Source organism: Celeribacter sp. PS-C1 (assembly GCF_019429625.1).
Classification (GTDB): domain Bacteria; phylum Pseudomonadota; class Alphaproteobacteria; order Rhodobacterales; family Rhodobacteraceae; genus Celeribacter.
The window spans coordinates 55,973-111,298 of sequence record NZ_JAHXRW010000002.1 but is presented as its reverse complement, the minus strand read 5'-3'; the positions used below and the strand labels follow the sequence as shown (position 1 = coordinate 111,298).

Below are 55,326 nucleotides of genomic sequence, written 5' to 3'. Positions count from 1 at the left end.
TGTTTGACGGCGCGGCGCGCAGCCCGGCCTATTTCTACAACGAGAAAATTATGTGCGGGCTGGGCGCTGGCCTGCGCGAAACCGGGCGGCTCAACCCGGAGGGCAAGGTCCGCGCCATGTCCGCCATCCGCCGGTTTCAGAAACTGGCGCAAGGTATGGGAATTCCCCCACTGACGGCGGTTGCGACCGCTGCGGTGCGGGAGGCTGAGGACGGTCCCGCTTTTCGGGAGGAAATAGAGCGGGAGACCGGCCTCAGCCTATGGGTCATCGACGGCGAGGAAGAGGCGCGGCTCTCGGCGCAGGGGGTGCTTTTGGGCTGGCCCGAGGCGGACGGCTTGGTCTGCGACATCGGCGGGTCCTCAATGGAACTCGCCGTGGTGTCGAAAGGCGAAGTCGGCAAACGCGTGACCTCGCCTTTGGGGCCGCTCAAACTTCAGGGGCTTAAAGGGGGGCGCAAGGGTCTCAAGGATCATATCGCGCCGATCATGAAAGAGCTCGCTGAGACCATGGGCACCTCGCATCCGCGGATTTATCTGGTCGGCGGCTCTTGGCGTGCGATTGCCCGGATCGACATGGAGCGGCGCAATTACCCGCTACACGTTTTGCATGAATATCGGATGTCGAGCCGCTCGGTGACCGACACGATCAAATTCATCCGCAAAAGCGATATGGACGAGTTACGGGCCAAAACCGGCACCTCGTCGAGCCGGATGTCGTTGGTGCCGATTGCCTCAGAAGTGTTGCGGCAACTGGTGCGGACTTTCCATCCGAAAGAGATATGCGTCTCGTCCTATGGTATCCGCGAAGGCATGCTTTATGAGCAAATGCCGCAAAGCGTGCGCGCCCGCGACCCGCTGATCGAGGCCTGCCGGTTCTCAGAGATGAAAGACGCGCGCCTGCCCGGTTTCGGCAAACAATTGCACGCCTTCATCGAGCCGATCTTCAAGGCCCGGCAATATGAAAAAATGCGCCTGATCCGCGCCGCCTGCCTGCTGCATGACGTGACATGGCGCGCGCACCCAGATTACCGCGCCGAGGTCTGCTTCGACAATGCGACACGGGCCAACTTGGGCGGTCTAACCCATAAGGAACGGATTTTCCTCGGTCTTGCGCTATTGCACCGCTACAAAAACTCGCGCGACAACACGCCCTTCGCCAATCTGATTGAGATGCTTTCGGAGAAAGAAATCCGCGACGCTGAGGTGCTGGGCAAGGCAATGCGCTTTGGCGCGATGTTTGCAGTGGATGTCCCGACGGATTTGGCAAAAATCGCCTATTTCCCGAAGAAGAAAGAATTGTTGCTGTCGCTGCGCCCGGAGGCTGAGGACCTGTTCGGCGAAGTCACCAATGCGCGTTTCCAATCTCTGGCCAACAGTCTGGGCGCCAAGACCGAAGTGCGTCACCTCCGATACTGACCCTTAGAGGTCGATGGCCTCGTTCGGCAGCTCCTCGGGCATATCCTCGGGTGTCTCAGGCGTTTCGTCCTCCGGAGCCACCTCGGGCTTGCGTTTGATCAGGATATCGCCATTGGGCAGGATCACCGGCGCCTCATAGGCGTTGAGATCGTCGACATAGCCCTCAAGTTCCTCAAGCGCAGGCCCCATTTCCTCGAAGAGATGTTCGAGCAAAAGCCTTGAGCCTTCCCGCAAAAGGCTCCAGCCCTCCTCCGCGTCAGAGGGCGTATCTTCGGCCAGCGCTGGCGCTGCAAGAAAGACAAGCGGGATCAAGAAACTCTTTTTCATAGCCACAATATAACGTCTCCCCCTCCGAATTTCACCCCTATCGACTTTTATCCCCGTCCAAGATTCGACAGATCCAGATCAACCGAGACCGGAAAATGATCGGACGCCTGAAGCAGCGCCTGCTTCAATTCCGGCGTGTTGAAACAGACCGGATCGTCGAACGGATGCCAAATGCGCCAATGAGCGCCGGGTTTTAGATCCTGCGACACCATCACATAGTCCAAAAGCGCCGAGAGATAGCGTTTGTCCTCGTCGATGTAGAACCGCGCGGAGGTCGGCCCCTGGTTGCCACGCCGCGCGAGCGCCTCGGTCGCATGCGGGTCCGACAGGCGCATTTCTGGCGGCACATCCGGGTCTTCGCGCCCCATGACGATCTCGACACCCGAGCGTCCAAACAGCTTTTCATATTCATCAAGCCCCGGCCCGTCATTGAAATCGCCCAGCACGATCAACGGCTCGCCCGCCTTGAGATGCCCCTCGACCCGCTCCCGCAGCCAGATGCATTGCGCCAATTGCTTGCGCCGGTTCTCAATGGAAATCCGGATCACGTCGTCACGGGTGCGCGCGCCATGCGGTGCCTTGGATTTCACATGCACGCCGATCATGCGAAAAGCCAAGCCGGTCTCGCGGACCTCCATCGCCAGCTCCAGCGGCGGCTTTGAGAACCGCACCTCTTCGCGGTCGCGGTCGGTGTCCAGATCAAGTCGGTAGATCGAATTGAACGCGGGCGGCTCAAACCCGTCCCCGAGATCAGCCGGTGCCCCGATCGGATCGTGCCGTGCGCGCAGCACCAGCGGATCATACATCAGGGCGATTTCCTGCTGCGTTTCGTTGATATATCCGACCTCGACCGCCATAGCCCGCAGCCCGGCCCAATCGGCAAATTGCTCCAGCGCCCGTCGGGTGTCGCGTTTGCGATTGGTGTCCGGCGCCTCGATCAACATGATCGCGTCGGCATCCAGCGCGTTGAACACGATACCGAGGGATTCAAGCTGCATCTCGCGGGTCACATTGTGTCGGGCGGACCATTTATCGTCGGCCTGCGGGCGCCCTTTCTGGTCGAAAAGATTGTCGAACCATTCGACATTATAGGTCGCGATGCGGATCACGCCGCCCTCTCCCCGGAGATTTCCTCCCAAGCGGCATTGATCTCGACCAACCGATCAGAAGCCAGCTTTACTGCCTCTTCCGGCACGCCTCGGGCGATCATCCGGTCCGGATGTGTTTCGCGCACCAAGGCCCGGTAAGCCGACTTAATGTCCGCCAGCGTGGCAGAAGGCTCGACACCCAGCACATCATATGGATCGCGCACCGCATCGGGCACATAGCGCGCGCGCAGCACCCGAAAGGCACGGTCTTCAATGTCGAAAATCTCCGCAACACGGATCAGAAACGCGTCCTCACCTGGGTGATATTCACCGTCTGCCATGGCGATGTGAAACAACCCGTCCATGATGTCCATAAGCGGGCGACATTCCTCGCCATACATCTTTTTCACGCTCTTCGCGTAATCCTCGAACCCCGCCACGTCTTGCCGCGCGAGATTGAACACGCGGGCTGCAGCGGCCTCGTCCTCTGGCGCGATCTGGAAAACTTCTCGAAAGGCCGTGACTTCATCGCGGGTCACCAGACCATCAGCCTTGGCCATTTTCGCACCCAAGGCGATCACCGCGATGGCAAACCCCACGCGCCGCTCCGGGTCGGACCGAAAGCGTTCGAACACCAAAGCGAGGCTTTCCCCCGCACGTAACGCCTTGAGCGCTTCAAGAATTTTGGACCAGATCGACATGCCGCGAGCTTATCCATTTTGGCACCACAAGTCCCGCGACAAATACGTGATGTCAAAGGAACTTTTGCAGGAACAAAACATCGAGCCAGCGGTCGAATTTGAACCCGGCCTGCGGGACACGACCGGCCTCGCCATACCCCAGAGCTTTGTGAAAGGCGATGGAACCCGCATTGTCGGCATCAATCGCCGCGATCATCGAATGATGCCCCGCCTCGCGTGCATGCTGTTCGACCACCAGCATCAACGTCCGCCCAAGGCCAAAGCCCTGCGCCGCGTCGTTGAGGTAGACGGAATGCTCCATGGTGAAACGGTAGCCGTTGTTGCCGGGACGGAACTGGTCATAGGTCGCGTAGCCCACGACCTCACCCTCCACTTCGGCAACATAAAACGCGCGACCTCGGCTCAAACGATCCGTGACCATGGCGGCCCAAGCTGCCTCATCGCGCTCCTCCGAGGAAAAGGACGCTGTCGAACCCGCGATGACAGGTGCCATGATGGCCTTGAGTGCAGCGGCATCGGCGGGTGCCGCCTCGCGCAGGTATGGTTTATCGGTCATGCGATCCAGATCTCCCCTGAGGCCGTGCCAATCTCGGCGGTGAGGCCGGGGGTTTTGGCTTGGACAATTCGAACATTTTCCATCGCCTCGATAAAAGGCGAGAGCGCCGCGCGCAAGCCTTCGGCATCGGGGTGCGAAATCTTCAGCCTGCGAAAGGCCAACCCCGGGTCGAGCAGCTTCGGCGCCGGGTGGGGCGAGTGCCATTCGATGAGCGCCGGGAAGCAATTGTCAAAGGGCAGAATGCCCGTTTCTGGCACAATCATGCGCCAGGCATAATCGCCACGCCGAAACGACATAATCCGCCCGACATCTGCCGGGGCGCGTTCCCACGCCTCCTCCAGATCGGCGCAGGCCACGACCCAGTTCGTGAGTTTCGGCGTCCCGCCAAAGTTGTCCAAATCGAACCAACGCGGGAAATCCGGTCTTTGCGCATTCGGATCGGGCGCGATCACTTCGAGATAGGCCTTTTCCCCATCCGGGCGTGTCATAGCCACCAGACGGTTTTCCGTCGCCATATCCTTGTGTTCTCCACGCGGCCCGAAGGGAACCCCCAAAAGAGCCTCTGCCCAGTCGCGCCCCTGTTCCAGATCGCCTGCGGAAATCACCAAATGATCAATCTGATAGGTCATTGCCCTTGTCCTTATTGAAACCTTTTAAAAAAGCCCCATTTCCTTATAACGCACCTTTAAATCAACTTTCAGGAAAGACCAGAAAAAGACAATGCTCCTGCGCAAATTGGAACAGTTCTTCGACAGTGAGATTTCAGGCGGTATCGTGCTCATGGTGGCCGCCGTCGCTGCCATGTTCGTGGCCAATTCCTCGCTTTATCCTTATTACGATGGCGCCCTGTCGTCGTATTTCACCGTTCAACTTGGCGAAAACGGCCTCTCCAAACCTTTGATCTTGTGGATCAATGATGGATTGATGGCTGTCTTCTTCCTCCTCGTGGGGCTTGAGCTCAAACACGAGTTGATGGAAGGCAAACTCAAGAACCCGCGTGACGTGGTTCTGCCGGGCATGGCGGCCGTCGGCGGTATGCTCGTCCCCGCTCTGGTCTATTTCGCACTCAACATCTCCTCGCCTGAGACACACGGCGGCTGGGCCATTCCGGCGGCGACCGACATCGCTTTTGCATTGGGTATTCTGGCACTTGTGGGCGACCGCGTACCCTCTTCGCTCAAAGTTTTCCTTTTGACGCTTGCGATCCTCGATGACTTGGGCGCGATCCTGATCATCGCGTTTTTCTACACCGCAGATCTGCATCTCGATTACCTGTTCCTGTCGGTCATCCCGCTTGCGATCATGTTCTACCTCAACCGTGCGGGCATTCACCGCATCGCACCGATCATCCTTTTAGGCACGGTGCTGTGGGTTCTGGTGCTCAAATCGGGCGTGCACGCAACTCTCGCGGGTGTGATCACTGCCTTCTTCATCCCGATCAAGGACAAATGGGGCAAGTCGCCGCTGCATGCTCTTGAACATGCGCTGTCGCCCTATGTGTTCTTCCTGATCGTGCCGATCTTTGCCTTCGCCAACGCCGGTGTCGTGCTGACGGGCATCACCTTGGATGACGTGTTCTCGCCGTTGCCTCTGGGCATCGCCTTGGGCCTGATTGTCGGTAAACAGGTCGGCGTGTTCGGCATGACCTGGCTGTTGGTGAAAATGGGCGTCGCCAAGAAACCCTTTGGTGCAACCTGGCTCCATATCTACGGCGTGGCAGCCCTTGCGGGCATCGGGTTCACCATGTCGCTCTTCATCGGCGGACTGTCTTTCGACGATGCCTTCCACATGAACGAAGTGCGCATCGGCGTTCTGTCCGGCTCCGTGATCTCCGCGATCATCGGCTTTGTGGTGCTGAAACTCGCACCCGCTGAGGACGAAAAAGCCGCGTTGAAAGAGGCCGACGTGACCGCGCCTGAGGTTCAGGAACCGGCGCAGTAAAGCCGCAAGACACAAAACAAAAGGGCCGGAGGAGCGATCCCCCGGCCCTTTTTCATTTCAAATCAAATACTCAGATCATTCGGTCGAGATCAAATCTAGGATCTGCCGCGCAGCCGCCGGGATGTTGGTGCCCGGCCCAAAGATCGCTTTAACGCCTGCGTTGTAGAGGAATTCGTAATCCTGCTGCGGGATCACGCCGCCACAGATCACGATGATGTCCTCGGCGCCCTGCTCTTTCAGAGCTTCGATCAGCTTCGGCGCGAGCGTTTTGTGCCCTGCTGCCTGCGACGAGATGCCGACGATATGCACGTCGTTGTCGATGGCATCCTGAGCGGCTTCTTCCGGCGTCTGGAACAGCGGGCCTACGTCGACATCAAAGCCGATGTCGGCAAAAGCGGTGGCGATGACTTTCGCACCCCGGTCGTGGCCGTCCTGGCCCATTTTAACCACGAGCATCCGCGGACGTCGCCCGGCTTTTTCGGCAAAGGTTTCGACGTCCTTCTGGATCTGGGCAAAGCCCTCGTCGCCCTCGTAGGCGGCGCCGTAGACCCCTGCCAGCGTTTTCACCTCGGCGCGGTGACGTCCGAATGCTTTTTCCATGGCCATCGAAATCTCCCCTACGGTTGCACGCGCGCGGGCGGCCTCGACCGCCAGCGACAGGAGGTTGCCCTCGCCAGATTTCGCCGCCGCTTCCAAAGCGCCAAGCGTCTCTTCGACCTTGGCGGCATCGCGAGTGGCTTTGATCTTGTCGAGGCGGGCGATCTGGCTGTTGCGCACGGCCACGTTGTCCACATCGAGAATGTCGATCGGGTCTTCCTTGTCCTTGCGGTACTTGTTGACGCCGACGATGACTTCCTCGCCCCGGTCGATATTGGCCTGACGTTTCGCGGCGGTCTCTTCGATCCGCAGCTTCGGCATGCCGGAGTTGACGGCCTTGGTCATGCCGCCCATCTCCTCGATCTCTTCCATCAGGGCCCAGGCTTTGTCGGCCAGTTCCTTGGTAAGGCTTTCGACGTAATAAGAGCCCGCCAGCGGATCGACCACATTGGTGATGCCGGTTTCTTCCTGAAGGATCAGCTGCGTGTTCCGGGCGATGCGCGCGGAGAACTCGGTCGGAAGCGCGATGGCCTCGTCCAAAGCGTTGGTGTGCAAGGACTGCGTGCCGCCCAGAGCCGCCGACATCGCCTCATAGGCGGTGCGGATCACGTTGTTATAGGGGTCTTGTTCCTGCAAGCTAACGCCCGAGGTCTGGCAGTGGGTCCGCAGCATCTTGGACTTGGCAAGTTTCGGCTCGAATTCGTCCATCACGCGGGTCCAGAGGTAGCGCGCGGCGCGCAGCTTTGCGGCCTCCATGAAGAAGTTCATGCCAATCGCGAAGAAGAACGACAGACGCCCCGCGAACTTATCGACATCCATGCCCGCCTTGATCGCGGTGCGGACATATTCGCGCCCATCCGCCAGCGTAAAGGCCAGCTCCTGGACGAGGTTCGCGCCCGCTTCCTGCATGTGATAGCCGGAGATCGAGATGGAGTTGAATTTCGGCATCTCGTTGGCGGTAAACTCGATGATGTCCGCAATGATTTTCATCGAGGGTTCCGGCGGATAGATATAGGTGTTGCGCACCATGAACTCTTTCAGAATATCGTTCTGAATGGTCCCCGCGAGCAACGCGCGATCATGCCCCTGTTCTTCGCCCGTCACGATGAAATTGGCGAGGATCGGAATGACAGCGCCGTTCATCGTCATCGACACGGACACCTGATCAAGCGGGATGCCTTCGAAGAGAATTTTCATATCCTCGACGCTATCAATCGCCACACCGGCCTTACCCACATCGCCCACCACGCGTGGGTGATCCGAGTCGTAGCCGCGGTGCGTGGCCAGATCGAAAGCGACCGAAACCCCCTGCTGACCGGCGGCCAGAGCTTTGCGGTAGAAGGCATTCGATTCTTCGGCGGTGGAGAAGCCCGCATATTGGCGGATGGTCCAGGGACGGCCCGCATACATCGTCGCCTTCACACCGCGCGTGAACGGCTCCATCCCCGGCGTGTTGCCGAGATGGTCCATGCCCGCAAGATCGTCTTCGGCATAGAGCGGCTTGACCTTGATGCCCTCGAGCGTGTCCCACTCGAGGCTCTCAAGCGGCTTGCCCCGCAACTCCTTCGTGGCAAGTTCTTCCCACTTTTTCCTGTCCGTCATATCCGGCTCCTCTCCATATTCTTTCCGCAACCCTTTGTAAGCGCCACGTTCAACCTTGGTTTGGTCCTCTCATCGCCCTATATAAAGGAGACCTGCGGGAGGACCGATGAAACATCTCTATGTCACAGCACTTATTGCGCTTTTTCTCACTTCACCCTTGGCGCCGGATACAGCTTTTGCACAGGACGCCCTCCCCGAAACAGAGGCCGTCCCCGAAGAGCCGACGCCTTTGATCCAGAACGCGGGCGACACCGAGCTTTCCGAATTCAAATGGGCCGCGCGCGTGCTGGTGGTCTTCGCCGACAGCCCGCTGGACCCCTCATACAGCGACCAGATCGCTTTGTTGGAAGACCGCCCCGATGCGCTTTTAGAACGCGACGTGGTGGTGTTGACCGACACCGACCCGGCCGCACGCTCGCCGATCCGCACGGCACTGCGCCCGCGTGGCTTTGCACTGGTCGTCGTCGATAAGGACGGTCGCGTCATGCTCCGCAAACCCGCGCCGTGGAACGTCCGCGAGATTACCCGCGCCATCGACAAAACCCCGCTGAGACAGCAGGAACTGGAAAGCGGGCGCTGAGCCTCACCGCTCGTTTCTGCGCGCAGGTCTTGCGCGCAGAGCGTCTCATAGACATGGCCGGGCAGGCTGGCGCGAAAAGCTGCGGTCTGGCTCGAGCAAAATGAAAACATTTCTCCAGCCTCCGCGTCTTTCCAGACCGCATATGCCCGCCCGGTCGTCATGGGTTATTCGAACTCCATGATCACTTCGTCGACGGCCAAGCTGTCGCCCGGACCCGCGTTGATTTTGGAGACGATCCCTTTGCGCTCGGCGCGCAGGATGTTTTCCATTTTCATCGCTTCGACAGTGCAGAGCGCCTGACCTTCCTGAATCTCGTCGCCGACCTCGACATTGACCTTAACGATCAGGCCCGGCATCGGGCAGAGGAGCAGTTTCGAGGTGTCCGGCGGCAGTTTCTCGATCATATGTTTCGAAAGTTCGGCGGCACGCGGGCTACGGACGTAGACCTTGAGATCGGCGCCACGTGAACGCAGGCGGAAACCGCCCGGCACTTTGCCAACCTTGAGCGTCAGCGGACCGCCGACATTCATGTCGATCACCGCAAGGCTGTCGCCCGGTGTCCAATCGCTTTCGCAACGGATCGACTTGTCGCCGATGAGAACGGTGGAGCCGGCCTTGTCCGCCTCGATGGTCAGCGGGAAGTCCTTGTCGCCAATCTGAACCACCCAATCGGTGCCGACAGTGCGTTCGTGGTTGTCCATCCGGCCAGAGATGCGCGTGCGACGGATTTCCGCGACACGATACATGGCCGCTGCCGCCGCCGCGATCCGCTCCAGATCCTCGTGCGGCAGTTCGACACCCTCGAAGCCTTCGGGATATTCCTCGGCGATGAAAGCCGTGGTCATGTCGCCGGAGATGAATTTCGGGTGGTCATACACAGCAGAGAGGAACGGCAGGTTGTGACCGATGCCCTCGACCTCGAAAGCGTCCAGAGCGTTGCGCATGTTTTCGATGGCTGCCGCACGATCCGGGCCCCAAGTGCAGAGCTTTGCGATCATCGGGTCATAATACATCGAAATCTCGCCGCCCTCATAAACGCCGGTGTCGTTGCGGACCACTTTACCAGCGGTCACCACCTCTTCCGGCGGACGGTATTTGGTCAGACGCCCGATGGAGGGCAGGAAGTTACGATAGGGGTCCTCGGCGTAGAGACGGCTTTCCATCGCCCAGCCATTGATTTTCACATCGTCCTGAGTGATCGACAGCGGCTCGCCATTGGCGACGCGGATCATCTGTTCAACGAGATCGACGCCCGTAATCAACTCGGTCACCGGATGTTCCACCTGAAGGCGGGTGTTCATCTCGAGGAAGTAGAAATTGCGGTCGCCATCGACGATGAACTCGACCGTGCCCGCGGAGGTGTAATCCACGGCTTTCGCGAGGGCCACGGCCTGTTCGCCCATGGCTTTGCGGGTGGCTTCATCAAGGAAGGGCGACGGGGCCTCTTCGATGACTTTCTGGTTGCGGCGCTGGATCGAACATTCCCGCTCGTTGAGGTAAATGCCGTTGCCATGCGCGTCGCAGAGCACCTGAATCTCGATGTGGCGCGGCTGGGTCACGAATTTCTCGATGAAAATCCGGTCGTCGCCAAAAGAGCTTGCGGCTTCGTTCTTGGAGGACTGGAAGCCTTCGCGGGCCTCTTCGTCGTTCCAGGCGATCCGCATGCCTTTACCGCCGCCACCAGCGGAGGCTTTGATCATCACCGGGTAACCAATCTCATTGGAGATTTTAACGGCTTCCTCGGCGTCCTCAATGAGACCCATATAGCCGGGAACGGTCGACACGCCTGCCTCTTGGGCAAGTTTTTTCGAGGTGATCTTGTCGCCCATGGCCTCGATCGCGCCTTTCGGCGGGCCGACAAAGGCAACGCCTTCGGCAGCAAGTGCCTCGGCGAATTTAGAGTTCTCGGACAAAAAGCCATAGCCCGGGTGCACGGCCTGCGCGCCGGTCTGTTTGATCGCGTCCATCACCTTGTCGATGACGATATAGGACTGGTTCGCCGGCGGCGGGCCAATGTGGACGGCCTCATCCGCCATCTGCACATGCAGCGCATGTTTGTCCGCGTCGGAATAAATGGCGACCGTCTTGATCCCCATCTTCTTGGCGGTTTTCATCACCCGGCAAGCGATCTCGCCGCGGTTCGCAATCAGGATCTTGTCGAACATGTCCTGCCCTCTCCCTTTCTTAAATCAGTCCTCCCGCGCCCGCTGCCGGTGCGGCACGCGCGCATGGAACGTCGGTTAAAGTCACGAAAAAAGCCCTTCGAACCGGCGGGTCCGAAGAGCTCTCTTTTGCATAGGTCCGACGGCGCAGCGAAGGCGCCGGTCAGGCGAATGGAATTAGTTACAGATGCCTGCGTCGTCGCAGTAGGTGCCTGCGAGCGCACCGAGGGCCGCGCCGGTGAGCGCGTTGTTGTCGGTTGCATCAGCGACGATGGCACCAGCGGCTGCACCTGCGAGGGCACGTTCGCCGTCCGTTTGCATGCAGCCTGCGAGGACCGTTGCGGAAACGAGGGAAAGGATAAGAATGGATTTGCGCATTTTTCTGCTCTTGGTGTGGTTATGACTGAGCCAATGGTAGCGCAGGTCAACCCCATCGAAAAGAGAATTTCGCCAGCACGGCGGGTATGGGCGAAACCACGCCCAGTTTCAGTCTTAGCCTTAACGCCAATCACATTCCCGCTCAGGACGCCGCCTGAAAAGAAAGAGCGGCGAGGGCCGCGCGGGGGGAGCACGGACCTCGCCAAAGGGGAAGGGTAACGGTTTTCAGAACAGGCTTCGACGTTGCTGGTCGTCGTTGCCATGACTTGAGGATGGGTTTTAATGCTTTCGCTCACAAGGCCATACCCGCCCTGCCCGCCAATATTGGCAGCAGTTCGCGCAAATGCCGGTATGCCAAGCGAAAACCCGCGCATCAGTCCCTCATATCCTCGTCGTTGTCGCCGTTCCACATTTCCTCCCAATCGGGCATCTCTTCGGCCTCATCCTCGGCAAAGACTTCAGGGAAAGAGGCCATGGCGCGGCGCAGGTCGATCTTCAAAAGCGCTTCATAAGACGCGGGATCGAAATCTTCCGCGTCAGCGGGCACCACTTCGCGCCCGAACAGCCAGGACAGACGCCCGGCGTCGAGATTGCCGCGTTCGAATTCATCTTCGCCGAAATGCTCCCAGAGCGCTTTCATAAAGGCTGCATCGGCGCGCTTGTCGGCCGCTTTGCGGTCCTTGTAGCGCTCAAGTGCTTTCAGAGGCGTCACCCCTTTCGGGTTCGCGCGTCGAATAACGAATTGATAGTCGGAGCCGGGCAAACGCCCCGGAAACCCCTTGTGTTTGAGCATGTAGTCACGTGCCATCAGCTGTCTCCCTCATCAGGTCTGCGGGCGATCAGGTCGATCTCGACCAGAGCGCCAACGGCCAAAGCGGTCACGCCCACCGTGGTGCGTGCCGGAAGCCTGTCTGTGGGGAAGTAGCTTTTGTAAGTCTCGTTGAACAGGGCGTAGTCGCGCTCAAACTCGGTCAGGAAACAGCGACATTGCATAATATGCTCGGGCCCAAGGCCCAACTCGCCTAAAATCAACAAAAGATTGTCCATCACGCGTCGCGTCTGGGCCTCGATCCCATCGGGAAGCGGCGCATCGGGCGCGTTAGGATCGGTCGGCATCTGGCCAGTCAAAATGACCCAGCCATCATCCTCAACCGCGTGAGAAAACGGCGCGACAGGGCGCGGTCCGTTGGAAATCATATGGAACTTCATGTCGTCGCCCTCCCTGGCTGAGACAGGGCGACGAGCGTGTGATTAGGTCCGCCCAGTCGTTGGGTCGCGCTGGGGATCGGGGTTACGATCTTGATGATCGTCGTCATCGCGGCGCGGACGCTCGGGGATTGGCACACATTCCTGAGTGCGCGGATTGAACTGGGTGCCTTCCGGACAGCAGGGCACAAGCCTGTCGTTGGTGTAATAGCCTTGCGTCGGATCGAAGGTTTCCGGCCGGATCGGCACACAACTGTCGCCCGGGTCGTATTGCAGATTGCCGAACTTGTCGTAGGTCGGTTCCGGCATGATCGGGGTCGGTGCAGGCGTTGGCGCGCATCCAGCCAAGGCCATTCCCATTGCGCCAATGAAGGCGAGCGTAAAACGATTGAACATTGTGTCCCTCTCCTGTCACTTTTGGTCTTGTGACTGTGAGGATAGCACACTTTGCAACCAAAAGTTGCGCTTTCAGCCTTAGCTGACAGGGAAAGCTGCGGTCTAGCCGGGGGTTTCATCGAGAGATCACCACAGAAAGCCATCAAAACGCCTCCCATTCACAGACATCCCCCGCCGGGCGGTAGGCCTCAAAGACCTGCGCCACTTCCGGGTCAGGAGACCCAAAGGCCGTGGGGGCCTCGGAGAGCGAAATCACGATCATAGAGGGCGCAGGCGTTCCAAGCCGCGGCAGCGCGTAACTGACGCAAAGCGCCGACAGATCGGCTTCCAACTCCTGATAGGTCAACTGCTCGAGATAGCGCGGCAGCTCCGGCGCCAAAAACCGAAACCGCGCTGTCAGCCCCATGGCGGGTTGATCCATCACGGTTTCGAAAAACTCCACCGGCTGACCGGAGGGCACGGTTAGCACTTCGGCCTCGATAGGCGTCAATTCGGCCAAGGCAGCAAAGCCCACGACAGAGGCCAAAGCGGCAGATGCGATCCGTCTTGCAATCATGTCATGGCCTCCTCTTTCTTCGTGTATCTCTGGGCAAACCTAGCCCAACGGGCGCGGTTTTGGGGATCATCCAACACCGCCTGAATGCGGGCCTCGCTCTCTTGTTTCGGGAACCGACCCGCGATCATGCCGCCAGCGGTGATTTCAAGGTCCTCGCCCTGCGCCACCACCCGCACCACGGGCGCCAGTCCCCGCAGGGATTGCAGCGCCCGCCACATGTCCTGACGCACCTGATGCGCCACGCGGGATTTGCGCAAAACCGCCCCGCCCTCGATCACGGTCGAGGCCGCAAGATCGAAATGCGCGGGGATACGGCGCGCGACTGTCAGCGCGCCGTCAACCTCGTACATATGCCAGCGAGAACGGCTCATAGCATTCCGCCTCAGAGCGGAATGTTGTCGTGCTTCTTCCACGGGTTCTCGAGCTTTTTATTGCGCAAGCTCGCGAAGGCCCGGGCCACACGTTTGCGGGTCGAGCGCGGTTGGATCACCTCGTCGATAAACCCGCGTTCCGCCGCCACGAAGGGGTTCGCGAACCGGTCTTCGTAGTTTTGCGTGTGCGCCGCGATTTTCTCCGCATCCCCCAGATCGGCACGGTGGATGATCTCGGTCGCCCCTTTTGCGCCCATCACCGCAATCTCGGCGGTCGGCCAAGCGTAGTTGAAATCACCGCGCAGGTGTTTCGACGCCATCACGTCATAGGCGCCGCCATAAGCCTTACGGGTGATCACGGTCACCTTCGGCACTGTGGCTTCGCCGTAAGCAAACAGAAGCTTCGCGCCGTGTTTGATCACGCCGCCGTATTCCTGAGAGGTCCCTGGCAGGAAGCCCGGCACATCGACCAGCGTCAGCACCGGAATCTCGAACGCATCGCAGAAGCGCACAAACCGCGCGGCTTTCTTCGAGCTGTCGATGTCGAGACACCCGGCGAGCACCATCGGCTGGTTTGCCACCACGCCGACGGTCTGGCCTTCGAGGCGGATGAAGCCGGTGATGATGTTTTTGGCGTGATCTTCCTGAATCTCGTAGAAATCACCCTCGTCCGCGATCTTGTGGATCACTTCCTTCATGTCATAAGGCGTGTTCGCGTTGTCCGGGATGATCGTGTCGAGCGAGGCTTCGATCCGGCCCGGTTCGTCAAAGAACGGGCGCACTGGCGCTTTTTCGCGGTTGTTCAGCGGTAGGAAGTCGACGAGGCGACGCACTTCGGAAAGCGCTTCGACGTCATTCTCAAACGCACCGTCTGCGACCGAGGACTTCTTGGTGTGGGTCGATGCCCCGCCCAGTTCCTCGGCGGTCACAACCTCATTCGTCACGGTTTTCACAACGTCGGGGCCGGTCACGAACATATAAGACGTGTCTTTCACCATGAAGATGAAGTCGGTCATCGCCGGCGAATACACAGCACCACCAGCACAGGGCCCCATAATGACGGAAATCTGCGGCACGACGCCGGAGGCCATGATGTTGCGCTGGAACACTTCGGCATAGCCCGCGAGCGAGGCGACACCTTCTTGAATCCGCGCACCACCCGAGTCGTTCAGACCGATGACAGGCGCGCCGTTCTGCACCGCCATATCCATAATCTTACAGATTTTCTCGGCGTGAGTTTCCGACAAAGAGCCACCGAAGACGGTGAAATCCTGTGAAAAGACATAAACCATCCGCCCGTTGATCGTGCCCCAGCCGGTGATCACACCGTCGCCATAGGGCTTGCTGGCTTCCATGCCGAAATCGGTGCAGCGGTGGGTTTTGAACATGTCGAACTCTTCGAAGCTGTCTTCGTCGAGCAGCAATTCGATGCGTTCGCGCGCGGTCAGCTTGCCCTTGGCGTGCTGGCTGTCGATGCGACGCTGCCCCCCTCCCAGGCGGGCGTCATCGCGGCGATCGTGAAGTTCTTTGATGATGTCTTTCACGGATAGGCCTCCTCGTCATTTCATCCGCACCATAGGCGCAAGCAATAATATTTCATAGCGGAGTCTGGCAGATTTGCAAAAGATGCAAAGCACGCTGCCTGAAAAACGCAAAAATGCAAATTTTAACGCCTTCAAAACGTCTTTTGCCCTTCAACACGTCAGCGGCTTAGCGCGCAACATCTCACCCAACCTGTGCAAAAACAAAGCCGCGCTGCGCCAGATTCTCCGTAGACAGAAAACCAGACCCACCTATGGTGACGCAATGGCTCAAAAACCGATCTCTCGCTTTCTCGACAGGCGCACGCCTCCGCATATCTTCACGCTCGTCCTCATGGCCGGAACCTCCGCCATGACAATGAACGTGTTCCTGCCGGCACTGCCGGAAATGACCGAATATTTCGGGACACAATATAGCGTGATGCAACTTTCCATCGCGATCTTTCTTGGCGTGAATGCAGCTCTGCAACTGGTGATCGGGCCGCTCTCCGACCGTTTCGGGCGGCGCCCGGTTTTGATTGGCGGCATCGTGATTTTCCTCGCCGCCACCTTGGGTGCGATCTATGCCCCATCGGCGCAGATCTTCCTTTTGATGCGTGCCGTGCAGGCCGGGATCGTCACAGGCATGGTGCTGTCTCGCGCCATCGTGCGCGACATGGTGCCGGGCGAAGAAGCCGCACAAATGATCGCCTATGTCACCATGGGCATGTCGCTTGTTCCAATGGTGGCGCCGACCGTCGGCGGCTACCTCACCACGCTCTTCGGCTGGCAGAGCAGCTTTTGGCTTTTGTTCGCCGTGGGCCTTGTTTTGTTGGTGATCGTCATCTTTGACTCGGGCGAAACCGCCCCCAAAACCGGTGGCTCGGTCCGCGACACGCTGCGTGGGTTTCCCGAACTGATGCGCTCGCAACGCTTCCTCGGCTACGCCATCTCCGCCGCCACGGCCTCGGGCGCCTATTTCGCCTTTCTGGGCGGCGCGCCCTTCTTGGGCTCAAATATCTTCGGCCTGACCGAAGACCGCCTTGGCCTCTACATGGCCGCCCCTGCAGTGGGGTATTTCTTCGGCAACTTTCTGGCGGGAAAATTCTCTGCGCGCCTCGGCATGAACACCATGATCCTGATCGGCGCAGGCATTTGCTCGGCTGGCGTTCTGGCCTCTCTCATCCTTTTCCTGATCGACCGCGCGACCGCCGAAAACTTCTTTGCGCTGATCACGCTTTTGGGGCTGGGCAACGGCATGCAGCTCCCTAATTCCATCGCTGGATCACTCTCTGTGCGACCACATCTTGCGGGCACAGCGGCGGGTCTCGGCGGCGCAATGTTCATTGGTGGCGGCGCGATCCTGTCCGCTTTTGCCGGCACAGTCCTCACCGAAGACGGCGGCGCGACACCGCTTTTGATCATCATGTTCTGTGCATCCCTCTCGTCCATTCTGGCCGCACTTTGGGTCATTCGTCGTGAGCGCAGCTTCTTGGGCAACTGAGCGCGCGCTCGGGCGCGGCGCAGGCAGGAGGTAACGTTTCTTCTCTTGCAAGACGGGGTTTGCAGTGGCAAATCTTGTTTTGCAAAAGGCGTCTTCCGCCTTCTGAAGCTGCAAAAGTGAGGAAAAATGGCCCAGCAGAAACTCTATGCCGGAGCAAAATTGCGCGAGACCCGCACGCGGCTCGGCCTCACTCAACGTGCCTTCGCCGAAAAGCTTGGCGTCTCCCTGCCCTATCTCAACCAGATGGAAAACAACAACCGCCCGGTCTCGACCGGAGTGGTGCTCGCTCTTGCGCAAGAGTTCGGCTTTGATGTCACAGAGCTGTCCTCGGGCGATGCAGAGCGCATGGTCACGGACATGCGCGAGGCGCTGGCCGATCCGGTTTTTGCCGATGGCGCGCCGCCCTTGGCCGATCTGAGACTTGCAGCCTCAAACGCCCCCGCGCTGGCGCGCGCCTTCCTGGAACTGCACCGCGCCTATCGCCAGACCACCGAACGACTGGCCTCAATGGACGAAGCGCTTGATCGCGAAGACAGCCCGGCACGCGCCTCTCCTTGGGAAGAGGTCCGTGACTTCTTTCACTATTGCGACAACTATCTCGATGCCGTGGACCGCGCAGCCGAAAATTTCGCCCGCCCGAATGGCGAGGCCCGCGATGTGGTGCGCGCCGCGATCGAGACGCTCGAGCAAAAGGGCATCACGCTTCGCAGCGGCACGAAAGAGCTGCGCCGCTACGATGAACGCGCGGGCGAATTGACCATCTCCTCACGCGCCTCGACGGCCACGCGGCGGTTTCAGATTCTGCACCAATTGGCCTTGGTTACGCAGAGCAAATTGCTAGACGCTACTCTGGATTTGGCCCGCTTCCAAAGTGAAGAGGCCCGTCAGATTGCGCGCATCGGCCTTGCCAATTACTTTGCGGGCGCTGCCCTTTTGCCCTATGGCGCCTTCCTAGAAGCCGCGCAGGAAACGCGGCATGACCTTGAGATGCTGGCCGAGCAATTCGGCGCCTCAGTCGAGCAGGTCGCGCATCGGCTTTCGACCCTGCAACGCCCCGGCGCCAAGGGGATTCCTTTCTATTTCGTTCGCGTCGATCAGGCCGGAACGATCACCAAACGCCACTCCGCCACGCGGCTTCAATTCGCCCGCTATGGCGGCGCATGCCCACTGTGGAACGTTCACCAAGCCTTTGAGCGCCCGGGACATTTTCTGCGCCAACTGGCGGAAACGCCGGACGGGGTGCGCTATCTGTCGATTGCCCGCGACGTCTCGAAACCCGGCGGCGCGTTTCATGCGCCGGTGCGGCGCTATGCGATTGGTCTGGGCTGTGAGGTGAGCCATGCCTCGGAGCTGGTTTATGCGGACGATCTCGACGTGTCGAAGCCGGCGGCGTTTGAGCCGATCGGGATTTCCTGTCGCATCTGCGAGCGCCGCGATTGTCACCAACGCTCGATCCCGCCGCTGGAGCGCCGCCTGAACATCGATCCGAACGACCGTGGCACGCTTCCCTATCGGATCGACTAAGACCGGCGCTTGCTGGTCAGGTAGATGCCGCCGAGGATCAGCACAGAAGCGAGGACAAATCGTAGCCCCAGCGCCTCACCGAGGAAGAGCACCCCGCCCAAGGCCGTGATCAGCGGCACAGAAAGCTGTGCGCTAGCGGCCAAGGGCGCGCCGATCTTCGGCAACACACGATACCAGAGCATGTACCCCAGCGCTGAGGCCACACCACCAGAGAGCACAGCCATGAGCCAGCCAAAGCCGGTAAGGTTTGGCGGGGTGATAAGAAAGACGACGCATACTAGCGGCACGGTGCCGATGAAATTTCGGATTGTGCGCCCTGTGGGCTCTCCAGCGCCTTGTCCCAGAAGACTATAAACGCCCCAAGCCACACCTGAGAGCGCCATCAACAACGCAGCTTCGAAGGGCGGCGCTTGCAGACCGGGCAGAAGCAGCCAGACCAAGCCAGCCATAGCCAAAACCACCCCCGCCCCACCCAACGCCCCGATCCGCATGCCACGCGCACGAGCGACAGCCAGCATGGTAACTTGCACCACAGCAAAGAGGATCAGCGCTCCGCTGGCGGCCGACATGGCGCGGTAAGAGAGTGAGAAAGCGGCGGCATAAACGAAGAGCGCTGCGATGGCAGGGGCGTCCTGACGCCTTGGCAACAGGGCATCACGGCGAAGCACGCCAATGGCCAGAAGCACCAACGCCCCGGACACAAGCCGCACTCCCGCAAATCCCAGAGCACCATTGGCCGGATCCGTGAGCGCCGCACGGGTCAAAAGAGAATTCGCGGCGAAGGCCACGAGAGTCAGCGTCAAAAGGCCAAAAATGCGCAAGCCCTGCGCCAAGTCATCTGATTTTGCCGGCATGTCTCCCCCCGAATGACCGTGGGAACCATACTGTCGCTTTGACACGAAGGCGCAAGACAGAAGACACAACATCCTCGTGAGAGGATGGTGATCTCATGATTTCAACAAGGATATCTGGGGAAAAAGTGGCGCGGTTGACGGGGCTCGAACCCGCGACCTCCGGCGTGACAGGCCGGCACTCTAACCAACTGAGCTACAACCGCGCAGTGCCTTTTTCAGGCGCGCCCCGAAGGGCTATGTTTTGGCAGCGATGGCGCGGTTGACGGGGCTCGAACCCGCGACCTCCGGCGTGACAGGCCGGCACTCTAACCAACTGAGCTACAACCGCCCGCTGCCCGATCAGGACCGTGCCCTGAACGTGAGGGGCGTTCTATGGCCGGGGCGCGCCCTCGTCAAGCACGGAATCGCGAAAAAGTGTCGGGGGCGAGAAAAAACTTTGGACGGAGATTTCCGAGGCCCCGGATGGCACAACAGGCCCCATCACACGTCGCGTGTTTCTGGTGCTTCGAGGAGTGTATTGAGCACCTCATCGACGCAGCCATAGCGCGTCGGATACTGTGTTAGCAAACGCTGCTGTACCTTGGTCAAATCGGGACTTTCTCTCTCGCGCGCCAATTTCACCAGAGCGTCCTTATCCTGAACCACTTTCAAATCAACAGGGATCGGCATCTCTGTGAGCCCGATCCCGAGAAAGTAATCCTTGAACTTGAAATCACCGCCAAGAAGCTGACCATGAAACGTCGCCCAGGCGACCGGCACCTTATAGGCATCCGCGATGATCACCCCATGCAGGGAGGTCGAAACGATGGCATGACAGGCAACAATGTCGGAAATCACCGTTTCCAAAGGCCGCCGCACATCAATGATCTTCACCCCATCCTTATGCCCAAACTGCGCAAGCACATCCTCGACTTCTGAGTGATGCGGAATAATGCCAAGATCGGCTTTCTCCTCCGGCCTTTCCGGATCGAAAAAGAGCGGCATAAGACTGCCTGGATCGCCATATATCTCGGGGCAATCATAGCCCTGACGGATGCAAACCTCGCGCGACAAGGGCCCCCTAACCGCATGGATTTCCTTGGGCTCAGGAAAGCGGGTCTCTTCCGTCAGAACGCCGCTGCCCCAGACAATCGCCTTATGCGCCCGCTTCACATGCCCCAAGATACTGCCACAGCTCAGCAACACATCACCCAAGGGCCCCTTGCCCCGGACGAGCCGCGCTTTGCGTCCCGTGATCTTGTTGAAAAGATATGGGCCGATCCAGTCGCCGAAATTCAGGCCCTCTGTCGCAGAGTAAAACCAGTAAACATTCCAGGGATTCGTAAAGCCGAGCTTTGAGGCAAGCTTATAGAACTTGCTCGGAGACGCGTTCGCGTAGGACTCTGACGTTTCAAAATGGGACATTGAATTTCCCTCTTCCGTCATACGGCACATAAAGACATTTCAGATGCAACGAGCATCAACAAAGAAACTTAAGATACCGGGGAAATGGTGGGTCGTGAGAGGCTCGAACTCCCGACATCTTCGGTGTAAACGAAGCGCTCTACCAACTGAGCTAACGACCCGGTGCGGCTCATTTAGGGGAAAAAAATCGGACTGGCAAGAGGGGGAAATGGATTATCCCCGCCCAGCGGCCTTTCCATGGGACACAGCTTAGCCTTTTGCTTTGCGCCAACCCGCGGCGCGGGCCTCGCTCTCTGAACAAAACCAGCGTTCGCCCGAAGTCGCATTGATCCGCGTGCCGTCGTACCATCGTCCGCCCGGCATATGATAGAGCTTACCGGAACTGGAGATATTGCCCTTGATCGCACAGTCCGACGGCGGTGTCTGGGGCGCTGGGGCGACGCGCGTCTCGGCGCGATACGCGGCAGGCGCCTGACTTCCCGCACGCCAGAGGCCGTGTCCCCCAGCGCGTGCAGCCTCTTCGTCGGCAACATAGTCGCGACTGTATTTCGCATAGGCATAGGCCGCGCCCGCACGCACCATTTCGGCGTTCAAATCGCCCGCATCGCCATAACACACAGCGACCGTGCGGCCATAGCGATCGCGGGCCTTTTCAACGCAGGCGACCTCGCCCACAGCCAAGCGCGCCAGCACCGCTTTCGACCAATCACCACAGGCCCAGCTTTCGCCCCGCATATCGCTACAGCTTTGCGACAGTTCCGGCGCATCTATGCCGTGAAGACGGATTTTGATTTCTCCGATCGCCAACGTATCCCCATCGACGACTCGTAATGCCCCGTCCCGTCCGGACAGAATCGCGCTCTTGAGAGACCGGGATTTCTCCGAGGAGTTTGAAGCAAGTCGCAGAGGGGGAGCAGCATGCACTTTCCCTGCATCCCTTTCGCTCACTGCCTCGGCCGTATCGAAAGGAATCAGAGTCACCCCGAGACCCAGCGCGGCCCAGAAAGCCGCAACATATGGTAGTTTACCCAACCTCACACACGACTTGTGCACGATTTGTTCTCACAGCACAAGGGGGCGCGTTACCATTCGGTTAACGCGCCCCCAAGCGGTGTTTGGCGATTTTAGTGGACCGTTTCAGGCCTCAAGCCGTTGCGGTCAGAGCCTTGTAAATCTCATCTTTGAGAAGCATCCGCTTCTTGCGCAATTCGGTCAGCGCCAGATCTTCCATCGGCTTCACATCGGTTTCGGCCAGATGCACTTCATCGTTCACCACATCATAGTCTTGCATCAAATGCGCGAAATGCGGATCGGCGGCCTTCAGCGCACTGATCTTGTCAGCGAGGTCCGGAAAATCAGCGGCCAGTTGGTGTGGGGTGTTGGACATTGCGCGTCTCCTCTTTCGTGTCCCTTGTTGACCTCAGTCTGGACGGACGGAGCCTCCTGGCGCTTTGACGAGGATCAATAACTGCGCTTTTCGGCGCAAAAGGCACGCTACGCGATAGAAGAGCCGATTTGCGAGCTGCGGCCTGCGCTTTGTGCGAAGCACCCGCCGGTCACTGCCCGTGACACAAACCGCTGCACACACATCTACAAGCACGATGAAACGCATCCTCTGGGTGCTCATCATCACGCGCTGCTTCGTCAGAGCGATGTGCCTCTCAAATGTGTCGGAGATTGGCGTTTGGTTCTGGAAGTCGGGTTTCTACCTCTCCCCTAGGGCACGGTTTCTCTTAGCCCTCCCCTCGTCGTCTCGCGTAAAATGCGTTTTACATCGCGTAGACCTTTTGGATTTAGGGGGCCGCCTTCCCTGCCCCAATCCGTCAACTGAGCTGTTTCGCCCCGACAGAAACCACAGTGTTAATGACACCAATGTCAGCCGGAGTTGGACTTGCTCACCCCTCGGTGCGTGGCACGCCGTATTCCCCGCAGAGCGAGACGAGAACCTTGTGCAGCGCCGTCGTGAGTTCGTGGCGGGGCGAGCCAGTCCGTTCCACGAGGCCGATCTGGCGGGTCAACTGCGGAGAGCCGAACGGGATGCGGACGAGGTTCATGTCCTCCGGTTCCTGCAACGCCACATGCGGCACGACGGAAATCCCGAGCCCCTGCCGGACGCAGGTCACGATTGAGCCGATGGTATCGATCTGCGCCACGTCCTGCGTCACGGCGCCAATTCTGGACAGCTCTGTGTCGATCAGATTGGCGAGCGGCACCTGACTGTGGAACCGGACATAAGGCATCGTATTGAGCAAATGAATCGGGTCGCGACTCTCCGTATTGCGGGGCGCGATGAGCCAAAGAGGCTCACGAAGGAAGGGAGTCCACCGCAAGGCGGCCGGAAAACCGACATGTTCTGCAACCATCGCGGCGTCGAGACGTCCCGAGGCCACATCTGAAATCAAGGTCGAAGAGAGCGAAACCCGCAGGCTGATCGTCAGCTTTGGATAGGTCTCGCGCATTTGCAGAATGGTCCGCGGCAACAGGTTGAGCGCACTGGAGCGCACCGAGCCAAGCAACAGCTTTCCCGCCACCAGATCGCCGCGAAGACTGGCCTTGGCATCCTCCTGCCTTTGGAGAATATCCTTCGCCATTTCAATGACCTGCATCCCGTGCGGCGTGAGCTTCGGCGGCCTGTGGGTGCGGTCGAACAGCGTAACGTTCAACTCCTGTTCGAGGGCCTGAATCTGTTGACTGACCGCGGACGGAGTGAGGCCAACAACATCGGCGGCATGGGCAAAAGTGCCGTGGCTCTGAATCGCCAAAAGCGTTTTGAGTTGACGTGTGTCCATTACTAGATCCAGTTTTTCTAAACTTAATAACAAGAATTAATCGCTTTTGTGAAGAGTATCTTCGTCTTACGGTGTTCGCCACACGGAGGAGACTGCCCGTGCTCTGCTGGGAGGCAGACGCGGTGATCCAACATACCGAATTTTAAAGACTGCGCTCGGCCACTGCTTGAGCGCCACTGGAGACATGTGCAATGAGCAAGACGATCCTTGTAACCGGCCCCGATCTCGCCCCTGCCGCGAAGACGCTTGCCGCCGAGCGCGGCTATAGCTTGGTATACGGCCCCGCCTATGCCGAGGCGTCGGTGCTTGCTGATCTGATGGTCGAAAGCGGCGCGGTCGGAATCGTATCTCGACTGGGTCGCATCGACGCTCAGGTGATGGATGCAGCCCCCCAGCTTAAAGTGATCTCCAAACACGGCGTGGGCGTCGACAACATCGACCTCGCAGCCGCCGGTGAACGCGGCGTGCCAGTGCTCGTAGCAACGGGGGCCAACGCGGTCTCTGTGGCCGAACACGCCATCGCCCTTATGCTCGCCACCGTAAAACGCGTACTGCCGCTCGACGCGAGCCTGCGTGCAGGCCGTTGGGAGAAACCCGGTTTTCAAGGCCGCGAACTCTTCGGCGCGACGATGGGTCTGATGGGCATCGGCGCGATCGCGCGGGCCACCGGCCTCATGGCGAAGGGCCTAGGCCTCAACCTGATCGCCTATGACCCCTTCGCCCCCGACAGCTTGTTCGAAGAAATCGGTGCGAAACGCTGCACCACGACCGAAGAGCTTTTCGCGGCCTCGGACGTCCTGTCGCTGCACTGCCCGCTGACCGACAGCACCCGTGGCATCGTGAACGCTGAGGCGCTCGCCCAGATGCCAAAAGGCTCCTACGTGGTCAACACAGCGCGTGGCGGCCTCATCGACGAAGCCGCTCTCGTAGCAGCGGTCGAATCCGGCCACATCGCAGGGGCAGGTCTCGACACCTTTGCCGCTGAACCGCCGGGAGCCGACCACATCTTCTTCTCGCAGCCCAACATCGTGATGACCCCGCACATCGGCGGCGTCACCGCTCAGGCCAATGCCCGTGTCGGCGTCGAAGCACTGACCGGCATCTTTCAGGTGCTCGAAGGCGAATCCGTCGCCCCGGCACGCATTGCCAACCGCAAATTCCTGACCGCCGATGCGGTCCTTACCACAGTGGAGAAATAATATGCCTGTCGGTTTCCGTATCCTCAACCGCACCCAGGTCGCATCCAAAGATCTGGTCGACGCCTATGCCAAGCTCCCTGTCGCCAACGTCTCGGACAGCATGTCCCGCATGACCGCCGCTGGCCCGACCCTGCGCCCGATGCACGCCTCCGGCGGCATGGCCGGTGTGGCGCTCACGGTGAAAGCACGCCCGGGTGACAACCTGATGCTGCACAAAGCCATCGACATGGCAGTGCCGGGTGACGTGATCGTCGTTGACGCGGGTGGTGATCTGACCAACGCGCTGATGGGTGAACTGATGCTCGCCTACGCCGTGAAAAAAGGTGTGGCCGGTTTCGTGCTCAACGGTGCGATCCGCGACGTTGACGCGTTTGTCGAAACCAATCTGCCGACCTTCGCCGCCGGTGTGAGCCACCGCGGCCCGTACAAAGACGGCCCGGGCGAGATCAACGTCCCGATCAGCCTCGGCGGCATGGTGATCCACCCCGGTGACATCGTCATCGGCGACAGCGATGGCGTGCACTGCGTGCCGCTCGCGGACGCGGAAGAGGTTCTGAAAAAGACTCAGGCCAAATCCGACGCCGAAATCAACCAAATGAAAGCCATCGCCGAAGGCACGAACGACCGCACTTGGGTCGACGCTGCGCTGAAGCGTCTTGGTTGCGAATTCCCGGCTGAGTGAGGCCGGGATCACCCCAAACAGACCATTCGCATGAACAGGAGGAGTACCATGCATAAACTGTTTCAGAAATCCGCCCTCGTGGGCGCCTTTGTCCTCGCAGCGGGTGCTGCCGTGGCCGAATACCCGGAAAAGCCGATCGAAGTGATCGTCGGCTATTCCGCCGGCGGCGGCACCGATGTGATGGCCCGCACGGCCGCTCCGTTCATCGAGAAATATCTCGGCGACGGTGCCAGCCTTGTGGTGAAAAACGTGCCCGGCGCATCGGGTCAGATCGGTGTGACCGAGGTGGCAAATGCTGATCCTGACGGGTACACGCTCGGCACGTTCAACCTTCCGGGGATGATGGCCCGCACCATCGACCGTGAGGCCGATTACGACCGCGAGAGCTTTACCTATCTTGCCAACGTCGTAAATGACCCGAACGTCATCGTGACCGCGAAAAGCAGCGGCCTCGACACGATGGACAAACTGATCGCAGCCGCCAAGGCCGATCCGGGCGCCATCACCGTCGGCATGTCGAGCCTCGGCGGTGACGACCATTTCATGCTGATCAAACTCGAAGGTCTGACCGAGAGCGAGTTCACCATCGTGCCGTTCAAAGGCTCCGCGCCTGCACGGACCGCACTCATGGGTGGCCACGTCGCCATGGGCATTCTGAACATCTCTGAAGTTGCCAGCTTCCAAGAAGAACTCAACGTACTCGGAGTGGCAACGCCGGAACGCTCTGACTTCGCGCCGGACCTGCCGACGCTTCAGGAGCAGGGTTACGATGTGGTCAACGGCTCCATGCGCGGCTTCGTGGCCCCTGCTGGTCTGCCCGACGACGTCGTCGCCAAACTCGACGCAGCCTTTGCACAACTCGCCAGCGATCCGGATTTCCTCCAGGCGATGAAAGACACCGCCAACCCGGTGGAAGTCGTGCGCGGCGATGAGTTCAAGGCGCTGACTTCGGAACTCTACGACCTCGCAAACCAAGTGTGGCAAGAGACCCCCTGGAACTAATCCTCCTGACCGCAGGCGGCTGATATGTCGCCTGCGGCTCAAAAACGCACGCCGGGGCCTCATTTCCACCTCCCAGTCGAGACCCCGACGTGTGATTTGCGCGGCACAGCCGCAGCGCCATCCCCCTTTTTCTTTGGAGCTTCAACCATGTCCGAAGGTCATAAAAATCGCTTCTTGCGTCCCGAAACACTGAGCGCAGTCGGCATCCTCGTTGTTGCCGCCGGTTTTCTGATCCCGACGACCGACTTGCGGTCGATTTCAGCACTGCTGCCCGCCGCCATGCTGATCGGTCTGATCATCCTGTCGCTGCTGCTACTGCTGTCCGATCAGCGCAAAGCCGCTGCAGGTGAAGCCCCTGAAAAGGTGACCAATTCACCCAAGCGCGTGATCGGGGCGTTCTGTCTCATCGTCGCCTATGCCGTCGCCTCCGACCTGATCGGTTTCTACATCAGCACCGTCATCGCCGTGCCGACCGTGGCCTATGTGTTTGGCTTCCGCAATCCGCTCGGCCTCGCGATCGCGACTGCGATCGTCGTTGGCTCCATCTGGCTGATTTTTGATTTCGGGATGTCGCAGGACTTCCCCACTGGCCGTCTCTGGCAGAACTGAGGCTCCCATGTATTCTGATCTACTCCACGCCCTTCCCGAAGTTTTCGCCCTGACGAACTTCCTCGCCGTGATCATCGGCGTGCTCGCCGGTATCGTTGTCGGCGCTATGCCCGGCCTGAGCGCCACGATGGCGATCTCGGTCCTCGTGCCCTTCACCTTTGGACTTGAGCCGCTCGTCGCGCTTGGCCTTATGGCCGGTATCTATAACGGCGCTATGTATGGTGGTGCGATCCCGGCTGTGCTGCTGCGTATTCCCGGCACGCCTGCGGCTGTGGCAACCACGTTTGACGGCTACCCGATGGCCCAAAAGGGTCAGGGCGGCTTTGCCCTTCAGGTCGCTGTTGTGTCCTCTTCCATCGGCGGCATTGCGTCGGCCTTTGCGCTGATGCTGCTCGCACCGCCGCTGTCCAAAGTGACGCTGCTCTTCGGTCCGGCTGAAGTGTTCTGGGTCGCTGTGTTCGGCCTCGCTTCCATCATTTTCCTGCTCGGCGGGAACCCGGTGAAGGGCCTGATCTCCGCCTGTTTCGGCGTCTTCGTTTCCGTCATCGGCTCTGACCCGATCTACGGCAACGACCGCTTCACCTTTGGTCAACTCGAACTGCTCGATGGCATCAACATCGTGATCCTGCTCGTGGGCCTATATGCGCTCCCGCCGGTGATCGACCTGCTCGAAACTCCGCTCAAGACCGACAGCGTCGAAGGAGAAAAGCTCGGCACCGAGCCGATCTGGAAAGCTCTGCCCAAAATGAAGGGCTACTGGAAAACTTGGCTGCGTGGCTCTTTCATCGGCATCTGGATCGGCATCCTGCCGGGCGCCGGTGGCTCCATGGCCGCGTTCATGTCCTACAACGAAGCCCGTCGCAGCTCCAAAAAGCCCGAAGATTGGGGCCAAGGTGAACCCGAAGGCGTCGCCGCAGCAGAAACTGCGAACAACGCCGACACCGCGTCCGCGCTGATCCCGGCTCTGACGCTCGGCATCCCGGGGACGGCTGTGGCGGCTGTTATGCTCGGTGGTCTGCTCGTGCATGGTCTGCAACCGGGTCCGATGCTCTTCCGTGACAACCCGGATGTTGTGTTCGGCTTCATGTGGCAGTTCCTCTTCGGTGCGATCCTGCTCGTGCTGCTCGGCGGTTCTCTCGCGACCAACAGCTTCGCACGTCTGCTGAACCTGCCGCGTCCGCTGCTCGGGTCGATCATCATCGTCCTCATGCTGATCGGGGTCTATTCGATCCACGGCCGGATGTTCGACGTCTACATGATGCTCGGCTTCGGGGCTGTCGGCTGGGTGATGGACAAACTCAAGTTTCCGCTCCCGCCTGTGGTGCTCGGCCTGATCCTCGGTGCATTCGCCGAAGAGAACCTGCGTCTTGCCCTGCGGATTGGTCGCGGTGACTGGGCCGTGCTGTTCAAGAACACCACCAGCCTCGTGCTCGTTGCCCTCACCGTCGCCGTTGTCATCGGTCCGATGCTCAAGCGTCGCTTCATCGACAGCCGCAAGAAGGAAGGCGAGGAGGCCTGATCCATGGCACTGGCAAGCCCTCATCATACCGTCCGTGAGGACTGGCTGGCTTTGGTCCGCGAAGAGGTGATTGATCCTGCGCAGCCGATTTTCGACTGTCATCATCACCTCTGGGACCGGCCGGAGGGTCGTTATCGGTCTGAGGAGCTTGCCGCCGACATAGGCGATGGTCACGACCTGCGTGCCAGCCTCTATGTCCAATGCCGCACAGGCTATTATGAGAACGGGCCAGAGGCTCTTCGCCCGGTGGGTGAGGTGCGCACGATCCTCGATTGGGGACGTGCGCAGCCGCAGTTTCCGGTCGGGCTCGTGGCCTTTGCCGATCTTCAACTGGGCGCCGACGTGCGCCCGGTTCTTGATGCCCTCATCGGTACTGGCGAAGGCCGCGTTAAGGGCATTCGCAACACGACCGCGTGGCACGCCGATCCGGCTGTGCGCTCGAACCCGCGCCCTGCCCCTGACGGCCTTTTGCGCACCCCTGCGTTCTACGAAGGGGCCCGTGCGGTGGCCGAGGCGGGGCTTTGCCTCGATGTCTGGGCCTATCAAAGCCAGCTTTCCGAGGTCGCGGCACTCGCCCGCGCCCTGCCGGAACTGACAGTGGTCGTAGATCATTGCGGTGGCCCTTTGGGGATCGGGCCGTATCGCATCAATGATGCGGCCTGTTTCGCGGACTGGCGCAGCGCCTTGGCCGAGGTGGCCGCGCTGCCCAACACGCGGATCAAGATCGGCGGCTTTGGACTCTCGGTCATGGGCTATCGCTATGCCGATGCCCCTCAGCCACCGCACTCCGAAATTCTGGCCGCAGACTGGCAACCGCATGTGGCCGCGTGTCTCGATCTCTTCGGCGCAGAGCGCGCCATGTTCGAGAGCAATTTTCCCGTCGACAAAGGGCAGTTCGGCTATCGGACGCTCTGGAACGCCTTCAAAAGGCTGGCCGCAGATCTGGACGCCTCCGCGCGCGACGATCTGTTCTGGCGCACAGCCGCCCGCTGCTACGGCATCGACGACACACTTTTCACGACATCAACCGGGAGGACCCTGTCATGAGAAAAACCCTATCCGCCGCGCTGCTCGCGGCGATGGCCGTCGCCACACCCGCACTGGCCGAATACCCTGAGAAACCGATCGAAGTCATCGTTGGCTATTCCGCCGGCGGCGGCACCGATGTGATGGCCCGCACCGTGGCAAAATTCCTTGAAACCGCACTCGGCGATGGCGCCGCTGTGGTTGTCAAAAACATGCCCGGCGCAGGGGGCCAGATCGGCTTCACCGAGGTCGCGAATGCCGATCCCGATGGCTACACACTCGGCACGTTCAACCTGCCTGCCGCTTTGGCTCTGACCAACGACCGTAATGCCGATTACGACGTGACGAGCTACACCTACCTCGCCAACTTCGTCGAAGACCCGAACACCGTTGTCGTGAGCGCCTCCTCGGAATTCCAGACGCTGGACGAACTGCTGGCCGCCGCAAAAGCCGATCCGGGCGCAATCACTCTGGGTCTGTCGTCGCTCGGCGGCAATGACCACTTCTCGGCCAACATGATCGCTCAGGCATCCGGCGCCGAATTCACCCTCGTGCCGTTCAAAGGTGCCTCGATGGCGCGCACCGCTCTGATGGGCAAGCACGTTGCCGCAGGAACCATGACCCTGAGCCAGACCGCGTCCTTCCAGGACGAATTGCGTGTGCTCGCGGTGCTGTCCGACGAACGCTCCGCCTTCCGTCCCGATGTGCCGACAGCCAAAGAACTCGGATATGATGCGCAAATGTCGTCGCTCCGTGGTATCGTAGCACCGGCGGGTCTCGATCCGGAGGTCGAAGCAAAGCTCGAGGCCGCACTGAGCGCAGTGAACGCCATGGAGGAGTTTCAGGCGATGATGGCCGAGCAAGGCAACCCGATTTCTTTCGTATCGGGTGACGCGTTCGAAGCCGTTGCCGTTCAGCAAGATGGTGTCGCACGGGCGATCTGGGAAGAGACGCCCTGGAAATGATCTTTTCCGGCGTTGCCCCCCTGGGCGCGCCGGTCCATACCGCCGAGGAGGAGACCTTCGGCATCTCTAGGAGGATAAACACATGAATTTCAAAACCATCGCCGCCACCGCGCTCACGCTGACCCTGCCGCTCGCAGCGACGGCTGACGACTGGACCGCCTACACCTATTCGTCCGTGTCCACAACGTCCGCCGTGAAAGGCATGACCCGCATCTCGGAACGCGTCGCCGCCGAAACCGACGGCGAACTCGACATCACCCTGCACCTCGGCAAGACGCTTCAGATCGCATCGGCCGACATCACGCAGGCCGTTGGTGACGGCATCGTCGACTTCGCTGCCGACTTCTTCTTTTCCGGCAACGTGCCGATCGCACGCATTCTGAACCTGCCGATGCTCATCGAGAACGATGAGGAATGGGCCGCTGCCTATGCCGCGATCGAGCCGACGCTCGTGGAGGCCTTCGCAGACCAGAACGTCGTTCTTCTGGGCGGCTACCGTTATCCGGAACAGACGATCTTCACCACCTTCCCCGTCAACAGCCTCGCTGATCTTGACGGCCACAAAATCCGCGTGACTTCGCCGGAACAGGGCAAGTTCGTCGAAGAGTTCGGCGGTGCCGCAATCACCCTGTCGGGTAGCGAAGTGCCGACCTCTCTGGAGCGCGGCGTGATCGAAGGCGTGCTTACCGCAAGCGCTGGTGGTGCGAAGAACTGGCACGAGTTCCTGCCCTACAACTACCGTTTTTCGGTGAACTACGGCAACTCGATGATCATCGCCAATGCCGACGCCTTTGAGGCGCTCGATCCGGCGGTGCAGGAAACGCTCCGCGCCATCGTCGCAGAGGAAGGTCCGGCCACGACGGCTGCGTTCCTCGTGGACGAAGACGCACAGAAGGCGTCGCAATCCGCAGCGGGTATGACCCTCACCGACGCTGCCGAAGGCGATGTAGATATGGCCGCTGAAAAGCTCGCACCGTTCTGGGCAAGCTGGGCGGAAGAAAATGGCCCCGAGTATGTCGAGGCCCTGAAGGTAGTCCGCGATGCAATCGGAAAATAATCCAAACTTTGAAGAACAGAAGGGGCCGGCAACCGCCGGTCCCGTTTTCGACGTTGCCGAACGCACCACACAGGTTGTGACCGGTGTCGTTCTGGCGGCCCTCGTGATCATGGTCTGCACCGAAGCGTTCCTGCGCGGCGCATTCAACTACTCACTGGGCTTCGTCGAAGAACTGACCGGTTACTCCGTCGTGCTGCTGACCTTCCTCGGCGCAGCACAGGCGCTCCGTCACGGGGCCCTGTTTCGGGTGCATTTCCTATTCGACATCCTGTCGCCCAATGCACAACGCTGGATCACACGCATCTTCGTTGTGATGGCGCTTGTGGTTTGTGCGATCCTTGCGTGGAAGACCAAAGACCTGATGCTCTCGTCCTTCTCGCGCGGCAAATTCGCCCCGACGGTCCTGCGCACGCCGCTGTGGATTCCGCAGATGGTGCTCCCGCTGGGCTTTACAGTGATCGGTATTTTCCTGGTCGAGAAACTCATCCTGACCTTCCAAAAATCCAAAGAAAGCCTCTGACATGGAAGCGATACTTGCCTTTGGCGTTCTGATCGGCCTCATCCTCGGGGGCATGTGGGTCCAATTCACCGTTGCGAGTGCGGGCCTCTTCTACCTTTGGATGCTCAAAGGATTTGCTGGCTGGAAGGCACTTGGTCTCGTCAGCTGGGGCGCCGCCAATAGCTTTACCCTCGCGGCGATCCCGCTCTTCGTGCTGATGGCCGAAATCCTCCTCGGCTCCGGCCTCGCCTCGCGTCTCTATAACGGCGTCGCACCATTTATGCGGCGGCTCCCGGGCGGGCTGTTGCACACCAACATCGTCGGCAGCGGCATCTTCGCGGCGATCTCGGGCGGCAGTGCCCCGACCGCCGCCGCCATGTCCACCGTCTCTCTCCCCGAACTGAGCGGCCGCGGCTATAACCGCCGTCTCGTCGCCGGATCGCTGGCCGCTGGCGGCACGCTGGGTATCCTGATCCCGCCGTCGATCACCATGATCATCTACGCCACATTTACCGAGACTTCGATCGCGCGCCTCTTTGCCGCCGGTTTGATCCCGGGCATCGTGCTGGCGCTGCTCTACATGGGCTTCATCATGATCCGCGCCGTGATCAACCCGTCGCTCGCCCCCAAGAGCGAAACCCGCGCAACGCCTGCCGTGCTGGCGCGGTCGCTCCTCGATATCCTGCCGTTCGTTCTGCTGATCTTCATCGTTCTGGGCAGCATCTACGGCGGCTTTGCCACCCCGACAGAAGCCGGCGCCGTCGGCACCGTGGGCGCGATCATCATCTCAGCGATCTACGGCAAACTGAGCCTCGGCCTCATCATCGAAGCGCTCAAGCGCACGGCGGTCATGAGCGGCAACATCCTCTTCGTGGTCTTCACCTCGATGATTTTCGCCTATGCAACGGCCCTCTCGGGAGTCGGCGAAGATCTCGTCGCGAAACTCGAAAGCGCCGAAGTCTCCAAAATCACCTTCCTGCTGATCATCATGGTGGTCTTCGCGATCCTCGGTTGCTTCATGGAAGGCCTGGGCATGATCGCGATCATCGTGCCCGTGATCTTCCCTGCGCTTCTGGCGCTCGGGGTCGATCCGATCTGGTTCGGTGTCTTCGTGGTGATCCTCGTGGAACTGGGTCAGCTCACACCACCCTTGGGGGTGATCCTCTTTGTGGTGGCGAGTTCGTCGGATAAGGTCTCTGTCGAAGATGTCATTCTCGGCACGATGCCCTTCTTCGTCATCATCCTGATCTTTATGCTCCTGATGATCGCGTTCCCGCAAATCGCCCTGTTCCTGCCGGAGGTCACATTCGGATGACGACCCACACCTACCCTGCCCCCGAACCGGTGGTCCTCGATGCAGAGGTATTCACCGAACTGCCGACCGCGCTGCGGCGCACGGGCGTGGCGTCCTACTGGGCGGACAAGAACCGTGGCGGTGAGGCTGTCGACAGCTTTGTCGAAGGGCCGTCCTTTGACCGCGCGGGCAATCTCTACTTCGTCGACATCCCCTTCGGCCGCGTGTTTCGCACGACGCCGGAGGGTGTCGTCAGCCAGATTGCCGAATACGAGGGACAGCCCAACGGGTTGAAAATCCACCGTGACGGGCGGATTTTCCTCGCGGATTATCAGAACGGCATCATGCTACTTGACCCAGATAGCGGCGCGGTCACGCCCGCCCTCGCGGATTGCGACACCGAAGGGTTCAAGGGCTGCAACGACCTTCATTTCGGTCGGGACGGCACGCTGTTCTTCACGGATCAGGGTCAAACCGGTCTCCACGATCCGACCGGACGCGTCTATCGCTGGAACGAAGGCACCGGACGCCTTGATTGCCTGATCGACACCGCGCCAAGCCCGAATGGCCTCGTCCTCGATCTCGCAGAACGTGTGCTGTTTCTCGCCGTGACCCGCGCCAATGCGGTGTGGCGTCTGATCCTGTCCCCGAGCGGACGGGTGAACAAGGCGGGGCTGTTCATTCAATTTTCCGGCGGCCGCGCCGGACCCGATGGTCTCGCGCTCACCGCTGAGGGCGGTGTCGTGGTCTGTCAAACCGGCATGGGCCTCGTCTGGGTGCACAACGCGCTCGGTCAGCCGATTGCCGTCGTGCGCTCTCCGCGTGGCCTTGGAACCACCAACTGTGCCTTCGGTGGGCCGGAAGGGCGCAGCCTCTTCATCACGGAATCCGACAGCGGTTCTATCCTCAAGGTCGATTTTCCACCCGAACTCGGGATCTCCGGCGCGCGGATGTTTGCGCACGCAGATTAACGCGACGCAGCACTTGGTGGCTTCGGCTCACGTATCTGCCGAAGCCACAAATCTTGCCGCGACAGCCGAGCTTGCAGAGTTCGATATCATTGATCCTGCGGCATAGAATGGCCGAAAGCCCTCGTACCGCGAGGACCAGATCGTGCGCGTGATAGAGCGACAGATCGGCAATCGAAGTTCACGGTGACTCGGAGCAAGCCCGATGTACCAGCGGCTTACACGCGTGTTGCTCAGCGGGATGGCAAAGGATCGGTAGATTAAGACGCCTTCTTGCGCGCTTCCCGCCACGTGATGAAGGAAATTGCCCCAATGATCATCGCCCCGCCCAAGATCACGAAGGGGTCAATCGCCTCCCCGAAGAGGGCATAGCCAAAGCTCACCGACCAGATCAATTGCACGAACACGACCGGCTGAACCACCGATTGCGGCGCGGCGGCGAAAGCGCGTGTCATCGTGTAGTGCCCCAGTGTGGCGAAGGCGGCCGTGAGGAACAAGAGAACCAATTCGTGCAGCGTCGGCGTCTCCCAGTGCAGAAGCGCAAAGGGCGCAATCACGATGGGCACCGTCACCGACATCAGAAACACCACGACCGCAGGCGGCAGCTCTTTCACCAACCGATTGGCGATCAGGTAAGACCCGGCAAAGGCCATCGCAGAAACCACCATGGCGAGATGGCCGGGATCGACTTCGCGAAAGCCAGGGCGCAAAATGACAAGCCCTCCGAGAAAGGCCACGATCAGCGCCGAAATGCGCGGCAAAGCGATCCGTTCGCCAAAGAGAAGAACCGCGCCGATGGTGATGTAGATCGGATTCATAAAGTTCAAAGACGTGACTTCGCCCATCGGAATGCGGGTCATGGCGTAGAACCAGCAGGACATCGCGAGAGAATGGAATAGGGCGCGTCCGAAGGTGAGCTTCCAAATCCTACGCGTGAATTGCACCTGTCGCACCGCGCCAAGCGCCGGGATAAGAAAGACCAATCCGAGAAGGAAACGCAAAAAGGCACTTTCCAAGACCGGAAGCCCGGTGCCGACGTATTTGACCAAAACATTGACCATCACGAAGCAAAGCGTCGTGATCAGCATCCAGACGATGCCTGCGGTGGGATTGGACGGTTTCGCGGAGGCGACGGGCGTGCTCATGGCGAGACCTTGACCCTTTGTGGCTCAAATGACAACGCGCACAATCCGCATCGGACGCTCTGCATTTCTGCACGAAGACGACATGAACTATGCCAACATGAGGCTCAGGGCAATCGACCACATGACGAGCGCGATCAGTCCATCAAGCACACGCCATGCCACCTCGCGGGCGAAAACAGGGGCAAGGAAGCGGGCGCCATATCCCAAGGCGAAGAAGAAGACAAAGGATGCGCTGGCGGCACCCACGGCAAATCCCGCCCTCGCCTCAGGAAACCGGGCAGAAATGGCGCCCAGGAGCACCACCGTATCGAGATAAACATGCGGATTGAGCCAGGTCAGCGCGAGCACGGTGAGCATGGCCGCCACACGGCTTTGTCCGCCTTCGCCGGCGGCTTCGAGATGCCCGCCGCCGCGCCAAGCGGCGATAGCGGCCTTGAGCCCATAATAGACTAAAAATGCCGCCCCACCCCAACGCAACAGCGGCAAGAGGGGTGGAAAAGCCTTGGAGATTTGCGCAGATGCGAAGACACCCAAAGTGATCAGAACCGCGTCAGAGAGCGCGCAGATCAAGACCACAGGCAACACATGCGCGCGCTTGATCCCTTGGCGCAGCACAAAGGCATTCTGGGCGCCAATGGCGACGATAAGGCTCAGTCCTGTCAAGAAACCCGTGAGGGTCGCGTGCAGCATGTCTTGTGTCATGAAAACTCCTTTGTACCGAGGATGCACTGCGGAGTTACGCGGCCTGAATAAATTAGACAAATTAATCTTACTATGCCTAAATTAGATATGCTTAACTCATCCGACTACCCGGCGCTCAGCGCCTTGGCCGCCGTTTTGCAAAGCGGCTCATTCGACGGCGCGGCAGAGAGGCTCTCCGTCACGCCATCCGCGATTTCGCAGCGTATCAAAGCGCTCGAAGAGCGGCTGGGCAGCGTTTTGGTGATCCGTGGCACGCCTTGCACCGGCACCGAGACGGGCAGACGGCTTGCGCGTCACATGGAAGAGGTCGGGCTTTTGGAGCGCCAGTTGAGCCGCGATCTTGGCCAGAAAGAATGCACCGCAGTCTCCGTCCCGATTGCGGTCAATGCCGACAGCCTTGCCACCTGGTTCTGCGCCGCGATGGCCCCCGTCTCAGGCATGTTGTTCCAGCTTCAGATCGACGATCAGGACCACTCCGCCGACTGGCTCAAACGCGGCGAAGTGATGGCTGCCGTCTCGTCTCGCGACACCCCCGTCTCAGGCTGTGACCTGATACCTCTTGGTGCGCTGCGTTACCTGCCGGTCGCGACGCCCGAGTTCGTCGCTCGGCACTTCCCCGCGGGGCTGACGACGGAAGACTTCGCCCGCGCGCCTTCGCTGATTTACGACGAAAAAGACCGGCTTCAGGACACATGGGTGACAAGCCAGACCGGACGGCGCATCCCCCTGCCCGCCCATCGCATTCCCTCGACCCATGGTTTTGTCGATGCGGCTTTGGCGGGATTGGGTTGGGGGCTGAACCCTTTGGCCTTGTTGCAACCCCACTTGGACAGCGACCACCTCACCGCTCTGGCGCCCGAGCCATGGGACATTCCACTTTACTGGCATATCTCTCGACTGAGCGAGCCGCATCTCACGGACCTGACCGAGGCCGTAAAACGCGCCGCGAAAACCCATCTGGTTCAAAAGAAAAACCCCGCCTGACAAGACGGGGTTTTCTCAATTCGTTTAGTGTGGCTCAGAGCTGCGCGGCAACATCTTCCGGCACGTCGAAATTCGCCGTCACCGATTGCACGTCATCGTCGTCTTCCAGCGCCTCGACCAGACGCATCAGCTTTTGCGCGGTCTCGAGGTTCACCTCGGTGCGGTTCTGCGGCTTCCAGATCAGCTTGGATTCCTTGGACTCGCCCAGTTCGGATTCCAGCGCGTCGGAGACAGCGGCCAGATCGCCATCGGCGGTGTAGATCCAGTGGCCTTCCTCGTCGCTCTCGACATCCTCTGCGCCCGCTTCGATCGCGGCCATCATCACGGTGTCGGCATCGCCGACAGAGGCGTCATAGGTGATCTCGCCCACGCGGTCGAACATGAACGCCACAGAGCCGGAGGTGCCCAAATTGCCGCCCGCCTTAGTAAAGATCGAGCGCACGTTGGACGCGGTGCGGTTCACGTTGTCGGTCATAGTTTCGACGATAAAGGCGATGCCTTCCGGACCGTAACCTTCGTAACGGATTTCGTCGTAGTTCTCGCCGTCGCCACCCAGAGCCTTTTTGATCGCGCGGTCGATCACGTCCTTCGGCACGGATTGCGTTTTCGCGGTCTTCACCGCCAGACGCAGACGCGGGTTCTTTTCAGGATCCGGGTCGCCCATTTTCGCCGCCACGGTGATCTCCTTGGCGAGTTTCGAAAACAGCTTCGAGCGCACGGCGTCCTGACGCCCTTTGCGGTGCTGGATGTTTGCCCATTTAGAATGGCCGGCCATGTGGCGCCTCCGGAAATGTCGATAAAGTCAGATTACGCGCCTCTATAAAGCAGCGCGCCTATGACCTGCAAGGCCGCCACGGTGCTTTGAGGCGGTCTTTTAAGTGGTGAAAATGCCCAAATGGCTCACAGCAGGCTTACAGAGGCCACAAAAGCGGGATCACAGCCGCCGACAAAAGCCCGATCGAGAGGTTCAGCGGGATGCCAACCTTCATGTAATCGGTGAATTTATAGCCGCCCGGGCCGTAGACCATCGTGTTGGTCTGATAGCCGATGGGCGTCGCAAAAGAGGCCGACGCCGCAATCATCACCGCCACCACAAGCCCGCGCGGGTCGAGCCCCATGGTGTTGGCCAGCCCGATGGCAATCGGCGTCACAACGACAGCGACCGCGTTGTTTGACACAAGCTCTGTGAGGATAGAGGTCATCAGGAAAATCGCCCAGACCACAAAGAACACCGGCAACCCTTCGAGCAGCGGCGCAACGGCCCCTACGATCAGTTGAACGGCCCCCGAGGCATCAAGTGCTGCGCCCACCGCCAGCATGGCAAAGATCAGCGCCAGCAACCGCCCCTCGATAAAGGAAAACGCCTCGTCCGCGTCGATACAGCGGGTGGTCAACACCACGGCCACGGCGATCACCGAAAGCATCAAGATCGGCGCGACGCCCAAAGCGGCCAGAACGACGATGGAGAACATCGCAATCAGAGCAATCGGCGCGTGGCTACGGTGATAGGCGCGCTCAGTCGGTTTCGACACATCGCCCATGTCCATATCGGAGGCGAGGCGCTGAATGTCTGCTGGCGTGCCTTCGAGCAAAAGCGTGTCGCCGACGCGGACCACGAGATCCTGAATTTGCTGACCAAGGTTCTGGTTGCGACGGTGCACGGCCAGCACATAGACGCCATAACGACGACGCAAACGCATCGACGACAGCGCGCGGCCGACCATTTTACAGCCCGGCGTGATCAACACTTCCATCGTGGTGGTTTCCACCGCGGACACCTGATCGACGCGTTTGAGGGATTTGTCCCGTTGCAGGCTCAAGAGCTCCGTGATCCTCGAACGCAGCACGACCCGGTCGCCAACATCGAGGGTAAAGCCCTCCAACTCATGGCGATAGGATTTGTCGCCGCGAATGACGTCGATCAGCCGCACACCTTCGCGTTTGAACAGCTGCACGCCGGTGACTTCGCGCCCGATCAGGTTGCTGTCCGGCGGGATCACGGCCTCGGTGAAGAACTTCATCTTTGAGCGCCCGGAGGACAACATCGCCGCCAGACTGTCGCGCTCCGGCAAGAGGTGACGCCCGAAGAGCAACAGATAGGCCATGCCCCATGCGGTCACCACGAGGCCCAGAATAGAGACCTCGAAAATCGTGAAGGGTTCGAGCCCCTGCGCCCGCGCGACACCATCGACAAGCAGGTTGGTAGAGGTACCCAGAAGCGTAATAGTGCCACCCATGATGGCGGAATAACTCAGAGGGATCAAAAGCTTGGAGGGCGCAACGCCCAGTTTGCCTGAAAGCTGGATGAACACGGGGATCATCACAACAACCACCGGCGTGTTGGCCACAAACGCCGAAAGGACGACCACGACCACCAGCAACAGGGCAATTGCGAAGGAGGGATGCGTTTCGGCATAATTCCCGGCCTGTCGCGTGAACCATTCAAGTCCGCCCGTGCGCACCATCGCGCCCATGACGATAAACATCGCAGCAATGGTCCAAGGTGCCGGGTTCGACAAAACAGAAAGCGCCGCGTCATAGGGCAAGATGCCCAAAACCATCATCAGCGCGGCGCCGGTGATGGCGATTACTTCCGTCGGGAACACTTCGCGCATGAACAGCACGAACATCAAGCCGACGACCACAAGGGCGATCACCGCCTCTGTCATCTGGCTGAACTGAAAAAGTTCCATCGGGCCTCACGCGCTTGTTCCGGTCACGGCCAATATGCCTTGGCGGAGCCCGTTATCACAAGCGACAAAATGCCCTGAGATCAAAAGGATATTTCGACCAAATGATGAAAACCGGAATAAAGTTCGCGAAACTCAGGCTGTGACGATCACGGGGCGCTTTGTTCCAACCGGCCACCGACCCGAATCTGCTTCACCCGCGTAGCCAATCCCGTGCGGTCATCGGTTTCCACGTAGACCCCCGACAGCGTCGCATCACCTTTGGCTGGCTCGTAGCGCCCCTTGGCCATACCGGTGACGAAACGGCGCAGCGGCTCGGCCTTGTCCATGCCAATGACCGAATTGTAGTCGCCGCACATGCCCGCATCCGTCAGGTAGGCCGTGCCACCGGGCAGGATTTGCGCATCCCCCGTGCAGACATGGGTGTGCGTACCGACCACGACCGAGGCCTTGCCGTCGCAGAAATGCCCCATCGCCATTTTCTCGGAGGTCGCCTCGCAATGCACGTCAATGAGGGCGGCCTGAATGGCACCGCCGATTTTGTGGCTCATGAAGACCTGATCGAGCGCCGAGAAAGGATCGTCAAAGGGACGCTTCATAAAGACCTGCCCCAACACTTGTGCCACCAAAATGCGCCGCCCGCGCGCGTCCTCGAAAATGCGCACGCCGCGTCCGGGCGCGGCCTTGGCGAAATTGATCGGACGCACGATGCGGGTCTCGCGTTCGCAAAACTGCATCATGTCTTTCTGATCAAAAGCGTGATCGCCCAGCGTCAAACAATCGACCTCGGCCTCCAAAAGCAGCTTGGCATGATCGCCCGACAGCCCCATGCCATTAGTGCAATTCTCGCCATTGACCACGACGAAATCGAGCCCCCACTCCTTGCGAAGCGTCGGCATCCGCTCAATCACCGCTTTGCGGCCTGCGCTGCCGACAATATCTCCGAGGAACAGGATTTTCATAGGGCGATTGCCTTTCGTCTTTCTTGTTTTTCTCTGTCGGCTCCCCTCAAAAGGTGAGCACTTCTCTTTCGGTCACGATCGCATCCAGTGGCGCGTCGGTCGGCTCCACTGGCACGTCATGCGCCTCTTGGCCCGCATAGGCGAGGCCCACGGCAAAAACCGGCCCATGAGCGCGCAGCTTGGCGAGCGTGCGGTCATAAAACCCGCCACCATAGCCCAGCCGATGCCCGTCGCGGTTGAACGCCAACATCGGCACGATGACCACTTCGGGCATCACGGGGGCGGAGACCGCCGGGATCAGCGCACCGAAGGCACCCGGCACCATCTCCGCGTCCGGTGTCCAGAGGTCAAAGCGCAAAGGCTGTGCCTTCGCTTCAACGACTGGTACCGCGACGGGGCCTCGGGCGTGAAGCCGCGCCATGGCGTCCAACGGGTTCACTTCGCTGCCCAAAGGCATGTAGCCCGCCGTCAGCCTGCCCGCGAAAGGTGTGAGAAAGCCCACCAAGAGCTCGGTCGCCTGTCGCGCCGCCGCCCCGCCCTCAGCCTCGCTTTGCGCATGAGCGGCGTCGCGCGCCGTTTTGGCGCGGGTCCGCAGAGCCGTTTTGAGGGCAGTTTTGGAGGCGCTCGTGTCAGTCACAGCAACACCACCCCTGCCAAACCGAGGAAGGCGAAAAAGCCCACGACATCTGTGACCGTGGTCACAAACGCGCCCGAGGCCAGTGCCGGGTCAACGCCCAAACGTTCCAACACCACCGGGATACCGATGCCCGCAAGTCCCGCAATCACAAGGTTGATCACCATCGCCGCCCCGATCACCGCGCCCAGCGCCGGTGAGCCGAACCACAGGACGCCAACGATCCCCATGATCACGGCGAAAACCAGGCCATTGGCGAGGCCGACAAGGACCTCGCGTCGAATGACCCGCCAGACGTTGGCGCCGGTCAAATCGCGCGTGGCGATGGCGCGCACCGCGACCGTCAGCGCCTGCGTACCCGCGTTGCCCCCCATGGAGGCCACAATCGGCATCAGCACAGCGAGCGCCACGAATTGCGCAATCGTGTCTTCGAATTGAGCGATCACCAAGGAGGCGAGAATTGCCGTCACGAGGTTGACCGCCAGCCAGGGAATGCGCTGCTTCACAGTGTCCATCACGCGGTCAGCCAAAGAGCCCTCGCCCACACCGGCGAGGCGCATGATGTCTTCTTCGTGCTCTTCGTCCAATACGTTCATCGCGTCGTCGATAGTGATCACGCCAACCACACGGTCGTCCGCATCCACCACGGGGGCGGCGATCATGTGATATTGGTTAAACGCATAGGCGACGTCGGTTTCGCTCTCATCGACGCGGAAGGTGCGAAAGCCCGGCTCAAGCAACTCTGTCAAAGACTGCGCACGGGGCGCGCCCAGAATCTTGCCGAGCGTGACGTGTCCCACCGCATGCATTTTCGGATCGATCAGCACGACGTGGTAGAAATCTTCCGGCAGGCTTTCGGATTTGCGCATGAAGTCGATGGCCTGCCCGACGGTCCAATGTTCCGGCGCCATGACGACTTCGCGCTGCATCAGACGACCGGCGGAATACTCCGGGTAGGACAGAGATTGCTGAACCGCGACACGATCCGCGTCCTCAAGCGTCGCAAGGATCGCCTCCTGCGCCTCTTCGTCCAGATCCTCGACCAGATCGACCACGTCGTCCGATTCCATGTCCCGAACCGCTTCGGCCAGAACGTCAGGACGCAGAACATGGATCACCTCGTCACGGATGCCCTCGTCAAGTTCCGACAGGATTTCCCCATCGAATTCCTCGCCATAGAGCAGAATCAGACGACGGCGATCAAAGGCGTTCACCTGTTCGAGCAAGTCCGCGATGTCAGCCGCGTGCAGAGGCTCCATCAGCTCAATGAGCTTCTCCCGATCGCCGGTGTCGACCGCATAGAGAATGGCGCTGAGAACTTTCGCACTCAACGCGTAGCCATCTTCCTGTTCGGCCTCTTCCTCGATCTGCGTTTCTTCTTCGACCATCGCGTGCCCAATCGTGTTTCGTGGCGACCATAAGACAGGTTTCCCGCGAGAAACAGGGGCAAGATTGATTTACCTTCCCCAATCCTGTCCCTAATCTGCCCCTATACTTAAGCCCGCGTTTGCCAAAAAGGATCCCGATGGACAAGCTGATTGCAGGACAGGTCGTCACCTATCACGGCGACCCTTTCGACATTCCCGCCGAGGAGGCCGTTCAGGTCCTGTCCGACGCCGCGATTTTGGTCCGTGACGGCAAGGTGGTCTCCTTGGGCGGGCGCGATCACATGCGCGCGAAACACGCAGACGCCGACTTTTTCGATCATGGCCCCGCGCTTATCGTGCCCGGCTTCATTGACGCCCATGCACATTACCCGCAGACCGCGATGATCGCGAGTTGGGGCAAGCGCCTGATCGACTGGCTCAACACCTACACCTTCCCTGAGGAGGCGAAATTCGCGGATCGCGCCTATGCCGATGACATCGCCGGGCGCTATCTCGATCTCTTGTTGGCGAATGGCACCACCACGGTGACGTCCTTTTGCACCGTACACCCCGGTTCGGTCGATGCGCTGTTCGAGGCCGCCGAACGCCGCAACATGAGGATCGTTGCCGGCAAGACCTGTATGGACCGTTGGGAGACGACACCGGAGTTTCTCCGCGATTCCGCCAAATCCGCCTATGACGACAGCAAGGCCCTGATCGCGCATTGGCATGGCAAGGGCCGCGCCACCTATGCGATCACGCCGCGGTTTTCGCCAACCTCAACACCGGAGCAACTCGACGCTTTGGGGCGGCTTTGGGACGAACACCCGACGTGCCTGATGCAGACGCATCTGTCGGAGCAAACCGACGAAATCGAGTGGGTCAAAGGCCTCTACCCCGAGGCCCGCGACTATCTCGACACCTATGAGCAGTTCGGACTTGTGCGCGAGGGCGCGTTGTTCGGCCATGCGATCCACCTTGAGCCGCGAGAGATTGCGCATCTTCAGGCGATGGATTGTTCGCTCATTCATTGCCCAACGTCGAACACCTTCATCGGCTCCGGCCTTTTCGACATGGGCGCGCGCAAGGCCGACGGGCTGCGCGTGGGGCTCGCGACCGACACCGGCGGCGGTTCGTCGTTTTCGATGCTCCGCACCATGGCGGCCGCCTACGAGATCGGCCAGCTCCGCCACAACGCAATTCACCCGGCGCAGCTTTTGTGGCTCGCCACGCGGGGCTCAGCGGAGGCTCTGCGGATGGAGGACAAGATCGGCACCATCGCACCCGGTATGGAGGCAGATTTCGCTGTCATAGATTTGGCATCCACCCCCGCCATCGCCCAACGCGCCATCACCGCCAACACGATCTGGGAAGAGATCTTCCCGACCATCATGATGGGCGACGACCGCGCGGTGATTGCAAGCTATGTGATGGGGGAACGAGCGGCGGTGTGAGCCTCTTTGCCCTGACCGCCCTCTCAACGGGACACGCCACCCGGCCTTCATAGGCTTCAGTGATCTCTCAGCAGCCGCGCGCGAACACCGCCACCCGCATGCCGCCTGCTCCCGTCCCGATGCCGATCTCATTGACCTGCGAGGACAGGATATTCTTGCGATGGCCCGAGGAGGCCATCCACCCCTGCACCGCCTGCTGTGCGGTCGGGTAGCCGCCGGAGATATTTTCCGACAGGAAGCCGTAACAATAGCCCGCTGCGCGCACGCGATCGCCAACCTTGGCGCCATTTTTGCTGATGTGCGAAAAGTAATTCTTCGCCGCCATGTCGTTGGCGTGCCGCTCCGCCGCCGTCGCAAGTTTGGCGTTGTAGCTCAAGGGGGCGAGACCCTGCTTCGCGCGTTCGGCGTTGAGCATCGCCATGATCTGCGCCTCTTCTTCCATGGCAGATGGCGCCGCCGTGGCCGCCGTTGTCACAGGTGTCAACGCGCCAAAACCCGCGCCAGTGTCCGGCCCGCAGGCCGCCAACAGGATCGCGGGGACAATAGCCCAGAGTGTCGTTGTCTTCATGCTATCCCTACTCGATCTTCTTTTTTCGTGTTTCACGATAGGCTTAGCCGTCCATCAGCCCTTTTGCCAGACGAGTCTGGTGTTGCACGACCGAAGGCAGATCAATCGTCGTCACCCAGCTGTCGGCCACCACAGGACGCCCCTCGACGAAGAGGTCCTTGACCATCATCGGCCCCGCGAGCAGCAACGCCGCCGGGTCCCAGCTTCCGGCGGCTTCGACATCCGCCATATCCCACACGGCAATATCCGCGCGTTTGCCGGGCGCAAGAATGCCGATGTCATGCCGCCCAAGCACCTCCGCCCCGCCGCGTGTCGCGATCCAGAGCATCTCGCGCGGGCTCATCTTATCGGCACCGTAAGTCACGCGTTGCAACAACATCGCGGTGCGCGCCTCGATGATCAGATTGCCGCTGTCGTTCGAGGCCGAGCCATCGACGCCAAGCCCCACTTTCACGCCCGCATCCCGCATGCCGCGCACTGGCGCCACGCCCGAGCCAAGACGACAGTTCGAACAGGGACAATGCGCCACGCCAGTGCCGGTCTTGGCGAACAGTTCCACTTCCGAAACGTCAAGTTTGACGCAATGGGCATGCCAGACATCGGGGCCGGTCCAGCCCAGCTCCTCGGCATATTGCCCCGGCCGCATGCCGAATTTCTCTAGGGAATAGGCGATGTCCTCGTCATTCTCGGCCAGATGGGTGTGCATCATCACGCCCTTGTCGCGGGCCAGCACGGCGCTGTCGCGCATCAACCCACGCGAGACGGAAAAGGGTGAGCACGGCGCCACGCCCACTCGGATCATCGCACCGGGGTTCGGGTCGTGGAAGGCGTCGATCACCCGGATGCAATCGTTCAGAATATCCGCTTCGCGTTCGACCAGACTGTCCGGCGGCAGACCGCCCGCGCTTTCGCCGATGGACATGGACCCACGCGTCGCGTGAAGCCGCATGCCGATGGCCTGCGCCGCCTCGATCGTGTCATCGAGCCGCGCGCCATTGGGGTAGAGATAGAGGTGGTCCGAGGTGGTCGAACAGCCCGAAAGCGCCAGCTCCGCCAGCCCGACAAGCGCAGAGACCCGCATATGTTCGGGGCCGAATTTCGACCAGATCGGGTAGAGCGTCTTGAGCCAGCCGAACAACAGCGCATCCTGCGCCTCAGGCACGGCGCGCGTCAGCGTCTGGTAAAGGTGGTGATGGGTGTTGACGAGGCCGGGCGTGACGAGACAACCCTCGGCGTGGATGATCTGCGCATCGTCGTCATAAAGCCCTTTGCCGACCGCTTCGATCACCCCGTCGCGGACCAGAATGTCACCGCCTTTGATTTCCTGTCGGGAGTCATCCATCGTCAGGATGACATCGGCATTGCGGATCAGGAAACAACGGTGCATGGCAGTCCTCTGGGGCTTTTCTCCGGGGACGACCCGAGCGGCTCGGGTCAGTATCCCGAGAGTACCGCCAAAGCCGCCTGATGCAACTCTTTGCTGGCCGCAGCCACCACCCGCCCGCCTTCGAGCACCGGTCCGCCCTGCCAATCGGTGACGATGCCGCCCGCAGCTTCGATCACGGCGATGGGGGCGAGGATGTCGTAGCTTTGCAATCCAGCTTCGACCACCAGATCGATCTGACCTGCGGCCAAAAGCGCATAGGCGTAACAATCCATGCCGTAGCGGGTAAGTTTGCAGCGCGCGGCGAGATCTTGGAAGGCTTTGCCTTCGGTCTCGCTGCCCACTTCAGGGAAAGTCGAAAAGATCACAGCGTCTTCCAAAACGATGCCCTGACGCACACCCAGATCGCGCGTGCCATGCGGCCCGGTGAGAGAAGCCGTCCCCAATCCACCCACAAACCGCTCACCGATGTAGGGCTGGTCGATAACACCATAAAGCACGCTGTCCGAGTCACGCACCGCGATCAAGACGCCCCAGGTCGGCGTGCCGGAAATAAAGCCGCGCGTGCCGTCGATCGGGTCCAGTACCCAAGTAAGGCCAGATGTGCCGGGTTTCATCGGGAATTCTTCGCCCAAAATGGCATCTTCAGGACGCATCTTTTCGATCACCGCCCGCATTGCCTGTTCCGAGCCGCGATCCGCCACTGTCACCGGATCGAATCCGGCGTCGAGTTTGGATGTAGTGTCGAGCCCAGTGCCCCGAAAGTAGCGCAGTGTAATCTCTCGCGCGGCCTCTGCTGCGGCCTCGGCGGTGGCGATGATCGAGGCGTGGTCTTGTGCGGAAAGGCCGATCGTGGACATGAGGACTCCTGTTGGCTGTGCCTTCGCGGGTAGCGCGTCCTCAGGCGCGGGTCAAGGACAGGAGCTACGCCCCTGCGCAGTTACAGAGGAGACGGCCAAGATACCGCTCTTGCGCTCAAAAAGCGCGCAGGACAAAAGAAACGACCCCGGCGTCGAAACGCGAGGGCCGCACATCTTCAGGCGGAGCCTGGATTAAAGTTTTCTCCCGTCTGGGGCTCAAGCCACGTCGGACAGAACCCGCGCGAGTTCGAACAGGCGGCGGCGCTGGTTCTCGGGGATCGCGTAGTAAGACCGCACCAATTCAAGTGCTTCCTTGTCGGCAAGAATGTCGGCGGGCACGCTGGCCTCGTTCGACTGAGCCGCAGTCTCGGCTGGCATCGGTGCATCCATGCCTTCGAAGAAAAACGCAACTGGCACGGAAAGCGCCTCGGCGATGTCCCAAAGACGAGAGGCAGACACCCGGTTCATCCCGGTTTCGTACTTTTGAATTTGCTGAAATTTGATCCCGACTTTTTCGGCGAGCTGCTGTTGCGTCATGCCAACCATCCACCGACGATGGCGGATACGCTTGCCAACGTGGACGTCCACTGGATGTTTCATTCTGACCGCTCCTTCGTAATCGTGCTGCGCAATAACCTATGCGTGTATAGCACATTTCTCTTTCTATTCTTTATCTCTCAACCTGTCTTTTTCGATAGGAGTTGATAAAATTCCGATAAGATGTTGTATTTCATTGCCTAAATAGAGGCTTAATTCGCGACAATCTGGGCAATAGCCGCCTTCTGTATCAAAATAGGCGCTAAACCCACGCGTGTTTTTTGATCACTTGTTGCAATTTGCAATTTGCATACACCTCTCCACACACCAGAACATTCACTGTCTGCCCAACAAGAATCTCGTAAGACCTTTGAAAGACTCGCACTGGCCGCACAAATTTTGCAACGCTCTATGAACGCCCAAAGGGATTTCACATAGACAGCTCGCTCGCAAGTCGCCAAAACCTTACCATGACCCAAAGACACACTCCGAACGCTACTACACCGCCCTCGACCACGATCCGCGCCTGCCGTGTGACGGGATTTGATCGTGCCCCAAATCTCGAAGAGATCGTACTGCCGGCGCCTGGCCCTACGGAGGTCCGTGTGGCGATCCGGGCCAGCGCGCTCAATTTTGCCGACACGCTCATGTGCGAGGGAAAGTATCAGGACACGCCGGAGCCGGCCTTCACATTGGGGCTGGAACTCGCGGGCGAGATCACCGCTTTGGGCGCGGATGTAAAGGGGCTCGACCTCGGTCAACGCGTCGCGGTCTATGCCGGTCAGGGAGGTCTGGCGGATGCGGGCAATTTCCCCGCCGACCGGTGCATCCCCCTACCTGAAAGTTTGGGATATGCCAAAGCTGCGGCGCTCCAGATCGCCTACGGCACGTCGCACATGGCGCTGGATTACAAGGCACGGCTACAACCGGGCGAACGTCTGGTTGTAACCGGCGCCGCGGGCGGCGTGGGCCTCACGGCAGTGGAAATTGGCAAACTGATGGGCGCCGAGGTCATCGCGATTGCGCGCGGCGCGGAAAAGCTCGCCATTGCGCGCGCCGCCGGCGCCGATCACCTGATCGACGCAAGTGCGCCCGACATCCGAGAACAGATCAAAGCCCTTGGCGGCGCTGATGTGGTCTATGAGGCGGTGGGCGAGCCTTTGTACGAGGCCTGCTTTCGCGCGACCAACCCCGACGGACGCATCCTTTTGATCGGCTTCGCGGGCGGCGATCTCCCCAAGATGAAGCCCAACCACATGCTGGTAAAGAACATCACCGCAATCGGGTTCTATTGGGGCAGCTACCTGTCCTTTAACCCCGCGCCTCTGCGCGCCTCTTTGGCGCAGCTTTTCGACTGGGCTGCCGAAGGCCGGATCAAACCGCACATCTCTCACCGCTTGCCTTTGGAGCGGTTCGACGAGGGGCTGGAGCTATTGCGCTCGCGGAAGGCGACGGGGAAAGTGGTACTGGAGCCCTGAGTGCCGACGTGGTGCGATCAAAGAGGCAGGCGTTTGTTGGGCGCGTGTGTGTTCAACGCAAAGCTGTAGACCAACCGATCAAGCTTTCACAGAATGTGGGGAAGGGGAACTCCCGAAACATTCGAATGATGGCTGTTCGGACCTTCGCGACTTTCGCTGCGGCCGCACAGATCTCTGTTTCTTTTAACTAGCTTCGTTCATCTCAATCAATTGATCGAAACAGAACTCACAAAGTAGGCTAATTTGGGCAAACCCTTCAGTCTCGTCATTCCACTCTTCACCATGGCTCATGAGGAACTTGTCACATTCATCACACCACCCGTTGTACTGCCCGTCTTCATCTCGGACGAAAACAAGCCCTCGTTTGCGACCATCGCGCAATGAGGCAATAGAATGAGAACACACGTAAGCTGGCCTTGATGAGCCATGCTGATTGCAGTGCACTCTGGCTTCTTCTTTTGACGCCATGCCTTCTCCCCGGCATTGTTTGCTGCTCTAAGGCCAACCTTAGGACGGGTTGCAGCATCAGTCCATATGGGCTCAAACCGACCTTTCCCACTCTCACCCAGCCCCTACTGCGCCGCCAAACGTGACCCCCGGTGGTTGCGATAGGATTGACGTAGCAACTCACGCAGTCGCTCCGCAGCCTCGCCAGTCATCATGTCAGAGCAGTAGAGGTTGATCTTTTTCGAGGCGAGTTCCGGCAGGGCGCCGCCATGCTGGATCGGCTGAGAATAGGGCGGCGCCGTGTCTTCCAGCATCACATGCACCGCCAAGTCGGCGGAAACAGAGGCCTCGATGGTGCGCGACTGATCGCTTTCGATCGACACCTCCCACGGGATACCCGCCTTGTCCAAAGCCTCCTGAACGCTTTTGCGGAAAATACAGCGGTGCTCAAAGGCCAGACGCAGCGGGCGTTGACGCCATGCGACGCCATTGGGCGCGCCAATCCACACCAGCGGCAGTTCAACGAGCGTCTCACCGCCGACGTCGAGATCGTCCTCGGTGGTCAGGATCACATCGCATTCACCTCGGGCGAATTTTTCCTTGAGCTGCATGGTGAAGGAAGACAAAAGATTTACCCGCATACGCGGGAAATCTGCGTGGAAATGTTGCAACACCAGCGGGATCGACGGGTAGACGATGTCATGCGGCACCCCCAGCACGATCTCGCCCTCATATTCCGTCGCGGTCAGACGGCTATAGACTTCGTCATTCAACTCCAGCATCCGCCGCGCATAGGACAAGAGCTGTTCGCCCGCCGCCGTGAGGGCGATCTTGCGGGCACTTCGGTCCAAAAGCCGCGCGTCCAAACTCTCTTCGAGCCGCTTGAGCTGCATCGAGACGGCGGATTGCGTCAGGTTCAACGCGCCTGCGGCACGGGTCACACCTCCGGTGTCAGCCACGGTGACAAAGGAACGCAAAGCGGTCAGGTCGAGGTTTCTAGCCACATCAACATCCTTGATGTTATCTCAAACAATCATTCATTTCACTTATCTCCCATAATCAGAGATAAAGCATCAAGGAAAATGATTACACGAACGCCTACCACAACGAAACAGAAAGGAACGCCGATGTCTTCGTCGATTTTTGCACCGATTTCCGCACGCGCTAGCGGCGCCACCTGCGCACGCCCCTCTCGTTCTGTCTTCGGACGCCTGCGCATGGCCTTCGCCCTGTCCAAACAACGCCGCGAACTGGCCAACCTCGATGACGCCCTTCTCGAAGACATCGGGGTAACCCGCGAACAAGCCGTGAAAGAATCCGAGCGCCCGGTCTGGGACGCGCCGCGCAACTGGATGCGTTGAACCGAACACAGAGCCTAAGACAGTTTGCCCCGCCGATGCTGTGCAGAGCTGTCCTCCCGAGGTCCCCCGACCGCGATGCCCTTTGGTGTCGCGGTCATTTTTTGACATCTGGCACCTCACGCCCAAATCACAAACCTTCACACGCGCTAAAATATCTGTCGAAAACAATGCGTTTTAAGTCCGACCACGGCTTGAAATCCGGGACAGGACTGCCAATATCGGGAGAGACATCTCCGCATCAGGCGGAGACCACGCATTTTTTACGCACAGGAGACAGATAGAAAATGGCTGACTACAGAACGATCAACGCTGGTGTCGGCGCACGCTCGGCTGAGATCGACGCCGGCCTTCGCGCCCATATGAACAAGGTCTACGGCACAATGTCCGTGGGTCTTCTGGTGACCGCTCTGGCCGCTTGGGCACTGTCCAACCTCGCCGTAAGCGCCACCCCGACCGAATACCAGATCGGTGCAGACGAATACCTGACGAGCCTCGGCTATGCGCTTTACGTGTCGCCCCTCAAATGGGTGATCATGCTCGCCCCGCTCGCCATGGTCTTTGGCTTTGGTGCCATCATGTCCCGCCTTTCGGCTGCCGCGACCCAAACCTACTTTTACGTCTACGCGGCCCTGATGGGCCTGTCCTTGAGCTCGATCTTCCTCGTGTTCACCGGCGCCTCTATCGCTCAGACCTTCCTCGTGACGTCGGCTGCCTTCGCAGGTCTGTCGCTCTGGGGCTACACCACGAAGAAAGACATCTCCGGCTGGGGCTCGTTCCTGATCATGGGTGTGATCGGCCTGATCCTCGCCTCGATCGTCAACATCTTCCTCAAGTCCTCCGGCCTTGAATTCGCGATCTCCGCGATCGGTGTGCTGATCTTTGCGGGCCTGACCGCCTACGACACGCAAAAGATCAAAACCGATTACATCTCCCACGCCCATGCGATGGACGGTGAATGGCTGGCGAAATCCGCGATCATGGGGGCCCTGAACCTCTATCTCGATTTCATCAACCTGTTCATGTTCCTGCTGCAATTCCTCGGCAACCGGGACTGATCAACGGATCACTCAAAACGAAAAGGCCGCTCCTCGGAGCGGCCTTTTTTATTAGGCGAAACATTCTTTTAGAGATCACGGGCCATTTGGATCGCGGGCAGATAAACACCGGGCTTCAGCGCCAAATCCACGTCTCCCGACGCCTCGAAGCCATGCGACTCATAGAACGCCCGCGCCGTGAGCGTCGAAAGACAGCACATCCGCTCCACCCCCGTCAGCGTGGCGTTCTCGAGGATATGCCCAAGCAGAACCGACCCCACACCGCGCCGGACATGATCCGGGTGCACCGCGACCCGGCGCATGTGGCCGATCTCGCGCGGACCGACGCCGCCAAAGGGCGTGGCTTGCGTCCAGCCGCCCGCAGCAATGATCTCACCACCGCCAGTCTCGGCGACAAAGAAGGTGCCAGAGTTGAGCAGCCGTGGCGCCGTATGCAGCAAGGCTGGCAAGGCAACGTCAAGAATGGCGGCCGCGTAGTGCTGTTTCAGGAGCTGACCGTAGGAGGCACGAAAGAGCGCGTCGATCTCCGCGGTATCGGCCGGCATGGCGACGCGAACGGTGAACGGCACGCTCTTGCGAATCTCCTGCGCGCGTACCGCCAGAGCCTCACTCAGGCTACTGGGCAACGAGCAGGAGCTGTCAGGCCGCTCCGGCTCTCTAAAATCATCATCGAAACATCCGAACATTTTCTCTCTCCTGTGTTGGACGGTTTGGAATGGGGTCCGCTGGCGAGAGAAGCTGGCAAAGAAAAACCGCGCTTCCCTCTCGGGTCGCGCGGCTTTTGCATCTTGGTATGTCGGAAGGGCTTACTTGATTTTGCCTTCTTTGTACTCGACGTGCTTACGCGCAACCGGGTCGTATTTTTTTACGACCATCTTTTCGGTCATGGTGCGGGCGTTCTTTTTGGTCACGTAGAAGTGGCCCGTGTCCGCGGTCGAGTTGAGACGGATTTTGATCGTCGTCGGCTTCGCCATTTTTCATTACTCCAATTATCGCGTGCAACGGGGGCACAGTTGTGTTCGAGCGCCAGCCCGTGGAATCCTTGAAGCCTGCCTTTTAAGGACTTCGGCCCCCGAGTCAATGGGGTATCAACAGAAAACAGTCACAAGCGCGGAGTTTCCTGACGCACAGAGGTTCTGCACCTCCTATGGCTTGCGTCCCTATTGGACGAGGCCTAAATCGGCCCTGCGACCAAATCGGTCGAAAACCTCTCAGGGCGGGGCGAAATTCCCCACCGGCGGTGTTTAGGGGCCTTAAGGGCCACCCTATCAGCCCGCGAGCGCCACGCGCGTCTAAAGGACACGCTGGGACAGCAGAGCCGGTGAGATCCCGGAGCCGACGGTCATAGTCCGGATGAAAGAGAGAAGACAGGTCGTCGCATCACCGCGCGCGCCCTGCCCTCGTGCCTTGAGTTATGTGTGTAGAAAGGACGACACATGACTCTGAATTCGCTTGGTCCGGCTCGCGCCGGTGCCCTTTTGATGATCGCAGCCGGTGTGCTCTTCGCCGTCATCAACCTTTTGACCCAATATGCCACGATGATGCTCCATGTGCCCTCCGCCCGCATGGCCTTCTGGCAATATTTCATCGCCTTGCTGTTCTCGCTCCCTTGGGTGGTGCGCGAGGGCCTGCGCGCGATGAAGACCAACAACCTGATGCTTCACCTCCTGCGCGTCGCCGCCGCCGTCATCGGGGTTCAGCTCTGGATCGCGGGCCTCGCCCATGTGCCGATCTGGCAGGCGATCGCCCTCATCATGCTTTCGCCCTTCTTTGTGACGCTGGGCGCCAATCTGTTCCTGGATGAGGCCGCAACGCCCGAGCGCTGGATCGCCGTCACCGTCGGTTTCGCGGGCGGCATGATCATCCTCGCTCCTTGGTCCGAGAGCTTTTCACTCTTCGTGCTCTACCCCGTGGGCGCCGCCGCCTTTTGGGCGCTCACCTCCTTGCTGACCAAACGCCTGACCCGATCCGAGACGCCCGAGAGCCTCACCGTCTACCTGCTCTTGATGCTCAGCCCAGTGAACTTTGGCCTCGCCTTAGGCGATGGAATCGCCCTCGGCGGCGGTCTCACCGCGCTGATTCTCGTCGCGGCGGGCCTTCTGACCGCTCTGGCGCAATATGCCATCGCCAAGGCCTATGCCGTCGCAGATGCCGCCTATTTGCAGCCCTTCGATCACTTGAAACTTCCGCTCAACGTGGGCTTTGGCGTATTAGCCTTCGGCTTTGTGCCGCCGGGGTCGATGTGGATCGGATCGCTGATGATCCTCGCCGCGTCCTTTTACCTGCTGCGTCAGGAAAGCCGCGCGGCGAAACCCGCGTGAATCAAAAAGGGCGGCTCCAAAGCCGCCCTTTTCTCATAAACTTTGCCCAAGCTCAGATAACGGGTTTGCCCATCGACTGATGAATCTCGGCTTGCTTCGCCGGATCCAGCATCAAGGATTGCGCCAGACCTGTGAGGAAGGTCTTTTCCGCGTCCGTATCGACGGAAATCGCCATCAAAGCCGCCGCATAGACCTGCGCGCCCGCCGACGATCCAGCATCCTTGGCCAGAGCCATCGGATCGACCGGCGCATCCAACTCAGCCTGCACAAAGGCGATCTCTTCCTCAGAGGCATCCCCCAGTTGGTCGAGGATTTTCGTGCGCTCTTCCGCGTCGATCTCGCCATCAGATTTTGCAGCCATGATCATCGATCGGATCATCAGCTTCGCATTCTCTTCCGCTGCAGCGCCCACAGGCGTTCCCGCCGTCACGGAGGCGAACATATCAGACATCGACGTGGCGCCAGTGGCCGCCGCACCCGACATCGCGGAGAACAGCGAGCCAAGCCCCGCTTCGGTCGCCTCGGACATGTCCGCGGCCTGATTTCCGAACTTTCCCATCATGTCGCGCACGGCATCCGAACCACCGGGAAAGCCGAATTTCTCCGCCATCTGGCCCATCTGATCAGCCATGCCACCGGGAGCACCGGACTGGCGCATCGCTTCGCGCATCCCGTCCATTCCACCCATTTTCTTCATCTTCTCAACACCTTTGGCCGCAGCAAAGCCGATCGCCAAGGTTGTCAACGTCTTTACGAAACTCATTGGGGGATCTCCCTTTTCTCAAAACCACTTGCCCCATAGTGCGATGAAAAAATCGATCTGCCAACAGGGCAAAATCTGCCTTCTCCTGTCTCAAAATATCCCGGGTGAATTGGACGCGGAGCGGCCAAGAGGGCAGAGCCCTTAAATACGACGCGGACAGCCTGTAAGCCGGATTCTGTCTCAGCGGGAAACCCGCCGTGGATAACCATTCCTCTAGGCCGGCTGTTACCAGACGGCTCAAGCTGCCAACCCGGGTTCTCAGGCTTGAGCGACCTTGCGGGCGGTATGCTTGCGCACAACAGACCCCACGTAGAACCCCTATT

The 55,326-nt window shown here is 59.9% G+C and carries 56 protein-coding genes, 3 tRNA genes, 1 other RNA gene and 1 riboswitch (2 of these 61 only partly in view); of the genes, 22 read left to right on the top strand and 38 right to left on the bottom strand.

The window, feature by feature from the left end:
• Window positions 1-1,415, top strand: partial view of a Ppx/GppA family phosphatase gene (locus J5Y17_RS03115; protein WP_219783756.1) — the 3' portion only. It extends 169 nt beyond the left edge of the window; the window shows 1,415 of its 1,584 coding nt (coding positions 170-1,584); its start codon lies beyond the left edge, outside the window; its stop codon occupies window positions 1,413-1,415.
• A 3-nt stretch (window positions 1,416-1,418) separates the two neighbouring features.
• On the opposite strand, the gene J5Y17_RS03110 is transcribed toward J5Y17_RS03115, so the two are convergent.
• The 5 genes from J5Y17_RS03110 to J5Y17_RS03090 are packed head-to-tail and all read right to left on the bottom strand — an operon-like array spanning window position 1,419 to window position 4,716.
• On the bottom strand, window positions 1,419-1,742 hold the full coding sequence (locus J5Y17_RS03110; RefSeq protein ID WP_219783755.1) for an AAA+ family ATPase: 324 nt from the start codon (window positions 1,740-1,742) through the stop codon (window positions 1,419-1,421).
• A gap of 47 nt (window positions 1,743-1,789) precedes the next feature.
• Window positions 1,790-2,848, bottom strand: a complete 1,059-nt coding sequence (locus J5Y17_RS03105; RefSeq protein WP_219784078.1) for an endonuclease/exonuclease/phosphatase family protein — start codon at window positions 2,846-2,848, stop codon at window positions 1,790-1,792.
• Window positions 2,848-3,531, bottom strand: a complete 684-nt coding sequence (locus J5Y17_RS03100) for a molecular chaperone DjiA (RefSeq protein ID WP_219783754.1) — start codon at window positions 3,529-3,531, stop codon at window positions 2,848-2,850. The genes J5Y17_RS03105 and J5Y17_RS03100 overlap by 1 nt, the downstream gene beginning before the upstream one ends.
• 52 nt (window positions 3,532-3,583) lie before the next feature.
• Window positions 3,584-4,087: a GNAT family N-acetyltransferase gene (locus tag J5Y17_RS03095; protein WP_219783753.1), complete on the bottom strand. Its 504-nt coding sequence runs from the start codon at window positions 4,085-4,087 to the stop codon at window positions 3,584-3,586.
• Complete coding sequence (locus tag J5Y17_RS03090; protein WP_219783752.1) at window positions 4,084-4,716, bottom strand: VOC family protein; 633 nt, start codon at window positions 4,714-4,716, stop codon at window positions 4,084-4,086. Before J5Y17_RS03090 ends, J5Y17_RS03095 begins: the two co-directional genes overlap by 4 nt.
• 91 nt (window positions 4,717-4,807) lie before the next feature.
• Here J5Y17_RS03090 and nhaA point away from each other — a divergent pair, with 91 nt between their 5' ends.
• A complete protein-coding gene (gene nhaA / locus J5Y17_RS03085) occupies window positions 4,808-6,028 on the top strand; it encodes a Na+/H+ antiporter NhaA (RefSeq protein ID WP_219783751.1) in 1,221 nt (406 codons plus the stop codon).
• A gap of 75 nt (window positions 6,029-6,103) precedes the next feature.
• Here the strand turns inward: nhaA and scpA are convergent, their stop codons facing one another.
• Entirely contained in the window at window positions 6,104-8,227 is a 2,124-nt protein-coding gene (gene scpA, locus J5Y17_RS03080; RefSeq protein WP_219783750.1) for a methylmalonyl-CoA mutase, read from the bottom strand.
• 106 nt (window positions 8,228-8,333) lie between these two features.
• Here scpA and J5Y17_RS03075 point away from each other — a divergent pair, with 106 nt between their 5' ends.
• Window positions 8,334-8,807: a DUF4174 domain-containing protein gene (locus J5Y17_RS03075; RefSeq protein ID WP_219783749.1), complete on the top strand. Its 474-nt coding sequence runs from the start codon at window positions 8,334-8,336 to the stop codon at window positions 8,805-8,807.
• A 164-nt stretch (window positions 8,808-8,971) separates the two neighbouring features.
• On the opposite strand, the gene J5Y17_RS03070 is transcribed toward J5Y17_RS03075, so the two are convergent.
• The 8 genes from J5Y17_RS03070 to J5Y17_RS03035 form a co-directional block, all read right to left on the bottom strand.
• Window positions 8,972-10,972 (bottom strand): acetyl/propionyl/methylcrotonyl-CoA carboxylase subunit alpha, encoded by a 2,001-nt coding sequence (locus J5Y17_RS03070; protein ID WP_219783748.1) that lies wholly within the window; start codon window positions 10,970-10,972, stop codon window positions 8,972-8,974.
• A gap of 174 nt (window positions 10,973-11,146) precedes the next feature.
• The gene (locus tag J5Y17_RS03065; RefSeq protein ID WP_219783747.1) at window positions 11,147-11,347 is read right to left on the bottom strand and encodes a hypothetical protein; all 201 of its coding nucleotides are present in this window, start codon (window positions 11,345-11,347) and stop codon (window positions 11,147-11,149) included.
• Window positions 11,348-11,720: 373 nt separating this feature from the next.
• Window positions 11,721-12,140 carry a hypothetical protein gene (locus tag J5Y17_RS03060; RefSeq protein WP_219784077.1) on the bottom strand — a complete coding sequence of 140 codons (420 nt, stop codon included), beginning with the start codon at window positions 12,138-12,140 and terminating at the stop codon, window positions 11,721-11,723.
• A gap of 14 nt (window positions 12,141-12,154) precedes the next feature.
• Entirely contained in the window at window positions 12,155-12,556 is a 402-nt protein-coding gene (locus tag J5Y17_RS03055; protein WP_219783746.1) for a RidA family protein, read from the bottom strand.
• Between the two features lie 42 nt (window positions 12,557-12,598).
• Window positions 12,599-12,949 (bottom strand): hypothetical protein, encoded by a 351-nt coding sequence (locus J5Y17_RS03050; RefSeq protein ID WP_219783745.1) that lies wholly within the window; start codon window positions 12,947-12,949, stop codon window positions 12,599-12,601.
• A gap of 142 nt (window positions 12,950-13,091) precedes the next feature.
• The gene (locus J5Y17_RS03045) at window positions 13,092-13,505 is read right to left on the bottom strand and encodes a DUF6497 family protein (RefSeq protein ID WP_219783744.1); all 414 of its coding nucleotides are present in this window, start codon (window positions 13,503-13,505) and stop codon (window positions 13,092-13,094) included.
• Complete coding sequence (locus J5Y17_RS03040) at window positions 13,502-13,876, bottom strand: hypothetical protein (RefSeq protein ID WP_219783743.1); 375 nt, start codon at window positions 13,874-13,876, stop codon at window positions 13,502-13,504. Before J5Y17_RS03040 ends, J5Y17_RS03045 begins: the two co-directional genes overlap by 4 nt.
• 11 nt (window positions 13,877-13,887) lie before the next feature.
• Window positions 13,888-15,420, bottom strand: a complete 1,533-nt coding sequence (locus J5Y17_RS03035; protein ID WP_219783742.1) for an acyl-CoA carboxylase subunit beta — start codon at window positions 15,418-15,420, stop codon at window positions 13,888-13,890.
• A 262-nt stretch (window positions 15,421-15,682) separates the two neighbouring features.
• On the opposite strand from J5Y17_RS03035, the gene J5Y17_RS03030 reads away from it, so the two are divergent.
• Window positions 15,683-16,900, top strand: a complete 1,218-nt coding sequence (locus J5Y17_RS03030) for a multidrug effflux MFS transporter (protein WP_219783741.1) — start codon at window positions 15,683-15,685, stop codon at window positions 16,898-16,900.
• Window positions 16,901-17,026: 126 nt separating this feature from the next.
• On the top strand, window positions 17,027-18,424 hold the full coding sequence (locus tag J5Y17_RS03025; protein WP_219783740.1) for a short-chain fatty acyl-CoA regulator family protein: 1,398 nt from the start codon (window positions 17,027-17,029) through the stop codon (window positions 18,422-18,424).
• On the opposite strand, the gene J5Y17_RS03020 is transcribed toward J5Y17_RS03025, so the two are convergent.
• The 8 genes from J5Y17_RS03020 to J5Y17_RS02985 form a co-directional block, all read right to left on the bottom strand.
• Window positions 18,421-19,278 carry a DMT family transporter gene (locus tag J5Y17_RS03020; RefSeq protein WP_219783739.1) on the bottom strand — a complete coding sequence of 286 codons (858 nt, stop codon included), beginning with the start codon at window positions 19,276-19,278 and terminating at the stop codon, window positions 18,421-18,423. The two genes, J5Y17_RS03025 and J5Y17_RS03020, sit on opposite strands and share 4 nt — an antisense overlap.
• 126 nt (window positions 19,279-19,404) lie before the next feature.
• A tRNA-Asp gene (locus J5Y17_RS03015) sits at window positions 19,405-19,481 on the bottom strand.
• A gap of 48 nt (window positions 19,482-19,529) precedes the next feature.
• Window positions 19,530-19,606 (bottom strand) — tRNA-Asp (locus J5Y17_RS03010).
• A gap of 152 nt (window positions 19,607-19,758) precedes the next feature.
• Window positions 19,759-20,682, bottom strand: coding sequence for a polysaccharide pyruvyl transferase family protein (locus J5Y17_RS03005; RefSeq protein ID WP_219783738.1), 924 nt, complete (start codon window positions 20,680-20,682; stop codon window positions 19,759-19,761).
• 85 nt (window positions 20,683-20,767) lie between these two features.
• Window positions 20,768-20,843: transfer RNA gene (locus J5Y17_RS03000), tRNA-Val, on the bottom strand.
• Window positions 20,844-20,931: 88 nt separating this feature from the next.
• The gene (locus tag J5Y17_RS02995) at window positions 20,932-21,489 is read right to left on the bottom strand and encodes a thermonuclease family protein (protein WP_255571830.1); all 558 of its coding nucleotides are present in this window, start codon (window positions 21,487-21,489) and stop codon (window positions 20,932-20,934) included.
• A gap of 337 nt (window positions 21,490-21,826) precedes the next feature.
• The gene (locus J5Y17_RS02990; protein ID WP_219783737.1) at window positions 21,827-22,069 is read right to left on the bottom strand and encodes a YdcH family protein; all 243 of its coding nucleotides are present in this window, start codon (window positions 22,067-22,069) and stop codon (window positions 21,827-21,829) included.
• 508 nt (window positions 22,070-22,577) lie between these two features.
• Window positions 22,578-23,471 carry a LysR family transcriptional regulator gene (locus J5Y17_RS02985; RefSeq protein ID WP_219783736.1) on the bottom strand — a complete coding sequence of 298 codons (894 nt, stop codon included), beginning with the start codon at window positions 23,469-23,471 and terminating at the stop codon, window positions 22,578-22,580.
• A gap of 191 nt (window positions 23,472-23,662) precedes the next feature.
• Between J5Y17_RS02985 and J5Y17_RS02980 the strand changes: the two genes are divergently transcribed.
• From J5Y17_RS02980 to J5Y17_RS02930, 11 genes are all read left to right on the top strand, one after another.
• A complete protein-coding gene (locus tag J5Y17_RS02980; protein ID WP_219783735.1) occupies window positions 23,663-24,670 on the top strand; it encodes a hydroxyacid dehydrogenase in 1,008 nt (335 codons plus the stop codon).
• 1 nt (window position 24,671) lies between these two features.
• Window positions 24,672-25,352, top strand: coding sequence for an RraA family protein (locus J5Y17_RS02975; RefSeq protein ID WP_219783734.1), 681 nt, complete (start codon window positions 24,672-24,674; stop codon window positions 25,350-25,352).
• Between the two features lie 48 nt (window positions 25,353-25,400).
• Entirely contained in the window at window positions 25,401-26,354 is a 954-nt protein-coding gene (locus tag J5Y17_RS02970; protein WP_219783733.1) for a tripartite tricarboxylate transporter substrate binding protein, read from the top strand.
• 147 nt (window positions 26,355-26,501) lie between these two features.
• Window positions 26,502-26,963 carry a tripartite tricarboxylate transporter TctB family protein gene (locus J5Y17_RS02965; protein WP_219783732.1) on the top strand — a complete coding sequence of 154 codons (462 nt, stop codon included), beginning with the start codon at window positions 26,502-26,504 and terminating at the stop codon, window positions 26,961-26,963.
• 7 nt (window positions 26,964-26,970) lie between these two features.
• Window positions 26,971-28,482, top strand: a complete 1,512-nt coding sequence (locus J5Y17_RS02960; RefSeq protein ID WP_219783731.1) for a tripartite tricarboxylate transporter permease — start codon at window positions 26,971-26,973, stop codon at window positions 28,480-28,482.
• 3 nt (window positions 28,483-28,485) lie between these two features.
• Window positions 28,486-29,529, top strand: coding sequence for an amidohydrolase (locus J5Y17_RS02955; RefSeq protein ID WP_219783730.1), 1,044 nt, complete (start codon window positions 28,486-28,488; stop codon window positions 29,527-29,529).
• Window positions 29,526-30,473 carry a tripartite tricarboxylate transporter substrate binding protein gene (locus tag J5Y17_RS02950; protein ID WP_219783729.1) on the top strand — a complete coding sequence of 316 codons (948 nt, stop codon included), beginning with the start codon at window positions 29,526-29,528 and terminating at the stop codon, window positions 30,471-30,473. The genes J5Y17_RS02955 and J5Y17_RS02950 overlap by 4 nt, the downstream gene beginning before the upstream one ends.
• 82 nt (window positions 30,474-30,555) lie before the next feature.
• Window positions 30,556-31,530 (top strand): TRAP transporter substrate-binding protein DctP, encoded by a 975-nt coding sequence (gene dctP, locus J5Y17_RS02945; RefSeq protein WP_219783728.1) that lies wholly within the window; start codon window positions 30,556-30,558, stop codon window positions 31,528-31,530.
• Complete coding sequence (locus J5Y17_RS02940; RefSeq protein ID WP_219783727.1) at window positions 31,514-32,050, top strand: TRAP transporter small permease; 537 nt, start codon at window positions 31,514-31,516, stop codon at window positions 32,048-32,050. The genes dctP and J5Y17_RS02940 overlap by 17 nt, the downstream gene beginning before the upstream one ends.
• Window position 32,051: 1 nt before the next feature.
• Entirely contained in the window at window positions 32,052-33,344 is a 1,293-nt protein-coding gene (locus tag J5Y17_RS02935; protein WP_219783726.1) for a TRAP transporter large permease, read from the top strand.
• Window positions 33,341-34,294 carry an SMP-30/gluconolactonase/LRE family protein gene (locus tag J5Y17_RS02930; protein ID WP_219783725.1) on the top strand — a complete coding sequence of 318 codons (954 nt, stop codon included), beginning with the start codon at window positions 33,341-33,343 and terminating at the stop codon, window positions 34,292-34,294. The genes J5Y17_RS02935 and J5Y17_RS02930 overlap by 4 nt, the downstream gene beginning before the upstream one ends.
• Window positions 34,295-34,551: 257 nt before the next feature.
• Here J5Y17_RS02930 and J5Y17_RS02925 read toward each other — a convergent pair whose 3' ends face one another.
• Together J5Y17_RS02925 and J5Y17_RS02920 are read right to left on the bottom strand one after the other, a co-directional pair.
• Window positions 34,552-35,436: a DMT family transporter gene (locus tag J5Y17_RS02925; protein ID WP_255571829.1), complete on the bottom strand. Its 885-nt coding sequence runs from the start codon at window positions 35,434-35,436 to the stop codon at window positions 34,552-34,554.
• 87 nt (window positions 35,437-35,523) lie between these two features.
• Window positions 35,524-36,138 (bottom strand): LysE/ArgO family amino acid transporter, encoded by a 615-nt coding sequence (locus tag J5Y17_RS02920; RefSeq protein WP_255571828.1) that lies wholly within the window; start codon window positions 36,136-36,138, stop codon window positions 35,524-35,526.
• An 87-nt stretch (window positions 36,139-36,225) separates the two neighbouring features.
• On the opposite strand from J5Y17_RS02920, the gene J5Y17_RS02915 reads away from it, so the two are divergent.
• The gene (locus J5Y17_RS02915) at window positions 36,226-37,122 is read left to right on the top strand and encodes a LysR family transcriptional regulator ArgP (protein WP_219783724.1); all 897 of its coding nucleotides are present in this window, start codon (window positions 36,226-36,228) and stop codon (window positions 37,120-37,122) included.
• 34 nt (window positions 37,123-37,156) lie between these two features.
• Here the strand turns inward: J5Y17_RS02915 and J5Y17_RS02910 are convergent, their stop codons facing one another.
• The 5 genes from J5Y17_RS02910 to mgtE all read right to left on the bottom strand — a co-directional run bounded on the left by J5Y17_RS02910 (window position 37,157) and on the right by mgtE (window position 42,796).
• Window positions 37,157-37,897, bottom strand: a complete 741-nt coding sequence (locus J5Y17_RS02910) for a YebC/PmpR family DNA-binding transcriptional regulator (protein ID WP_219783723.1) — start codon at window positions 37,895-37,897, stop codon at window positions 37,157-37,159.
• A 136-nt stretch (window positions 37,898-38,033) separates the two neighbouring features.
• Window positions 38,034-39,815, bottom strand: coding sequence for an SLC13 family permease (locus tag J5Y17_RS02905; protein ID WP_219783722.1), 1,782 nt, complete (start codon window positions 39,813-39,815; stop codon window positions 38,034-38,036).
• 146 nt (window positions 39,816-39,961) lie between these two features.
• Window positions 39,962-40,774 (bottom strand): TIGR00282 family metallophosphoesterase, encoded by an 813-nt coding sequence (locus tag J5Y17_RS02900; RefSeq protein WP_219783721.1) that lies wholly within the window; start codon window positions 40,772-40,774, stop codon window positions 39,962-39,964.
• A gap of 46 nt (window positions 40,775-40,820) precedes the next feature.
• Window positions 40,821-41,411, bottom strand: a complete 591-nt coding sequence (locus J5Y17_RS02895) for a 5-formyltetrahydrofolate cyclo-ligase (protein WP_370628836.1) — start codon at window positions 41,409-41,411, stop codon at window positions 40,821-40,823.
• Window positions 41,408-42,796 carry a magnesium transporter gene (mgtE, locus tag J5Y17_RS02890; RefSeq protein ID WP_219783720.1) on the bottom strand — a complete coding sequence of 463 codons (1,389 nt, stop codon included), beginning with the start codon at window positions 42,794-42,796 and terminating at the stop codon, window positions 41,408-41,410. Before mgtE ends, J5Y17_RS02895 begins: the two co-directional genes overlap by 4 nt.
• A gap of 137 nt (window positions 42,797-42,933) precedes the next feature.
• Between mgtE and guaD the strand changes: the two genes are divergently transcribed.
• On the top strand, window positions 42,934-44,229 hold the full coding sequence (gene guaD / locus J5Y17_RS02885; RefSeq protein WP_219783719.1) for a guanine deaminase: 1,296 nt from the start codon (window positions 42,934-42,936) through the stop codon (window positions 44,227-44,229).
• Between the two features lie 67 nt (window positions 44,230-44,296).
• Here the strand turns inward: guaD and J5Y17_RS02880 are convergent, their stop codons facing one another.
• The 4 genes from J5Y17_RS02880 to J5Y17_RS02865 form a co-directional block, all read right to left on the bottom strand.
• Entirely contained in the window at window positions 44,297-44,797 is a 501-nt protein-coding gene (locus tag J5Y17_RS02880; protein WP_219783718.1) for a CAP domain-containing protein, read from the bottom strand.
• A 43-nt stretch (window positions 44,798-44,840) separates the two neighbouring features.
• A complete protein-coding gene (locus J5Y17_RS02875) occupies window positions 44,841-46,184 on the bottom strand; it encodes an 8-oxoguanine deaminase (RefSeq protein ID WP_219783717.1) in 1,344 nt (447 codons plus the stop codon).
• A gap of 47 nt (window positions 46,185-46,231) precedes the next feature.
• Window positions 46,232-47,041, bottom strand: a complete 810-nt coding sequence (locus J5Y17_RS02870) for an inositol monophosphatase family protein (protein ID WP_219783716.1) — start codon at window positions 47,039-47,041, stop codon at window positions 46,232-46,234.
• A gap of 216 nt (window positions 47,042-47,257) precedes the next feature.
• Window positions 47,258-47,641 (bottom strand): helix-turn-helix domain-containing protein, encoded by a 384-nt coding sequence (locus J5Y17_RS02865; protein ID WP_219783715.1) that lies wholly within the window; start codon window positions 47,639-47,641, stop codon window positions 47,258-47,260.
• Between the two features lie 455 nt (window positions 47,642-48,096).
• Between J5Y17_RS02865 and J5Y17_RS02860 the strand changes: the two genes are divergently transcribed.
• On the top strand, window positions 48,097-49,056 hold the full coding sequence (locus J5Y17_RS02860; protein ID WP_370628858.1) for an NADPH:quinone oxidoreductase family protein: 960 nt from the start codon (window positions 48,097-48,099) through the stop codon (window positions 49,054-49,056).
• 572 nt (window positions 49,057-49,628) lie between these two features.
• Here the strand turns inward: J5Y17_RS02860 and J5Y17_RS02855 are convergent.
• Window positions 49,629-50,507 carry a LysR family transcriptional regulator gene (locus J5Y17_RS02855; RefSeq protein WP_219783713.1) on the bottom strand — a complete coding sequence of 293 codons (879 nt, stop codon included), beginning with the start codon at window positions 50,505-50,507 and terminating at the stop codon, window positions 49,629-49,631.
• A 123-nt stretch (window positions 50,508-50,630) separates the two neighbouring features.
• On the opposite strand from J5Y17_RS02855, the gene J5Y17_RS02850 reads away from it, so the two are divergent.
• Window positions 50,631-50,864, top strand: coding sequence for a DUF1127 domain-containing protein (locus tag J5Y17_RS02850; protein WP_219783712.1), 234 nt, complete (start codon window positions 50,631-50,633; stop codon window positions 50,862-50,864).
• Window positions 50,865-51,148: 284 nt separating this feature from the next.
• Window positions 51,149-51,919, top strand: coding sequence for a Bax inhibitor-1/YccA family protein (locus J5Y17_RS02845; RefSeq protein WP_219783711.1), 771 nt, complete (start codon window positions 51,149-51,151; stop codon window positions 51,917-51,919).
• Between the two features lie 68 nt (window positions 51,920-51,987).
• Here the strand turns inward: J5Y17_RS02845 and J5Y17_RS02840 are convergent, their stop codons facing one another.
• Together J5Y17_RS02840 and rpmG are read right to left on the bottom strand one after the other, a co-directional pair.
• The gene (locus J5Y17_RS02840) at window positions 51,988-52,605 is read right to left on the bottom strand and encodes a GNAT family N-acetyltransferase (protein ID WP_219783710.1); all 618 of its coding nucleotides are present in this window, start codon (window positions 52,603-52,605) and stop codon (window positions 51,988-51,990) included.
• A 120-nt stretch (window positions 52,606-52,725) separates the two neighbouring features.
• Entirely contained in the window at window positions 52,726-52,893 is a 168-nt protein-coding gene (gene rpmG / locus J5Y17_RS02835) for a 50S ribosomal protein L33 (RefSeq protein WP_009572866.1), read from the bottom strand.
• A gap of 229 nt (window positions 52,894-53,122) precedes the next feature.
• Window positions 53,123-53,288, top strand: a riboswitch (FMN riboswitch).
• Window positions 53,289-53,355: 67 nt separating this feature from the next.
• On the opposite strand from rpmG, the gene J5Y17_RS02830 reads away from it, so the two are divergent.
• Entirely contained in the window at window positions 53,356-54,240 is an 885-nt protein-coding gene (locus J5Y17_RS02830; protein WP_219783709.1) for a DMT family transporter, read from the top strand.
• Window positions 54,241-54,292: 52 nt separating this feature from the next.
• On the opposite strand, the gene J5Y17_RS02825 is transcribed toward J5Y17_RS02830, so the two are convergent.
• Together J5Y17_RS02825 and rnpB are read right to left on the bottom strand one after the other, a co-directional pair.
• Window positions 54,293-55,003 carry a DUF533 domain-containing protein gene (locus J5Y17_RS02825; RefSeq protein ID WP_219783708.1) on the bottom strand — a complete coding sequence of 237 codons (711 nt, stop codon included), beginning with the start codon at window positions 55,001-55,003 and terminating at the stop codon, window positions 54,293-54,295.
• Window positions 55,004-55,151: 148 nt separating this feature from the next.
• Window positions 55,152-55,326, bottom strand: an RNA gene (gene rnpB, locus J5Y17_RS02820) — RNase P RNA component class A; it runs 236 nt beyond the window's last position.

Excerpts from the sequence above, each read along its gene's own strand:
- J5Y17_RS03110 (WP_219783755.1), bottom strand. The coding sequence starts at position 1,742 with ATGAAAAAGAGTTTCTTGATCCCGCTTGTCTTTCTTGCAGCGCCAGCG.
- J5Y17_RS03100 (WP_219783754.1), bottom strand. The coding sequence starts at position 3,531 with ATGTCGATCTGGTCCAAAATTCTTGAAGCGCTCAAGGCGTTACGTGCG.
- J5Y17_RS03095 (WP_219783753.1), bottom strand. The coding sequence starts at position 4,087 with ATGACCGATAAACCATACCTGCGCGAGGCGGCACCCGCCGATGCCGCT.
- J5Y17_RS03090 (WP_219783752.1), bottom strand. The coding sequence starts at position 4,716 with ATGACCTATCAGATTGATCATTTGGTGATTTCCGCAGGCGATCTGGAA.
- nhaA (WP_219783751.1), top strand. The coding sequence starts at position 4,808 with ATGCTCCTGCGCAAATTGGAACAGTTCTTCGACAGTGAGATTTCAGGC.
- scpA (WP_219783750.1), bottom strand. The coding sequence starts at position 8,227 with ATGACGGACAGGAAAAAGTGGGAAGAACTTGCCACGAAGGAGTTGCGG.
- J5Y17_RS03075 (WP_219783749.1), top strand. The coding sequence starts at position 8,334 with ATGAAACATCTCTATGTCACAGCACTTATTGCGCTTTTTCTCACTTCA.
- J5Y17_RS03070 (WP_219783748.1), bottom strand. The coding sequence starts at position 10,972 with ATGTTCGACAAGATCCTGATTGCGAACCGCGGCGAGATCGCTTGCCGG.
- J5Y17_RS03065 (WP_219783747.1), bottom strand. The coding sequence starts at position 11,347 with ATGCGCAAATCCATTCTTATCCTTTCCCTCGTTTCCGCAACGGTCCTC.
- J5Y17_RS03060 (WP_219784077.1), bottom strand. The coding sequence starts at position 12,140 with ATGCTCAAACACAAGGGGTTTCCGGGGCGTTTGCCCGGCTCCGACTAT.
- J5Y17_RS03055 (WP_219783746.1), bottom strand. The coding sequence starts at position 12,556 with ATGAAGTTCCATATGATTTCCAACGGACCGCGCCCTGTCGCGCCGTTT.
- J5Y17_RS03050 (WP_219783745.1), bottom strand. The coding sequence starts at position 12,949 with ATGTTCAATCGTTTTACGCTCGCCTTCATTGGCGCAATGGGAATGGCC.
- J5Y17_RS03045 (WP_219783744.1), bottom strand. The coding sequence starts at position 13,505 with ATGATTGCAAGACGGATCGCATCTGCCGCTTTGGCCTCTGTCGTGGGC.
- J5Y17_RS03040 (WP_219783743.1), bottom strand. The coding sequence starts at position 13,876 with ATGAGCCGTTCTCGCTGGCATATGTACGAGGTTGACGGCGCGCTGACA.
- J5Y17_RS03030 (WP_219783741.1), top strand. The coding sequence starts at position 15,683 with ATGGCTCAAAAACCGATCTCTCGCTTTCTCGACAGGCGCACGCCTCCG.
- J5Y17_RS03025 (WP_219783740.1), top strand. The coding sequence starts at position 17,027 with ATGGCCCAGCAGAAACTCTATGCCGGAGCAAAATTGCGCGAGACCCGC.
- J5Y17_RS03020 (WP_219783739.1), bottom strand. The coding sequence starts at position 19,278 with ATGCCGGCAAAATCAGATGACTTGGCGCAGGGCTTGCGCATTTTTGGC.
- J5Y17_RS03005 (WP_219783738.1), bottom strand. The coding sequence starts at position 20,682 with ATGTCCCATTTTGAAACGTCAGAGTCCTACGCGAACGCGTCTCCGAGC.
- J5Y17_RS02990 (WP_219783737.1), bottom strand. The coding sequence starts at position 22,069 with ATGTCCAACACCCCACACCAACTGGCCGCTGATTTTCCGGACCTCGCT.
- J5Y17_RS02985 (WP_219783736.1), bottom strand. The coding sequence starts at position 23,471 with ATGGACACACGTCAACTCAAAACGCTTTTGGCGATTCAGAGCCACGGC.
- J5Y17_RS02980 (WP_219783735.1), top strand. The coding sequence starts at position 23,663 with ATGAGCAAGACGATCCTTGTAACCGGCCCCGATCTCGCCCCTGCCGCG.
- J5Y17_RS02975 (WP_219783734.1), top strand. The coding sequence starts at position 24,672 with ATGCCTGTCGGTTTCCGTATCCTCAACCGCACCCAGGTCGCATCCAAA.
- J5Y17_RS02970 (WP_219783733.1), top strand. The coding sequence starts at position 25,401 with ATGCATAAACTGTTTCAGAAATCCGCCCTCGTGGGCGCCTTTGTCCTC.
- J5Y17_RS02965 (WP_219783732.1), top strand. The coding sequence starts at position 26,502 with ATGTCCGAAGGTCATAAAAATCGCTTCTTGCGTCCCGAAACACTGAGC.
- J5Y17_RS02960 (WP_219783731.1), top strand. The coding sequence starts at position 26,971 with ATGTATTCTGATCTACTCCACGCCCTTCCCGAAGTTTTCGCCCTGACG.
- J5Y17_RS02955 (WP_219783730.1), top strand. The coding sequence starts at position 28,486 with ATGGCACTGGCAAGCCCTCATCATACCGTCCGTGAGGACTGGCTGGCT.
- J5Y17_RS02950 (WP_219783729.1), top strand. The coding sequence starts at position 29,526 with ATGAGAAAAACCCTATCCGCCGCGCTGCTCGCGGCGATGGCCGTCGCC.
- dctP (WP_219783728.1), top strand. The coding sequence starts at position 30,556 with ATGAATTTCAAAACCATCGCCGCCACCGCGCTCACGCTGACCCTGCCG.
- J5Y17_RS02940 (WP_219783727.1), top strand. The coding sequence starts at position 31,514 with ATGCAATCGGAAAATAATCCAAACTTTGAAGAACAGAAGGGGCCGGCA.
- J5Y17_RS02935 (WP_219783726.1), top strand. The coding sequence starts at position 32,052 with ATGGAAGCGATACTTGCCTTTGGCGTTCTGATCGGCCTCATCCTCGGG.
- J5Y17_RS02930 (WP_219783725.1), top strand. The coding sequence starts at position 33,341 with ATGACGACCCACACCTACCCTGCCCCCGAACCGGTGGTCCTCGATGCA.
- J5Y17_RS02925 (WP_255571829.1), bottom strand. The coding sequence starts at position 35,436 with ATGAGCACGCCCGTCGCCTCCGCGAAACCGTCCAATCCCACCGCAGGC.
- J5Y17_RS02920 (WP_255571828.1), bottom strand. The coding sequence starts at position 36,138 with ATGACACAAGACATGCTGCACGCGACCCTCACGGGTTTCTTGACAGGA.
- J5Y17_RS02915 (WP_219783724.1), top strand. The coding sequence starts at position 36,226 with ATGCTTAACTCATCCGACTACCCGGCGCTCAGCGCCTTGGCCGCCGTT.
- J5Y17_RS02910 (WP_219783723.1), bottom strand. The coding sequence starts at position 37,897 with ATGGCCGGCCATTCTAAATGGGCAAACATCCAGCACCGCAAAGGGCGT.
- J5Y17_RS02905 (WP_219783722.1), bottom strand. The coding sequence starts at position 39,815 with ATGGAACTTTTTCAGTTCAGCCAGATGACAGAGGCGGTGATCGCCCTT.
- J5Y17_RS02900 (WP_219783721.1), bottom strand. The coding sequence starts at position 40,774 with ATGAAAATCCTGTTCCTCGGAGATATTGTCGGCAGCGCAGGCCGCAAA.
- mgtE (WP_219783720.1), bottom strand. The coding sequence starts at position 42,796 with ATGGTCGAAGAAGAAACGCAGATCGAGGAAGAGGCCGAACAGGAAGAT.
- guaD (WP_219783719.1), top strand. The coding sequence starts at position 42,934 with ATGGACAAGCTGATTGCAGGACAGGTCGTCACCTATCACGGCGACCCT.
- J5Y17_RS02880 (WP_219783718.1), bottom strand. The coding sequence starts at position 44,797 with ATGAAGACAACGACACTCTGGGCTATTGTCCCCGCGATCCTGTTGGCG.
- J5Y17_RS02875 (WP_219783717.1), bottom strand. The coding sequence starts at position 46,184 with ATGCACCGTTGTTTCCTGATCCGCAATGCCGATGTCATCCTGACGATG.
- J5Y17_RS02870 (WP_219783716.1), bottom strand. The coding sequence starts at position 47,041 with ATGTCCACGATCGGCCTTTCCGCACAAGACCACGCCTCGATCATCGCC.
- J5Y17_RS02865 (WP_219783715.1), bottom strand. The coding sequence starts at position 47,641 with ATGAAACATCCAGTGGACGTCCACGTTGGCAAGCGTATCCGCCATCGT.
- J5Y17_RS02850 (WP_219783712.1), top strand. The coding sequence starts at position 50,631 with ATGTCTTCGTCGATTTTTGCACCGATTTCCGCACGCGCTAGCGGCGCC.
- J5Y17_RS02845 (WP_219783711.1), top strand. The coding sequence starts at position 51,149 with ATGGCTGACTACAGAACGATCAACGCTGGTGTCGGCGCACGCTCGGCT.
- J5Y17_RS02840 (WP_219783710.1), bottom strand. The coding sequence starts at position 52,605 with ATGTTCGGATGTTTCGATGATGATTTTAGAGAGCCGGAGCGGCCTGAC.
- rpmG (WP_009572866.1), bottom strand. The coding sequence starts at position 52,893 with ATGGCGAAGCCGACGACGATCAAAATCCGTCTCAACTCGACCGCGGAC.
- J5Y17_RS02830 (WP_219783709.1), top strand. The coding sequence starts at position 53,356 with ATGACTCTGAATTCGCTTGGTCCGGCTCGCGCCGGTGCCCTTTTGATG.
- J5Y17_RS02825 (WP_219783708.1), bottom strand. The coding sequence starts at position 55,003 with ATGAGTTTCGTAAAGACGTTGACAACCTTGGCGATCGGCTTTGCTGCG.